Below are 54942 nucleotides of genomic sequence, written 5' to 3' on the forward strand. Positions count from 1 at the left end.
CGGCGCGATTGCCTGGATTGTTCCACGCTACCCTGGATCCCCGCCTGCGCGGGGATGACGGTGGAAGGCGCCATCGTCCATTCTCCGGATGCAGTGCCTCCCTGGCATCGAGATGCGGCGCAACGCCGCCTCGATACCCTATACAAGTAGCGCCTTTTCTTGCAAATTACGCATATCTTCTTTCCGTTACACAACAGATCGTTCAGCCTGCATAAGATCTATTGGTGAGAAGCTTTGCCTCCCACTAAAGGAGGGAAGCTGAAATGAAGGCATATATTGCAGGGACGGCATTGTTCGCGATGTCTGCTTGGGCGGCGCCGGCTGCGGCGGATCAGGTCCATACTTTCTCCAACGGGTGCACGCGCACCTGCTCCGGCACCTGGGTGAACGGATCGCTGCCCGGCGCGGTGGCGTGCTACAACAAGGACGGCACGCCGGGCACGGTGGGTCCGCTGAACTGCCCGAGCGGCCCGGAGAAGACGTTCAGCCCCAATATCTTCGATGCGGACGGGATCCCGCTGCCCGCGCGCGCGATCAAGGCAAATCCGCGCCGCGCGGACTGAGCGGATCCGGACCGCCGCCGCCGATCCGTCGGCGGCGGCGAACCCGCGCGCCGGTGGCCCGGCCCAAGCTCGAACAAGCCGTTGAAACTACTCCCGTCATCCCGGCGCAGGCGGGGATCCAGGGCCAGGGGCAGGTTGCACGCGGCCGAGTCCCGCGTCCTCCGGAAAGGCGCTCGCCTGGCAGCAGCCTTGTCCCGAACTACCCTGGATCCCCGCCTGCGCGGGGATGACGGAGTTTGATGATTGGGGCGCGCCCCCAGGTTGGGAACCCAAACGAGTATCCGTTTCCCGCCGTCATCCCGGCCTTGCGCCGGGATCCCGCTTCCTCCGCCCCAGGAAGACGGCGGAGCCGATCGCCCCCTACCCCGCTCGCAACAGGCTCACCGCCGCGTCGCGCTCGAACAGGTAGAGCGCGATCCGCGCCGCCTCGCCCCGCGCGGTGTGCAGCGCGCGGTCCTGGTCCTCCAGCAGCCGCGCATCGGCGTTCGCCGCCGCGATCAGCGTCGCCAGGCTCTCCGGCGTCGCCAGGCGAAAGCTCTGCTCGCCCGATTGGCGCGTGCCGAGGATCTCGCCTGCGCCGCGCAGCTCCAGGTCGCGCTCGGCGATCAGAAAGCCGTCGGTGGTGTCGCGCATCAGCGCCAGCCGTGCCCGCGACGTCTCGCTCAGCTTCTCCCCGCGCAGCAGGATGCAGTGGGACTGCCCCCCGCCCCGGCCCACGCGCCCGCGCAGCTGGTGGAGCTGGGCGAGGCCGAACCGGTCTGCCGCCTCGATCACGATCAGCGTGGCGTTGGGCACGTCCACCCCCACTTCGATCACCGTGGTCGCCACCAGCACGCCCAGCTCGCCCGCGGCGAAGCGCGCCATCACCGCGTCCTTCTCCGGCCCCTTCATCCGGCCATGGACCAGCCCGACCTTGTCGCCGAACCGCGCGGTGAGCGTGGCGGCGCGATGCTCGGCGGCGGCAAGGTCGATCTTCTCGCTCTCCTCCACCAGCGGGCACACCCAATAGGCCTGCTTGCCCGCATCGAGATGCCGGCCCAGCCCGGCGATCACCGCGTCGAGCTTGTCCTCGGCGATCACCGTCGTCTGGATCGGCTGGCGGCCGGGCGGCATCTCGTCCAGCCGGCTCACGTCCATCTCGCCATGGCTGGCCAGCTGGAGCGTGCGCGGAATCGGCGTGGCGGTCATCACCAGCAGGTGCGGCGGCACCTGTGCCTTGGCCTGGAGCATCAGCCGCTCGGCCACGCCGAAGCGATGCTGCTCGTCCACCACCACCAGCCCCAGGTCGCGATAGGTCACGCCCTGCTGGAAGATCGCATGGGTGCCGACCAACAGGTCGATCTCACCGGCGGCAAGCCCCATCAGAACGGCCTCGCGCACCTTGCCCTTGTCGCGCCCGGTGAGGATCGCGATGCGGATGTCGAGCCCGGCGAGCAGGCGCGAGAGATTGTCGTAATGCTGGCGGGCGAGGATCTCGGTGGGAGCCAGCATCGCGCCCTGCGCTCCCGCCTCGGCGGCGATCAGCAGCGCCATCGTCGCTACCAGCGTCTTGCCCGCGCCGACATCGCCCTGGAGCAGGCGGAGCATCGGCTGGCTCTGCGCCATGTCGCCCTCGATCTCGCGGATCGTGCGCGACTGGGCGCCGGTGGGCGTATAGGGTAGCCGGAGCCGGTCGCGCAGCCGCCCGTCCCCGGTCAGCGGCCGGCCGCGCTTGGCACGGGCCTCGCCGCGCACCAGCATCAGCGCGAGCTGGTTGGCGAAGACTTCGTCATAGGCGAGCCGCTCGCGCGCCTTGGCGTCGGCGGGGTCGGCATGGATGCGGGCCAGCGCCTCCTTCCAGCCGGGCCATTGGTGGCGGTCCTTCAGGCTCGGCTCGATCCATTCGGGCAGATCGGGCGCGCGCGCGATCGCCTGGGCGGCCAGCGCCGCGATCCGCTTGGACGTGATGCCCTCGGAACACGGATAGATCGCCTCGCGGCCGCCGCCTTCCGCCTCTTCGGGCAGCGCGACCTCGGGGTGCACGATCTGCAGCTCCTGGCCATATTGGTCGAGCCGGCCCGAGACCCAGCGCTTCTCGCCCAGCGGGAGCAGCTTCTTCGCCCACCCCGAATTGCCGCCGAAGAAGACGAGGCTGGCATGGTTGCCGTGCGCGTCCACCGCCTGCACCCGCGCGGGGGAGCGGGCGCTGCCGCCGAAGCGATATTGCACCGGAGTCAGCTCGATCGCGATGATCCGCCCCGCGTCCGACGCCATCAGCGCGTCGCGCGGAATGCGGTCGATGAAGCCGGTGGGGAGATGGAAGGCGACGTCGACGACGCGCGCCAGCCCCAGCCGCTCGAGCGGCCTGGCCAGGGCCGCGCCGATCCCCTTGAGCGCCGTGACTTCGGCGAAGAGCGGATTGAGGATCTCGGGGCGCATGGCGCCCGACCTAATCCTTGCGATGGCGCGCCGCTAGGGGGTGCGGGATCAGGCGATGCTGCGCGCGGGCGCGATCGCCTGGCCGGCCGCCTCGATCGCGGCATGCACTTCGATCACGGTCGAGCCGACCACCACTTCGTGCGCGCCGTCGAACGAAAGCACGCCGACATCGGCACCGGCCATGTTGATCGTCGCGACCGTCCGCACCGCGGCAATGTTGACCAGCATGGGGTCGCCGTTGATCGACTTGAGCATCACGAAACGCATTTTGGAACGGCCTTTACGCAGAGTATCTGCCCATCATAGGAAGATCCCCGGCCCTATGGACGGAAACGGCCGATTAAGTTGCGGCTGGCGTTCGCCGGCGCGGCAACCTATCTGGGAAATCGTACCCACCATTTTCGCCGACACGCATTTTTCGCGCTGCCGGCCATTTCCCGTTGAGGACCGAATGGATCGCGAAACCCGTCTCAAGCGCCTGCGCTTCCGCGCCTGGCATCGCGGCGTGAAGGAAGCAGATCTGCTGATCGGCGGCTTCTTCGATCGGCATGGCGCCGGCTGGAACGATGCCGAGATGGACCTGTTCGAGGAACTGCTCGAGGAGCAGGACGTCGATATCATGGCCTGGGCGATGGGCGTCGAGCCCGCTCCCCCACGCTATGCCGGTACGGTAATGACCGCCCTCAAGACCTTGAACTACGTGCCTATTTCTCGCTGAGCCCGAATGCCCGACCTCAAGACCATCCTCTCCGCGCAAAGGCCTCTCACCCTGTCGGGCGCCCCGGCCGGTTTCCTTCCCTGGATGCTGGCCGATCTGGCGCGCACGGGGCGGATGGCCGTCTTCGTCGCGCCCGACGAAGCCGCGATGCGCGCCGTGGCCGGCACCGCGCCCTATTTCGCGCCCGAGCTCGAAATCCTCGGCTTTCCCGCCTGGGACTGCCTTCCCTATGACCGCGCCAGCCCGACCCTGCGCGTCATGGCCGAACGGCTGGCTACGCTCCATGCCCTTCAGAACAAAAGCGAAAAGCCGCGCCTGCTGGTCACCACGGTAAACGCCGTCACCCAGCGCACGCTCACGCCCTTCCGCATCCGCCAGCTCGTTGCGCGCCTTGCGCCCGGCGAGCGTATCAGCCTGGAAAAGCTCGGAAATCTGCTTCAGGCGAATGGCTATATCCGCGTCGACACCGTGAACGACGCCGGCGAGTTCGCAGTGCGCGGCGGCCTGGTCGACCTCTTCCCCTCGGGCGCCGAACAGGCATTGCGGCTCGACTTTTTCGGCGACGAGATCGAGAGCGTCCGCACCTTCGATCCCTCGGACCAGCGCACCACCGGGCGGATCGACGGCTTCACGCTCCTCCCCGCTTCCGAGGCCCTGCTCGATGAGGAGTCGGTCAAGCGCTTCCGCACGCGATACCGGGAAAAGTTCGGCGCCACCGCCACCGGCGATCCGCTCTACCAGGCGATCAGCGACGGCCGCCGCCTCGCCGGCATGGAGCATTGGCTGCCGCTGTTCGAGGAACGTCTGGAGACGCTGTTCGAGCATCTTCCCGGCGATGCGATCCTGATCCGCGACGCCGGCGATGCCGGTGCCGCCGAGGCGCGGTTCGAAGCGATCGCCGACTATCAGTCGAACCGCGTCCGCGCCCAGTCCGCCGATCCGGGCAGCTATCGCCCGCTCGCTGCCGATGCGCTCTATCTTGTTGCGAACGAATGGGAAAAGCGCCTCACCGACTGGCCGGCCCACACCAGCACGCCCTTTCACGAGCCGACCAGCGCCACCGTCCTCGATTTCGACGTCGACGGCCCGCGCGACTTCGCGCCCGAGCGCGCCGCCGGCGCCAATGTCTATGAAGCCGTAGTCGATCATATCGCCAAGCTACGGAAATCGCGCCAGAAACCGATACTCGCCAGCTATTCGAACGGCGCCCGCGAGCGCCTGACCGGGCTGCTCGCCGATCACGGCCTCAAGACCGCGCGCAAGGCGGACAGCTGGCACGAGGCGATGGGCATCGCCGACAGCGCGGTCGCGATGATCGTGCTGCCGCTCGATCATGGCTTCTCCGCCCCCGGCGTCGCGGTGCTCACCGAGCAGGACATGCTGGGCGACCGCCTCGTCCGCCGCTCGAAGCGCCGCAAGTCGACCGACGCCTTTCTCAACGAGCTGGCGACGCTCTCGCCGGGCGATCTGGTGGTGCACGTCGATCACGGCATCGGCCGCTATGAGGGCCTCACCCAGATCCCGGTGCAGAAGGCCCCGCACGACTGCGTCGCCCTCACCTATGCCGGCGGCGACAAGCTCTATGTCCCGGTCGAGAATCTCGAGGTCCTGAGCCGCTACGGCGCGGGCGAGGAAGGCGCGGCGCTCGACCGGCTGGGCGGCGAGGCCTGGCAGCGGCGCAAGAGCCGCATGAAGGAGCGGATCCGCGAGATCGCGGGCGAGCTCATCGCCACCGCCGCCAAGCGCGCCACCCGCCCCGCCGAAGTCGCCGAGCCTGATGCCGGCGGCTATCCCGCCTTTGTCGACCGCTTCCCTTATGAGGAGACCGACGACCAGGACCGCGCGATCGGCGACGTGCTCGAGGATCTCGCCGCCGGCCGCCCGATGGACCGGCTGATCGTCGGCGATGTCGGCTTCGGCAAGACCGAGGTGGCGCTGCGTGCTGCCTTCGTCGCGGCGATGGCCGGCATGCAGGTGGCGGTGGTCTGCCCGACCACCCTGCTCGCGCGCCAGCATTTCAACAATTTCACCCAGCGCTTCGAAGGCTTCCCGATCAAGGTGGGCCGCCTCTCGCGCCTGGTGGGCAGCACCGAGATGAAGGCGACCAAGGACGGCGCCGCCGACGGCACGATCGACATCGTCGTCGGCACCCATGCCGTCCTCGCCAAGGGCGTCGAGTTCAAGCGGCTCGGCCTGGTCATCGTCGACGAGGAGCAGCGCTTCGGCGTCACCCACAAGGAGCGGCTGAAGGCAATGAAGGCGGACGTCCATGTCCTCACCCTCACCGCCACGCCGATCCCACGCACGCTCCAGATGGCGATGTCGGGCCTGCGCGAGCTGAGCGTGATCCAGACCCCGCCGGTCGATCGCCTGGCGGTGCGCACCTATGTGATGCCCTGGGACCCGGTGGTGCTGCGCGAAGCCCTCCTTCGCGAGCATTATCGCGGCGGCCAGGCCTATTTCGTCACTCCGCGCATCTCGGACCTGCCCGAGATCGAGGAGTTCCTGCGGAGCGACGTGCCCGAGATCCGCTATGTCGTCGCGCACGGCCAGATGGCGGCGGGCGAGGTCGAGGAGCGCATGTCCGCCTTCTACGATCGCAAATACGACCTGCTCGTCTCGACCACGATCATCGAGAGCGGCATCGACATTCCCAGCGCCAACACGCTGATCATCAACCGGGCGGACAAGTTCGGCCTCGCCCAGCTCTACCAGCTGCGCGGCCGGGTCGGGCGCTCCAAGACCCGCGCCTATGCCTATCTGACCACCCCGGCCCAGCGCCTGATGACCGAGGCGGCGGAAAAGCGGCTCAAGGTGCTGTCCGACCTGGAATCGCTGGGCGCCGGCTTCCAGCTCGCCAGCCACGATCTGGACATCCGCGGCGCCGGCAACCTGCTCGGCGACGAGCAGTCCGGCCATATCAAGGAGGTCGGCTACGAACTCTACCAGTCGATGCTGGAGGAGGCGATCCTCGACGCCAAGGCCGGCGGCCTGCGCGACGAGCGCCCGCGCGACCTGAGCCCGCAGATCACCGTCGACGCGCCGATCATGATCCCCGAGGCCTATGTTCCCGATCTCGACCTGCGCATGGGCCTGTATCGCCGCCTCAACGACGTGGAGGACCGCGCCGGCATCGAGGCCTTCGCCGCCGAGCTGATCGACCGGTTCGGCAAGCTGCCCGAGGCGACCGAGAACCTGATCACGCTGATCGAGGCCAAGCTGAACGCCAAGCGCGCCTGCATCGCCAAGCTCGACGTCGGCCCCAAGGGCGCGCTGGTCAGCTTCCACGACGACAAATTCCCCAATGTCGACGGCCTGCTCGCCTATGTCGACAAGCTGGAGGGCACGGCGAAGCTGCGCCCCGACATGAAGCTGGTGATCACCCGCGCCTGGGCGACGCCCCAGGCCCGGCTCAACGGCGCGCTCCAGCTGTCCCGGGGCCTCGCGAAAGCGGCGGGATAAACCCGTAGCGCCCCGCACCTCCGCCCTCGCGGCCTCCTAGAATGGGGGGACTGGCCCGCCGCCTGACCGGTGGGTCTCCCCCCAAGGAGTGCCGAGTGACCGACCCCATTTCTTCCCGTCTCGCGTTCATGGAGATGGATGCCGCCCAGCGCGCCACGCTTTCCGGAAACGGCGCGCTGATCCGTTCGGCGATCGGCAAGGCACTCGACCGCTTCTACGCCCGCGTCCGCGCCACGCCGGAGACCGCGCGCTTCTTCGCCAGCCCCGGGCACATGCGCAGCGCCCAGACGGCGCAGGAAGGCCATTGGAACCACCTCGCCACGGGGCAGTTCGACGCGCAATATCACCAGAGCGTGCGCCGCATCGGCGCCACCCATGCGCGCATCGGGCTCGAGCCGCGCTGGTATGTCGGCGGCTATGCGCTGGTGCTCGAGCAGCTGCTCCACGAGGCGATGGCGCGCACGCCCTGGTGGCGGCGCCTGCTCGGCACGCTGCGCCCGCGCGCGCTCGCGGTCCTGCCCGCCGCGCTGGTCAAGGCCGCGTTGCTCGACATGGAATTGTCGCTCTCGATCTATTTCGAGGAGGAGCAGGCGAGCCGCGAAGCCGCGATGGGCACGCTGGGCGAGGCCCTTGCCGCGCTCGCCGGCGGCGACCTCACCCGCCAGCTTGCGGACATGCCGGGTGCCTATGCCTCGCTCGAGCATAACTACAATCACACGCTCGCGCGGATGCGCGAGATGCTCCAGGCCGTTGCCGCGGGCACCCGGCGGATCAACGGCACCACCGGCGAGATCGCCCAAGCCGCGGACGATCTCGCCCAGCGCACCCAGGCGAATGCCGCCAGCCTCGAGCAGACCAGCGCCGCCGTCGCGCAGATGGACGATCGCTCGCGCAGCACCGCCCAGGCCGCGAAGTCGACCGTCACGCGCGCCGATCAGGCGATCGCCACCGTCGATGGGGGGCGCGCCGTCGCCACCCAGGCGGTCGAGGCGATGCACCGCGTCTCGGAAAGCGCCAAGGGCATCGATGCGGTGATCGAGGGGCTCGACAAGATCGCCTTCCAGACGCGCGTGCTCGCGATGAACGCCGCGGTCGAGGCCGGGCGCGCCGGCGAGGCGGGGCGCGGCTTCGCCGTCGTCGCCGATCTGGTCAGCGCGCTGGCGATGCGCGCCGAGGAGGAAGCCGGCCGCGCCCGCGAGCAGCTCACCACCACCCAGGCGGAGGTCGTCACCGCGGTCGATGCGGTGATGCAGGTCGACGATGCACTGGCCAACATCGCGAGCGACGTCGGCGAAGTGCACGCGCTGCTCGCCAGCATGGCGCGGGACAATGGCGCCCAGGCGATCGCGATCGGCGAAGTCTCCACCGCGATCGGCGCCATGGACCAGGGCACGCAGCAGAATGCGGCCATGGTCGAGCAGACTTCGGCCGCCACCCGCACGCTCGCCCAGGAGGCACGGACGCTCGCCGAGCTCACCTGCGCTTTCCGCACCGATGCGGCGGCCATCCCGCCGCGTCCCAATGGCACGCACCCGATCTTCAGCGGCACGACACGCGACTTGCCGCCCGCCGCCGTTTCGGCCCTGCGCGTGCGCTCTTAGCTTGGGGCCCCCTCATGCCTTTCCGACTTTCATGGCACCGGTATTTTTGCGTAGTTGCGCATACTGGAACTCCGTTCAGGATGCAGGCGAAATGGTGCTGCTCGGCGCAATGCCCAGGCCTCCTGCCCTCTGGTGCGCAGGCGACCATGGGTCATCGCGTGGCTTCGTCGTGTTGAAGCCGATCCGATTTGGCGGGTTTCGCGTTGAAACGACTAGAACAAGGCTGCGTATCTGGCCGTGACCGATGGGATTGAGGCAGGCGAGACCCTGAACGGGTCCGCTCGTGAGGAGCGAGGCTTGAGGGAGCCGGACAGTTTCGAGCAACGCCGATTGTTGACCGAAGCGATGGCCCGGTTGTCGCATGCGACCTCGATCGACGAGTTGGTCAACGTGCTGCGGGAATGCGCGCGGACGATCGCACGCTGCGACGGCGTCACCGTCATCCGCCGCGAGGGCGACCAGGTCGCCTATGTCGCCGAGGATGCGATGACTCCGCTCTGGGCGGGCGAGCGCTTTCCGATCGAGAATTGCATATCGGGCCTCGCCATCCTCGAGGCGCGGCCGATCCACATTCCCGACATCTATGACGATCCGCGGGTTCCGGTGGACGCCTATCGGCCCACCTTCGTGCGCAGCATGTCGATGTATCCCATCGGGCTGATGGGGCCGAGCATGGCGATGGGCGCCTATTGGGCGGAAGCCGGGCCGATCGATCCGAGCACCAGCGCGCTGCTCGCCAGCCTGGCCCGCTATGCCGGGGTCACGCTGGGCCGCGTCACCGAAGGCCGGGGCGCCGACCCGGCCTGAACTCACCGAAGCGCGAGGCTGTCCTCGCGCTCGTCTTCCAGTTCGTCTGCGGAGAATTTCTCGCGCTGCATGCTGAAGCCGCCATGCGCCTGGTCCAGCTTCCAGCTGCCGCTCGCCTCGGTGCCCTGGTCGTCTATGCTGCCCTCGTAGAAGACGGCATGGTCCCAGCGGCCGTGATATTGCTTCACGAACTGGATCCGCGCGCCGCTGCGCCGCCCCGCCACCGTGGCGCCGCGCACGCCGCCCTGCCCGTCCCGCTCGCTGATGCTGCCCGAGACGGCGCCGCCGGTCTCCTCCAGCAGGGCGATGAAGCCATTGTCCTGCCCGTCGACGCTGCTGACATAGCGGCCGTACCAGACGCCGCTCAGATCGCGCGGATCGCTCATCCCCGGCTCACCAGCTGGGCCAGCGCCGGCACGTCGACCGGCGCCGAGCAGAGGAAGCCCTGGAAATATTGGCAGCCTTCCTTGGCGAGCAGGTCGAGCTGCTCGGCGGTCTCGACGCCTTCCGCCACCACCGCCAGCCCCAGCGAGCGCGCCATGTCGATCACGCCCCGCACCACCACCCGGTCGCGCGGCGAGCCGGTGATGTCCTGGCTGAGCTTCTTGTCGATCTTGAGATAGTCGAGCGGCAGTGCCTTGAGATAGGCGAGGCTCGAATAGCCCGTGCCGAAATCGTCGATGGCGACCCGGCACCCCGCCGCCCGCAACAGGGTGAGCAGCCGCGCGGCTTCGCCCAGGTCCGACATGATGCCGCCCTCGGTGATCTCCACCGTCAGCCGATTGCGCGGGAAATTGCTCGCGTCGATCCGGCCGAGCAGCGCATCGACGAAGCTTGCCCGCGCCACATCGGCCGCGGTCACGTTGATCGAGAGCCGCAGCTTGCTCAACGACATGGGCCAGTTCGCCGCCGCCGCCAGCGCGCGGCGCTGGACATGATCGGAGAGCGTCGCGTCGAGCCCCGCCCGCTCGGCCGCGGCAAACAGCGTGTCGGCGCCCAGCTCGCCGAACTCTGGGTGGTTCCAGCGCGCCAGCGCCTCCACGCCCACGACCTGCCCGGTGGCGATCGAGACCTGGGGCTGGAACAGCACGCCGATCTCGCCGCGCTCCAGCGCGCGGTGCAGGCTGTCGACGAGCAGATCGACCGGGGGAGCGCCCTTCTCCAGCGGCACGTCGCCGAGCAGCGCTTCGCTGGTGCGCCGCAGCAGGGCCGCGGCATTGTCGCCGGCCAGGCTCTCTCCGGTCACCAGCCGTGCCCCGAGCGGGGCGATGCCACCTCCCACCACGAAGGGCCGGGCCAGCGCATCCTCGAGCCGGGCCACCGCCGCACCGATCCTCGCGGCATCGGCATCGTCGCTGGCAACCAGGAATTCCGATCCGCCGATCCGCGCGACGATGGCGCCCTTGCCGAGCGTCTCGCGCGCCACTTCACCCACCCGGCGCGAGACGCTGCGCAGCAGCTCGTCCCCCACGGCCCGGCCATAGGCGGTGTTCACTGTCTCGAAACGCGTCAGCCCGATCAGCACGACGCCGACACGGCCGCCCTCCACCAGGCGCCGGTCGATCCAGCGCCGGGCGCTGGGCCCATCGCGCGCGCCGGTGAGCGCGTCGCGCACCGCCGCATTGGCATCGGGCGCCACGCCCAGCGCCTCGACGAGCGCATGCAGCCGGTTGGTCTGCGCATCATATTGAAGATGCTGCACCACCCGCCCCACGCCGGCCAGGTCGTGCGCGAAGGCAGTGGAAGGCGTGTCCGCGTTCAGGCGGCGCAGCGCGCTGCGCGCCAGCACCCGGTCCGCCGGATCGAGTCTGGCGAAGAAGGTCCGCGTGCCGGGTGCTTCGGGCAGGCCCAGCAGGCTCGCCAGCGCCGGCGTGAGCTGCAGCGAGCGCATTGCCGGATCGAATCGCCAGCCGAGCGGCTCGGGCGGCCCCTTTTCCTGCCCGTTCCACCCGGAGAGCCGCTCGACATGCCGCTGGGCGAAGCGGATCGCATGCGCCATCGCCGCCGAGGACATCGGGCTGGACAGGAAGTGGGTGGCCCCGGCATCGAAGAAATGGCGCATATGCACCGTGTCGCTCTGCGAGACGAGAATCAGCATCGCGGCGCCGTGCGCGTCGATCGTCGGCCCCAGCACCTTGGCCGCGTCCATCCCCTCGGACAGCGCGCCGCGTGCGTCGATCACCGCGACGGCTGCTCCGCTCGACAGGAAACGCCGCTCGAGCGCATCCGAGCGCCGCGCCGCCACCACCCGCCAGCCGCCCCCCGCTGCGGCCGCCGCGACTTCGTCGCGCTGGCGAAAGCTGAGGACGAACACCGGTGCAGCATCTGCGTTGGCGCTTTCGATGACTGTGAAATCTTCGGACATTCCCCTCTCGATAACGCGAACGCTTGCCCGCCGCCATCATCATGCGTAACTCGTCTTGCATGGCAGCCGCGCCCGCCTTGATCGACGCCCATGGCCGCGCGATCCAGTATTTGCGCATTTCGGTCACGGATCGCTGCGACCTGCGCTGCCGCTATTGCATGCCCGAGAAGATGCGCTTCCTGCCGCGCGGCGCGCTGCTGAGCCTCGACGAGCTGGCGCTGGTCGCCGATCGCTTCGTCGCGCGCGGCGTGCGCAAGATCCGCCTGACCGGGGGGGAGCCGCTGGTCCGCGGCGACACGATGGCGCTGGTCCGCCGGATCGCCCGCCATCTCGGCGCGGGCCTCGACGAAATCACCCTCACCACCAACGGCACGCACCTCGCCGACCATGCCGAGGCGCTGCACGACGCCGGGGTGCGCCGCGTCAACGTCAGCCTCGATAGCCGCGATCCGGAGACCTTCCGGCACATCACCCGGCATGGCGAGCTGGCGAAGGTGCTGGCCGGCATCGCCGCCGCGCGGGCCGCCGGCATCGCGGTCAAGCTCAACATGGTCGCATTGAAGGGCCTCAACGAAAGCGAGATCCCCGCAATGCTCGCCTGGGCGGCGACGGAAGGCATGGACCTCACCCTGATCGAGACGATGCCGCTGGGCGAGGTGGAGGAAGATCGCACCGATCGCTTCCTGCCGCTCACCGGCGTGCTGGCCGCGCTACGCGCGCGCTTCGCATTGATCCCCGACACGCATCGCACCGGCGGCCCCGCGCGCTACTGGCGCGTCGCGGACACCGGCACGCGGCTGGGCCTGATCACACCGCTCAGCGCCAATTTCTGCGACGGATGCAACCGCGTCCGCCTCGCCAGCGACGGAAAGCTCTATATGTGCCTCGGCCATGACGCGGGAGTCGACATCAAGGCCGCGCTGCGCGGTGCCGGCCCTGCCGGCCTCGACGAAGCGATCGATGCCGCGCTGCGGCGCAAGCCGGCCCGCCACGATTTTCGCATCGCCGCCGGAGCCGCCCCGGCCACGCGCCGCCACATGAGCGTCACCGGCGGATGAGCCAGCTCCGCGCGCTCGTCGTCTCGCCCACCGAACCCGCCCAGCTCGCCGCCGAAGAGCTGGCCGAGGCATATGAATGGGTTCCCGTCGAACAGGCCGAGGCGATCGTCGCCCTGGGCGGCGACGGCTTCATGCTCCAGACGCTCCACAATCTGCTGGAGAGCCGCCGCAGCGTTCCGGTGTTCGGCATGAATCTGGGCACGGTCGGCTTCCTGATGAACGACTGGCGGCGCGACGGGCTCGACGAACGGCTCGCCCGCGCCAAGCCGTTCAAGGTGAGTCCGCTCAAGATGAACGCGATCAATGCCGCCGGCGAGCGCTTCGAACTGCCGGCAATCAACGAAGTCTCGTTCCTGCGCGAGACGCGCCAGACGGCGAAGCTCGAAGTCACCGTCAATGATCGCGTCGTGCTGCCGGAGCTGGTGTGCGACGGCCTGCTCGTCGCCACGCCCGCCGGCTCCACCGCATATAACCTGTCCGTCCAAGGCCCGATCCTGCCGCTGGGTTCGGCGATGCTGGCGATGACGCCGATCAGCCCGTTCCGCCCGCGGCGCTGGCGCGGCGCGATCCTGCCCGACAAGGCCCGCATCGCGATTCGCGTGCTGGAGGCAGACAAGCGGCCGGTGAGCGCCGTGGCGGATCAGCGCGAAGTGCGCGACGTCGCCAGGGTGGAGATAGCGATCGACCATCACCGCGACCTCACCTTGCTCTTCGATCCGGAGCATGCGCTGGATGATCGGATAACGATGGAACAATTCGTCGCCTGACCTCTTGCAATCCGCAGAAACCCGCTGCATAGGGCCGCCTCCGCCGCGGTTCGCCGGGTGGAGAGATGGTGATCCCTGATAGCTCAGCGGTAGAGCTCTCGACTGTTAATCGAGCGGCCGTAGGTTCGAATCCTACTCAGGGAGCCATTTCGGATTGAAACTGCGAAAGCCGATTCCCGCAGTTTCCACTCTACGGTTTCCTCCAGACGCCACGAGCGTCTGGAGGAGCGTGGGTTTCGAGCCTTTGATCCTTATTTCGTCAGCTCCGACCTCGACACGCTGGACAAGCGTCTGAACGTGGTGCCGTCGGAAGCTCCCATCTTTCGCCCTGATCTGACGCCGGGCCTCGCTTGCGAAGGCTTCCAGTAGCTCAGGTGTGATCTGGTTCGTCTTTCCTTCGCCGCGATCCTCAGCCCTGTCGGCGTCGGCGCGCGCCGAGTCTCGCATCCGCTTCAATTCCGCGATTCGTCCCTTGAGGTTGGAATCGTCCAGTTCCGCGAGTCCGTTCTCGATGGCCTCGTATAGACGGGTCAGCTTGGCCTCAGCGTCCGCAGCCTGCTTCCGAAGGGCGACGATTCGATCCTTGAGATTGTCGGCGTGCGCCTCCCGACGCTCCAGCACGCCAGCGAGCAGCTTTTCGAGGTGCCCCTTTTCAAGAAGCAACTCCTCTAGGCAGCCCACAACTTTGTCATCTAGGACGTCCATCGGGATGGTTCGGCCCTTGCAGCCCGTCTTCCCCTGTCGGGCGGTCGTGCAGCACGTGTAGTAGCGGTATTGATTCCCCTTGCCTGACGTCCGCAGTGTCATCGCTCCACCGCAGTCGGCGCAATAGCAAACGCCGCCCAGGAGCGTGCCGGCCGCTACAAAGCGCGGAGCCTTCAGTTGGGGGCTGCGAGACCGCATGATCGCCTGAACTTCGGCAAATTCGTCGGCATCGATGATCGGATCGACCTCGACATCGACGATCTCGTCCTCCGACTTGCGCTCTCCCCGACGCTTTCCGGATACATTGAAGCGGTGCCGACCGATGTAGGTCTCGCGCGTCAGGATCTGGTGAACTGCGCCAACACCCCAGCGGCCTCCCGTCTGGGTGCGTATCCCTCGAATGTTGAGATAGTCCGCAATCTGCCGGGACCCCATGGGCCCGTCTTCTCCCCCGAGGCGCGCCAGCCGGAACATGAGCCGCACCGTCTCCAACTGCATGGGATCGGGCTCGATGCGCTTCTTGACCCTGATGCCTCTCTGTTCCGCGGAGACAATACGATATCCGAACGGAGGACGTGAGCCGTTCCAAAAGCCTTGCCGCGCATTCTCACGCATCGCCCGCAGCGTATGCTTCGCGTTCTCTTTCGACTGATATTCGTCAAAGAGCGCCATGATCTGGCGCATCATCACGCTCATCGGATCGTCGCCGAGATCCTGCGTGATCGAAACGAGGCGGACACCGTTCTTCGCCAAACGGCGGAAATGAAATTCCAGTTGGAACTGATCGCGAAAAAAGCGGGAGAAGGAGTGGACGATGATCGTATCGAACAGCGCCGGCTTTTGCGTGGCTGCGTCCATCATCTTTTGGAACTCGGGACGGCGGTCGTCGGTGGCGGAGGCCCCCGGCTCCACGAACTCCGCCGCGACAGCCAGACCCTTCGCCTGACAATACGACTGAAGCTGCCGGCGCTGGTCCGGGATCGAAAGGTCATTCTCGGCCTGCCGCCCCGTCGAAACCCTCAAATACAAGGCGGCGCGTCCTGTCGACGCCAAGGCAGGTGTCGCGTTGGCGTTCATGACAATCCTCCGTTCAAGATTTCAGTCTTGCGGCCCCAGCAGATCATCAAGGAACGGGCCGAAATGCGCTTCGAACACATCCAGCTCGGCCTCCGTGACCGGCATCCCTGCGGTCCAGTCGTGGGTGACTTTCGTATTCCGCTCCAGAGCGCGCGGGCGGCGAACAGCGGCGGCCGACGAACGGCGCCGCTTCCTGGGCTCGACGTCGTCAGAACCAACAGGATAGTAGTCGTGGAGACTGACGATGATGGCCGATGCCAGATGTTCTCTTTCGTTTGACATAAGCGCATAATCGCATACTCCTATCTAAACTTCACCGATATCAATGATTTACTGGCATTCTTAGCATCGGGAATTTGGATACTCCGGACGCCATGCGGTTACGCCTGCCGTCGTTTTCGGGCTCTGGAATAGTGCAAATTCCAAGAATCGGCGACGTTTGGCCTCGGTCTGCGTCGGTGATTGAAGTTTCCATTTTCATGAGATATATATAGCAGGACAATTGAACATTCTCAAGGGATCTCATCTCATGACGCCTCCCGCTTCAGCCGGTACTCAGCGTCGTCGCAGCCGCGCAACGAACTTCACCGGCGAACCAACCTCTGCCGCGTCGACGCGTGTCCGGCGCCCCGAACCCGGATCAAGTGAGGATCTCGTAGCGGCTTTCGTGCTGCGTAGCGGCAGGGCCCTCGCGCGCATCGCCGAGCGCATGCCGCGTGATCGGCTCCTGGCGGCGGTCGGCGCGTCAACGGACACGGACGTTCTCTTCAGCTCACTTCACGAGGCGGCAGCCATCGGCGCCGAGATTCTGCCCGATCGGCCCGACCCATTGACCGAAGCGCTATTGCGCGGCTCCGAAATGAAGCGGGAAATGCTCAAAGCCGAAGGCGGTGTTCTTTCCGCGCAGCAGCTCGCTGAGCACCTTGGCATCACGCCGCAGGGTCTCGGCCGTAAGCGCGAGCGCAGCCAAGTGTTCTGGCTCGATGTAGGCGACGGCTATGTCTACCCCGCGTTTCAGATCGGCAAGAATGGGCTATTGCGGGGCATCCGCGACGTGCTGGACGCCTTCACCGTCGAAGATGCCTGGATGCGAGTCAACTTCATGCTGACTGGCGACGCCAGGCTCGAAGGCCAGCGACCGATCGATCTGCTCCGCAAAGGTCAGACAGATGAGGTTGTCAGGGCGGCAGCGGCTTACGGCGAACATGGCGCCGCCTGATCCGAGACCGCTGCCGCCCGCCGATTTCGCCGCCCGCGATCTGCCCATAGAGATCATCGATAAAGGCGCTCGGCTGGTCCGCATCCATCGCACGGAACTTAGCCCGATCTTTTTCGGGTCCTCTGGCGGCAACCGCTTTGATGATCCGACACGCCAGTATGGCGTCTCCTACCTCTCACAAACGATTGAAGGCGCGTTCGCCGAAACGTGCCTTCGCTCTATCGGCGCCCGTTTCGTTGCACTGAGCTTTCTTGAGGCCCGATCATTCTGCGAGATCGAGGTCACATCGCCTTTGCGGGTCGTCTCGGTTCACGGCCCTGGCCTGGCTCGCATCGGTGCTACAGGCATTGTAACCAGCGGTCCGCACTCGGTTGCGCAGGAGTGGTCGCGCGCCATCCATGATCATTCGGCTGGCGCCGATGGCGTCGTTTACCGCTCCAACCACGACAACGGGGAACTCTGCGTCGCGCTGTTCGAGCGGGCGCACGACCGTCTGGCTGTGATCGCTTCCACGCCCATACTATCAAACCGCGACCGTCTCGGCGAACTGTTTGCCCGATATAAGGTCGGTCTGGGATAGCTCCCTCACCCGTGATCGGAAACGTGATCGAATCCGCGACCACCTTGACTCTTCCAATCGAAAAGTAGAACAAATAGCGAACATGCTTGTCAACCCGCCCTTGGAGGTCAGGAACGAACTTGCGGCCCGAGCCCGCCATAGAATCCTTGCGCGCGCAGATCGAGAAGATCGAAGGCAAAAGCCGGCGCGTCAAATCGGTGCTTCCCTTTGGAATTGCCGAGGTGGATTCACGACTCCCCGGCGAAGGCCTGGCGCTCGGCGCGCTGCACGAGATCGCGGGCGGCGGTAACGGCGCGATCGACGGTGCCGCCGCCGCGCTCTTTGCCGCCGGAATTGCTGCGCGCACCAAGGGCAAGGTGCTGTGGTGCGTCACCCGTCCCGACCTCTTCGCACCGGCGTTGGCCCAAGCCGGCCTCCCGCCAGATCGCGTGATCTATGTTGAGGCCGGGGACGACAAGACCGTCCTGGCCTGTGTCGAGGAAGGCCTGCGTCATGGCGGACTCGGCGCCGTCGTCGCAGAAATCGGCCGCCTGTCGATGACCGCCTCGCGTCGCCTTCAACTCGCCGCCGAGGGCACCGGTGCAATCGGCCTGGCGCTACGCCGCTGGCGGCGACAAACGGAGGCCACGGACTTCGGCCAGCCAACCGCCGCCATGACCCGCTGGCGGGTCTCGGCCCTGCCTTCACCCACTTTGCCCGTTCCGGGAGTCGGCCGACACCGCTGGCTTGTCGAGCTGATCCGCGCTCGCGCGGGCGAGAGTGCTGATTTCGAATTGGAGGCGTGCGATGACACGGGTCGTCTCGCTCTTCCTGCCCACATGGTCGACAGATCGCGTGCGCAGGACGGCCGGCGACGCGGCGCCTCCGGCTGAGGCGCCGCTCGTCCTGATCGGCCATGACGGGAGAAGGCGGGTGGTGGTCGCGGCCGATGCCGCGGCCCAGTCCGCCGGCCTGCGCGTGGGGATGCCGGCGACCAGGGCCCAGGTCCTCGTCCCGGGCCTCCTCGTTCAGGACGCCGCTCCCACGGCCGACGCCGAGGCGCTCGACCGCCTCGCGCTCTGGGTCCTGCAACGCTACGCCCCGATCGTCGCCGCCTGCCTGCCTGACGGCATCGTCATCGACACGACCGGCGCCGATCATCTGCACGGCGGCGAACACGCCATGCTGTCGGGCATGGTCGACCGCCTAGCGGGCTCGGGGATCGTCGCCCGCGCCGCCGTCGCCGACACCTGGGGCGCGGCGCACGCCCTCGCGCGATACGCCGGCCGGTCGCCCCTGATCTCCCCGCCGAGAGCCGTCGAAGCCGCGATCGCGCCGCTGCCGATCGCGGCGCTCCGGCTGCCGCCGGCCCTGGTCCACAATCTGCGGACGCTGGGCTTCGACCGCATTGGCGATCTAGTCGCGCAGCCGCGCGCCCCGCTCACGCTTCGCTTCGGACCCGAGCTAGGCCGCCGGATCGACCAGGCGCTCGGCCTCGCGCCCGAACTCATCGACCCGATCCGGCCGGACGACCTGATCGAGGTCCGCCGCAGCTTTCCTGAACCGATCGGCGCGGCCGAGACCATCGCCCGCTATATCGGCAAGCTGGTGGTCCAGCTCTGCGCGGCGCTCGAAGAACGCGGCCTCGGCGCGCGGCGCCTCGACCTGCTCTGCCATCGCGTCGACAACATCATGCAGGCGGTCCGCGTCGGCACGGCCTTGCCGGTGCGCGACGTCAAGCGCCTGACCCGGCTTCTGTGCGACAAGATCGAGACCATCGAACCCGGCTTCGGTATCGAAATCCTGACGCTCACAGCGACAATCGCCGAACCGATCGACGGCAAGCAGACCATCACCTCCCTTATCGACGACACCGTGCCGGACGTCTCCGATCTCGTCGATACGCTCGCCAACCGGGTTGGCGGCAGTCGCATCTATCGCGCCGCGCCGGTCGCCAGCGACGTCCCCGAGCGCTCCGTCTGTCGCGTGCCCGCCATGTCGCCCGAGACCGGGGCGACATGGTCCGGCGACTGGCCGCGACCGCCGCGTCTGCTCGATCGTCCCGAATTGATCGAGATCGTCGCGCTGCTGCCCGATCATCCTCCGGTGTCCTTCACCTGGCGCGGTGTCCGGCGACGCGTGAAGCGCGCCGACGGCCCCGAGCGCTTGTTCGGAGAATGGTGGAAGCGCGACGCCGAACTGGTCGCCGTGCGGGACTATTTCCGGATCGAGGATGACGCCGGCGAACGCTACTGGATCTACCGCGCCGGCGATGGTGAGGATGCGGCCACTGGATCGCACCGCTGGTTCCTGCATGGGGTGTTCGGATGAACGGCCCCCGCTATGCCGAACTCCAGGTCACCTCCCATTTCAGCTTCCTGCGGGGCGCGAGCGGCTGCGACGAGCTGTTCGCCACCGCAGCCCTGCTCGGCATCGAGGCGCTGGCCATCGTCGACCGCAACTCGCTGGCCGGCATCGTCCGCGCCCATGAGGCGGCAAAGACGACGGGCGTACGCCTCGTCGTCGGCTGCCGTCTCGACCTCGCCGACGGCATGTCGGTGCTGGTCTATCCGACCGACCGACCAGCCTATTCGCGGCTCTGCCGTCTGCTGTCGCTCGGCAAGAAGCGCGGCGGCAAGGCGAAATGTCATCTCGAATGGGCTGATCTCGTCGCCTATCGCGAGGGCCTACTTGCCGTTCTCTTGCCGGACCACGCCGACGACGGATGCGGCCTGCGCCTGCGGCGGTTGCGCGAGGCCTTTGGCGACCGGGCCTATATGGCACTGTCGCTGCGCCGCCGGCCGAACGACCAGCTCCGTCTGCACGAACTGTCCAACCTCGCGACCCGGATGCGGGTGCCGACCATCGTCACCAACGACGTGCTGTTCCACGCGCCCGACCGCCGCATCCTTCAGGACGTCGTCACCTGTATCCGTCACAACGTCACCATCGATGCGCTGGGCGAACGGCGTGAGCGGCACGCCGATCGCTACCTCAAACCGCCGGAGGAGATGCACCGGCTGTTCGGCCGCTATCCCGAGGCCCTGGCCCGCACGTTGCAGATCGCGGAGCGTTGCCGCTTCTCGCTCGACGAGCTGGCCTACCAATACCCCGAGGAACGCGACGACCCGGCGCTGACGCCACAAGAGACGCTGGCCAAGCTGACCTGGGAAGGTGCCGCAGAACGCTACCCCGAGGGCCTGCCGGACAGCGTCCGCGCCGCGCTCGAGCACGAGCTGAGGCTTATCGAGAAGCTGCAATACGCCCCTTATTTCCTGACGGTGAACAGCATCGTGCGGTTCGCGCGCTCCAAGGACATCCTGTGCCAGGGCCGCGGCTCGGCCGCGAATTCGGCCGTCTGCTATGTGCTCGGCATCACCTCGATCGATCCCGGCCGTAACGACCTCCTGTTCGAGCGCTTTGTCAGCGAGGAGCGGCGCGAACCGCCCGACATCGACGTCGACTTCGAACATGAGCGGCGCGAGATCGTTATGCAGTGGGTCTTCGAGACCTATGGCCGCGACCATGCCGCGCTCTGCTCGACCGTCATCCGCTACCGCTCAAAGGGTGCGCTGCGTGACGTCGGCAAGGCGCTCGGCCTCACCGAGGACCTGATCAAGACCCTGTCCTCGCAGGTCTGGGGCTGGTCGGAGGAAGGCGTCGAGCCCAAGCACGTCGAAGAGCTGAACCTCAACCTCGGCGATCGCCGGCTTCGCCTCGCTCTCGATCTCGCCCGCCAGCTCATGGGCGCGCCACGCCATCTCTCCCAGCATCCCGGCGGCTTCGTGCTGACCCATGACCGACTCGATGAGCTGGTGCCGATCGAACCCGCCGCCATGGTCGATCGCCAGGTTATCGAGTGGGACAAGGACGACATCGATGCGCTGAAATTCATGAAGGTCGACGTCTTGGCCTTGGGCATGCTGACCTGCATGAAGCGCGGCCTCGACCTCCTGGCCGACCACAAGGGGGTCCAACTCGATCTTGCGACCATCCCGGCTGAGGACCCGCGCACCTATGCGATGATCAGGAAGGCGGACACCCTCGGCACCTTCCAGATCGAGTCCCGCGCGCAGATGTCGATGTTGCCGCGCCTCAGGCCGCGGACCTTTTACGATCTCGTCGTGCAGGTCGCCATCGTCCGGCCCGGCCCAATCCAGGGCGACATGGTGCATCCCTATCTGCGCCGCCGCGAGGGGCTGGAGCCGGTCCACTATCCCAAGCCCGAACTGGAGAAGGTGCTCGGCAAGACGCTCGGCGTCCCGCTGTTTCAGGAACAGGCGATGCGCGTCGCGATCGAATGCGCCGGCTTCACGCCCGGCGAGGCCGACATGCTGCGCAAGTCGATGGCGACCTTCAAGTTCACCGGCGGCGTCTCCCACTTCCGGGACAAGCTCATCAACGGCATGGTCGACAACGGCTATGAACCGGAGTTCGCCGAACACACCTTCAAGCAGCTCGAAGGCTTCGGCAGTTACGGGTTTCCGGAAAGCCACGCAGCCTCTTTTGCGCTAATCGCCTACGCCTCGGCGTGGCTCAAATGCTGGCACCCCGACATCTTCTGCGCGGCGCTGCTCAATTCCCAGCCGATGGGCTTCTATGCCCCCGCTCAAATCGTGCGCGACGCCCAGGACCATCACGTCGAGGTCCGGCCGGTCTGCATCAACGCCTCGCGCTGGGACTGCACCTTGGAGCCGACCGGCGACGATGGCCGCTTCGCGGTCCGTCTCGGCCTGCGCATGGTCAAGGGGCTGGCGAACGCCAACGCCGCCGCCATCGTCAGCGCGCGGGCTGATACGCCCTTTGCCTCGATCGACGATCTATGGCGCCGCGCCGGCGTGCCGGTCGCCGCCCTGGTGCAAATCGCCGAGGGCGACGGCTTCCGCCCGTCACTCAGCATGGCGCGGCGTGAGGCGCTCTGGGCAATAAAAGCGCTACGCGATGAACCCTTGCCCCTCTTCGCGGCCGCCACCGCCCATGAACAGCAGCTCGTGCCCGAGATCAGCGAGGCCGCCGTCAGCCTTCGGCCCATGACGGCAGGCTCGGAGGTGGTGGAGGACTACGGCCATATCGGGCTGTCGCTGCGCAGCCACCCGGTCGCCTTCCTGCGCGACGATCTGCGCCGACGGCGAATCTTCACCTGTCAGCAGGCGATGGATGCCCGCGACGGCCGTTGGCTGGAGGCCGCCGGCATCGTGCTGGTCCGGCAGCGGCCCGGCAGCGCGAAGGGCGTGATGTTCATAACCCTCGAAGACGAAACCGGCATCGCCAACCTCGTCGTCTGGCCGCAGGTCTTCGAGAAGAACCGCCGTATCATCCTGTCGGCCGGAATGTTCGCCGTGCGCGGACGCATCCAGCGCGAGGGCGAAGTCGTGCATCTGGTCGCGCAGCGCCTCACCGATCTCTCGGCCGACCTGGCCAGCGTCGGTGATCGGGATGCGGCCTTTCCGCTGCCGCACGGACGCGGCGATGAATTCCATCACGGCTCGCCGACGCCCGATCCGCGTGGACTGGCGCCAAAGGGCCTGCGCACGCGCGACATCTACATTCCCGACCTCCACATCGACTCGATCAAAGTGAAGACACGGGATTTCCGGTAGAACGCGTCATCCAACCTGCTCCACTTGCAGCGTGCCGGCCGCCAACGGACGGATCAGTGATTGAGCCGGAACCGAGGGGTCAAGCCAATCGGCCCAGGCGTCGCGTTCGAGGATGACGATCTGCCGATCATGGTAGGGCGCGATGTCGGGTCCGGGCTCCATCGTGAGCATGGTGAAGGCCTCGCCGACATCCTTCGTGGCGCGCCAGATGCCGGCGATGCAGATGATCGGCTGGCCGCGCTTGGTGAACAGCCACTTGTCCTTCCGCTTCTTTCCCTTCTCGGCGGGGTCCGTGAACTCGTAGAAGCCATCAGCCACGATCAGGCAGCGGTTCGAGGTGAATTCGCGGTCGTCAGAGCGGAAATTGTAGACCGGGCGCTTGTTCTGGCCTGGCCAGCTCCATCGCCGCTGCAGCATGTCGCCGTCACCCCGAACGCCCTCGACCGTTCGGACGATCGGACCCATGTCGGTGATCTTGATGTCCTCACGCGCTTCAATGTTCGGCGTGCCTTCGCCGAAGCGGATCTTGATCTTGAGGTCGGCGAAGTCCTCAACGATCGACGCCACGTCCACCATAAGTCGGTAGTCATTGCACATGTGTCCTCCGCTTCGACCGCTCTTGTCCGGCCGCTGTGTTCTGGCTATGTTCACAGATCATGAGCGCGACGGTATTCGATTCCGAAGCATCCCTCAGCGAACGCCGGGTAATCATAAGGCGCGACGGCGGCGATGTTGAGATGGTGGAGCTGCCGTGGGGACTTCAGCCCCGCGAGAATGGCGGGCGGCCGTTCACCGTCACCCGGGCGGAGAGTCGGACTTTCCGAGCCATCGCTGCCTCATCCCTGCGTCCGAATTCCGCCATCGCAGCCGGGGTAAGCACTACAGTTTCTCGCTGACGAGTGGCGACTGGTTCTATTTCGCGGGCATCTGGCGGCCGGTGACGCAGGATTGGCCGGAGGCCTATGCGATCCTGACGACCACGGCGAACGACGATGTCGCGCTCTATCATGATCGGCAGATGGCCGTCCTACGACGCGATCAGCGCTTGGCCTGGCTCGATCTCACCACGCGGGAAGAGGACTTGCTGAAGCCGCTGCCGGCAGGGGCTTTCGCCGTTTCGCGGCTGCGGGAAAAATCGGCGCAAGCCACCTTTGCAATCTGAACGATCAGCTTTTCGAAGCGGCCGAAGGGGGAAAGCCTTCCCCTGCGTCCGAGCCCTCGGTCTCGGCCGACCCCTTCTGCGGGGCGGCTGCCCCGCAACGCCCCGCTGAGAGTGAGAGAGTGGACCGGTTTTCCGTGACGGGTGGAAGGTTGGAGAAGAGGTCTCCGACGCCCGTCATGGAGATTGATCCCATGAACATGCAAGTCCTCGACGCTCGCCGCGACTCGAACGGCGGTTACAAGGTCGATGTCAGCCGGGGGGAGCGGATCGGCCGCGTCTCTTCGGAGTGGTTCTCGCGTCCGGCCGACGAGCGCTACCTCTCCCTGTCGGAGCTGGCCCATACGGTTCGTGACCGTACCGAACGCAGCCGGACGCGGGTGGTGGAGAGCGCGCTCATCCACGTCGAGGCGAACCGCAACGATTCAGAGCGGCTGGCGCTGATCCTGCCGGGCACCGATGCGGCAATCGCGCCTACACACTGGTCCTTCGGCCAGCTCGCCAGCCTGGTCGGTGCGCCCGCCGCCTATTTGCGACAGCTCCCTGCCGCACTTGCCGCCATCAACCTGCAGTATGGCCTCACCTCCAATCGGGCCGAGCAGATCAAGACACTCGAAACCGACAACGGCCGGGTCGAGCTGCGCGCCGTCACCGGGCCGGATTATGGGCGCATCTTCGACCACGAGCTGGTCGAGGCCGTGCAGCGCATCGCCGGCAACGGCACGGGCGACACCCGCTGGAAAGTGCCGGGCGTGCTCGACTGGTCGACCGGCATCTACAATCCGCGCGTGGACATCACCAAGGATACGACGACCCTCTATGCCTCCGACCGCGACGTCTTCCTGTTCCTGGTCGACGACTTGAATCCGATCGAGGCCGGGCGCCTGCCAGACGGCTCGCCGGATTTCTACTTCCGGGGTTTCTACTGCTGGAACTCCGAGGTCGGCGCCAAGACGCTCGGCATGGCGAGCTTCTATCTCCGCGCGGTCTGCCAGAATCGGAATTTGTGGGGCGTGGAGGACTTCGAGGAGATCACCATCCGCCACAGCAAATATGCAGCCAACCGTTTCGCCCATGAGGCGGCGCCAGCGCTGGCGAACTTCGCCAATTCCTCACCCCTGCCTTTCGTCAATGGCATCAAGGCCGCCCGCGAGCGGATCGTCGCCAGGACGGACGAAGACCGCACCGACTTCCTGCGCCGACGCGGTTTCTCCAAGGCCGAGACCGGCAAGATCATCGACACAGTCCTGGCAGAGGAAGGCCGTCCGCCCGAGAGCATCTTCGATTTCGTGCAGGGCATCACTGCCGTCGCGCGCGACAAGCCGCATCAGGACGCCCGCCTCGACATGGAAGGCAAGGCCAAGAAGCTGCTCGATCGAGCGGCCTGATTTCCGCGAAGTCGGGGATGCGGTTTTCCGTGTCTCCGGCTTTGCGCTTCCGTCTCTTTCCGGTTTGCCGGTCCGTGGCGCTGCCCCCTTTAGAGGAAGAGGGCGGCGCTTCGCTTTGTGACGGGTTGGAGGCTGAGAGAGAGTCTTTCGGCCGCCCGTCGTGGAGTATCCCGACATGGCAACCGCTGTTCAGAAGATCGCGTCCCTTGGCGAGCGTCGCGACATCCCCTTCAACAAGCTCATCCTGAGCCAGGCCAACGTCCGCAAGACCAAGGCCGGCGTCTCGATCCCGGAACTGGCCGAGGATATCGGCCACCGCGGCCTTCTTCAGAACCTCAACGTCCGCCCTGTGCTCGATGGCGAGGGCGTGGAAACCGGCATCTTCGAGGTCCCGGCCGGCGGTCGCCGGTTCCGGGCGCTCGAACTACTGGTCAAGGCCAAGCGACTGGCCAAGACCGCGCCGGTCCCCTGCAACGTCCGCGACGCTGGCTCCGCGATCCCCGCCGAGGAAGACAGCCTCGCCGAGAACGTCCACCGCGAGGCGCTGCATCCGCTCGATCAGTTCAAAGCCTTCCAGGCCCTGATGGAACGCGGCATGGGCGAGGAGGATATCGCCGCCCGCTTCTACGTCACCCCGGCCGTGGTCCGTCAGCGGCTGCGCCTCGCTTCGGTCGCCCCGGCGCTGCTCGACGTCTATGCTGAGGACGGCATAGCGCTCGACCAGCTCATGGCCTTCACCGTGTCGCACGACCATGCGCGGCAGATGGAGGTGTGGGAGACGATCCAGCGATCCTACAGCCGCCAGCCCTACGAAATCCGCCGCATGTTGACCGAAGGTGCGGTGCGCGCTTCCGATCGCCGTGCGCAGTTCGTCGGGATCGAAGCCTATGAGGCAGCCGGCGGCGCAACGCTGCGCGACCTGTTTCTGGCCGACGACGGAGGATGGCTGCAGGACCCGGCTCTTCTCGACACCCTCGCCACCTCGAAACTCGGCGCAGCGGCCGAGGAAATCGCGGCCGAGGGCTGGCGCTGGATCGATGCCGCGCTGGACTTCCCCTACGGCCACACCACCGGTTTGCGCAGGATCGCGGGCGAACGCCCCGAACTCTCCGCCGACGAACAGGCCGCCTATGAGGCCCTGACCGAGGAACTGGACCGGCTCTACGCCGAGCATGACGATGGCGAGGACCTGCCGGAGGCGGTCGATCTGCGGCTCGAGGAGATCGAGACGGGGATCGCCGCCTTCCAGAACCGGCCGACCCTCTACGATCCGGCCGAGATCGTGCGCGCTGGCGCCTTCGTCAGCATCGACAGCTCGGGCCGGCTGACCGTCGAGCGCGGCTATGTCCGTCCCGAAGACGAGGCGCCGATCGAGCCCCGGACCGATGGCGACGGCGAAGCCGAAGGAACGACGACGACCTCGGAACCTATGCGAGCGGTCATCACCATCGGTGGCAAGCCCGAACCGGAGGATGACGAGGACGATGTCGTTAAGCCGTTGCCCGAACGCCTGGTCAGTGAGCTGACGGCCCACCGCACCCTCGCGCTGCGGGATGCGCTGGCACGCAACCCGCACGTCGCCATCACGGCGCTGCTGCACAAGCTGGTGCTCGACACCTTCCACCGCACCTCGTCTTCCGGCGGGTGCCTGGAGGTCTCGGTCCGTCACGTCTTCTTCTCTGTCCAGGCCGCCGACCTGAAGGACAGCACGTCCGCCAAGTCGGTGGCGGAACGGCAGGAAGGCTGGGAGGCCGACATCCCGCAGGATGAGGATGCCTTGTGGAACTGGCTGGTCGATCTTGACGACGCCAGCCGGACGGCCCTGCTGGCGCATTGCGTCTCTTACGGCGTCAATGCCCTCTCCGAGAAGGTCGACCGCTACGGCGGCTCCGGCATCTCTCAGCACGGGTTGGAGCGCCGGCTGAAGCAGGCCGATCGGATCGCACGCGCTGTCGGTCTCGACATGGCGGAAGCGGGATGGCGCCCGACCGTCGACAATTATCTCAGCCGGGTGACCAAGCCGCGCATCCTCGAAGCGGTGCGTGAAGCCAAGGGCGACGCGTCAGCGCAGCTTATCGATCATCTGAAGAAGGGCGACATGGCCAAGGAGGCCGAGCGGCTGTTGGTCGACACCGGCTGGCTGCCCGAACCGCTTCGACTCGCTGATCTCGCAGCCGATCCTGCATCGGATGCTCAGAGCGGCGGGGAAGCCGAGGTGGCCGAGCTGCCCGACTTCCTGAGCACTGACGAAGATCCGGAAACGCCGGCCAACGGCGAGGACGACGAACGTCACCTTGTCGCCGCCGAATGATGGGCTCGCGGGGCGGTTTCGGCCGCTCCGCACCTTCCTCCAATTGAAGGACCTTCCGCATGGCGCAATCCAGCCCTACGCCAACCCGGCACGTCGTCTTCCAGTACCTCGTGCCGGTCCATGTCGAGGTCGAGGATGACCTCGTTGTCCGAGTGACCGTCATCGACGAGACGCCTGTCCGCGACCCCACCGTGGTCGAGGGCAATCCCGAGTACCTGGCTCAAGCCGTGGCGGCCGCCGATGACGGCCAATCCTGGCCGTCCTGGCAGTTCGGCTACTGACCCTTCCAACCACCATCCCGACCCATCCGAGCCCGGCCCAGCGCCGGGCTCTTTTCGTTTCAGGAGCCCGACATGCCCGATTTTCTCACCCGCTTCTCCTGCCTGCTCGACGTCGGCTCGGTCGCCAATGTCGCGCGGGCCTTCGACCTCTACATCGCGCTGATGGCCGAGAACGGTCACGAGGACCCGCCCGCCGAGCCGTTCCTGCTCTCCCTGACACCCAAGCACGGCGCGACGCGCCTCTGGCTTCGCGACCCCGGAACCGCCGATCCGCAATTGCTGATCACCTTCGTCACCCGCTGCGCGGAGACGTTCGGGCTCACCGGCACCTGGGGCTTTCAGTGGGCCGGCGTCGCCTCGGAACCTGTCGTCGACGGTTTCTCCGGCGGCGCCCATCTGCTCGATCTCTCCACCGGCCGCACGATCGAGTGGATCAGCACCGGCCGCTGGCTCGCCGAAGGAGATGCGCGATGATCCCCGACCATGCGCGCGCCAATTTCCAAACCCTGCTGCGCGCCGCGGAAAGTGGCGATCTGGCGTTGATGGAATGCACGGACGCCGCGACCGGCGAGCCGCGCTATGTCATCTGTGCGGTCGGCCGTGACGGTGGCGACTATATATTCACGCCGTTCGGCCATCTGGCAGATGGCAATCCCTACGACTCCTACCTTCCGCCCAATACGGGCGGCGAAATAGCTGCCTGAATTCTACCAGACAGCCACTTCCCATTGCCCGTTGACGCGCGCGAAGCCGACTGGCCGGTTCTGCGGCGTAGCGTTCGCCCGCGTGGCATCCATCGTGAGCTGCGTCATGCACGTCACGCCAGGTCCAACACCGCCCGGCGAACATTCCCCGAGCTTGAGCGTCGCATTGGCCAGCGACGTCCCCGTGAAAAGGCGATGGCGGCGGACGGCCGCGATGGCCTCGTCCTCGGTCGGCTGTGCGACACCAGCGACAGCGGCGGCCGATGCGCCGCCGGGCGTGATCACCGGGCGGAGCAAGAAGCCTACGCCAAAGCCCACTACGAGGCATCCTCCGGCCACCATGCCGATCACACTTCCCTTCATCACCGTCTCCCTTCGGGGCCTCGCTCGGTCGGGCGGACATGCGTCCCCGATCGCCGGGGCCGAGTTTCGCCATGTGCTGGATGGAGGAGTGTAGCGCCGCGCCGCCCACCTCGGAAGGCCGCGCGGTCAGGCGGTCATACCGCGCGCCAGAGCGAGAGGTTGGCCGGGACGGGTTCGAGCCGGTCCGGTCGAGAGAGAGCGCCGCCGGTTCGTCCCGATCCGCTCTCCGAGGTTCTTCCCATGACGATGATCCCTGCATCAGCGGCAGCTCCGCTGGCCGCGCCGCTTCCCCTCAGCGGTCTCCCTGATCCTTCTGCTGCTATTTTCCGAGCCGCACAGCTCTTGCTTCCCCATCTCGAACGCGGTCAGCGCGTCGATGCGCAGATCCTGCGCGCCGCCATGGAAGCGGAGTTCGGTGCCTCCGATACCACGGGCGCCTGGGACTGGAAGTCAGCCTACGAGGCCTGCGAGGTCGCGACGGTCCTCTTCCTCCGCAAGTACGGCAATGCGCTTTTCCGCAAAGCCGGCTCTCCGGCCGCCGCGCTGCCGATGCTGGCGAAGATCGCCACCATTCTTCCCACCCACACACGGCGATCGGAGGAGAGCCAGTCATTCCAGCAGTTCTCGACGCCGCTTCCTCTCGGCGTCGCCGCGCTAACCGCTGCGGCGATCACGCCTGCTGATCGCGTGCTGGAGCCGTCCGCTGGCACCGGCCTTCTCGCTGTCCTGGCCGAGATCGCCGGCGGCGCGCTCATGCTGAACGAGTTGGCCGACACCCGCGCCGACCTCCTGGCCTCCCTCTTTCCGGATATCGCCGTCACCCGCTTCGACGCGGCCCAGATCGACGATCATCTCGCGCCGGACAGCGTGCCCAGCATCATCCTAATGAACCCGCCGTTCTCGGTGATGGCGAACGTGACGGGCCGGATGGCCGACGCCGCCTATCGCCATATCGCCTCCGCGCTGGCGCGACTGGCCAATGGCGGGCGGCTGGTGACGATCACCGGATCGAGCTTCTCACCGGATGCGCCCGCCTGGCGCGACGCCTTCGTCCGACTTCAGGAACATGGCCGCGTGGTATTCACCGCCGCGATCGACGGTGCGGTCTATGCCAAGCATGGCACGACCATCGACACTCGCCTGACCGTGATCGACAAGGCCCCGGCGGAAAACGCCGTCGCATTCCCAGCATCACCAGGCGCTGCCCCCGACGTCGCCACCGTGATCAGCTGGATCGGCGAGCATGTTCCGGGACGTTTGCCGGTCGATACCGGCATCTCGGTTCCCGCCGCCGTCCCGGCAGCCGCGCCGAGTACCGTTCGCGGCTATCTCGCGCGCGCCGCCGTATCTTCTCCCCTCCGCACTGTTAGCGAACCCGAAGGCGTCGAACTCGCTTATGAGATCGTGGACTGGACGCCTGCCGAAGATGGCCGGATCACCGACGCGATCTATGAAGACTACGGGTTGCAGGCGATCCGTATCCCCGGTGCTCAGCCCCATCCGACCAAGCTGGTACAATCCGTGGCGATGGCCTCGGTCGCGCCGCCCAAGCCGAGCTATCGGCCCCGGCTGCCGGCGAACATCGTCAATGATGGGCTCCTCTCCGACGCCCAGCTCGAAACCCTCATCTACGCCGGCGAGGCGCATGCGGACTTCCTCGCCGGTTCGTGGACGCTCGATGAGACCTTCGACGTCGTCTCGGCCGCGCCCGACGATGCGCCGAACGCCGTGCGCTTCCGCCGAGGCTTCATGCTCGGTGACGGCACCGGTGCCGGCAAAGGCCGCCAGTCTGCCGGCATCATCCTCGACAACTGGATGCAGGGGCGCCGCAAAGCGGTGTGGATCTCCAAATCCGACAAGCTGCTGGAGGACGCGCAACGTGACTGGTCGGCGCTCGGCATGGAACGGCTGCTGGTCACGCCGCTATCGCGTTTCCCGCAGGGCAAGGACATCACGCTATCGGAAGCCGTCCTATTCACCACCTATGCCACGCTACGGTCCGACGATCGCGGCGAGAAGCTTTCCCGCGTCAAGCAGATCGTCGAATGGTTGGGCTCCGACTTCGATGGAGTGATCATCTTCGACGAAAGCCACGCCATGCAGAACGCCGCTGGTGGAAAAGGCGAACGCGGCGACGTCGCCGCCTCGCAGCAGGGCCGTGCGGGCCTCCGGCTCCAGCACGCCCTGCCGAACGCACGCGTGGTCTATGTCTCGGCGACCGGCGCGACCACAGTCCACAATCTCGCCTATGCCCAGCGGCTCGGCCTGTGGGGTGGCGAGGACTTCCCGTTCTCGACCCGCGCCGAATTCGTCGAGGCGATCGAGGACGGCGGCGTCGCGGCGATGGAAGTCCTGGCCCGCGACCTGCGCTCGCTCGGTCTCTACACCGCGCGGTCGCTCTCCTATGACGGCGTCGAATACGAACTGGTCGAACACCAGCTCACCCCCGAGCAGACTGGCATCTACGACTCCTATGCCGGCGCCTTCGCCGTCATTCATAATAATCTCGACGCCGCCATGCAGGCCGCCAACATCACCGGCGACAGCGGCACACTGAATCGGCAGGCCAAGTCCGCCGCCCGCTCGGCCTTCGAATCCGCCAAGCAGCGGTTCTTCGGCCATCTGCTGACCTCGATGAAGACGCCGACACTGATCCGCTCGGTCGAGCAGGACCTGGTCGACGGCCACTCCGCCGTGATCCAGATCGTTTCCACCGGCGAGGCGCTGATGGAGCGCCGTCTCGCGGAAATTCCGACGGAGGAATGGAACGACGTCCGGGTGGACATCACCCCGCGCGAGTACGTTCTGGATTATCTCGCCCATTCCTTCCCGGTGCAGCTCTATGAGCCGTTCACCGACAGCGACGGCAATCTGTCGTCGCGACCAGTGTTTCGCGATGGCCAGCCGGTCGAGAGCCGTGACGCCGTCGCCCGTCGCGACCGCCTGATCGAGAGGCTAGCTTCCCTACCTCCGGTCCCCGGCGCGCTCGACCAGATCGTCCAGCGCTTCGGCACCGATGTCGTGGCGGAGGTGACGGGACGTTCGCGCCGCATCGTCCGCAGGACTAGCCCCGGCGGCATCGACCGCCTCGCCGTGGAGAACCGCGCCGCCTCGGCCAATCTGGCCGAAACGCAGACCTTCATGGACGATCAGAAGCGCATCCTGATCTTCTCCGACGCCGGCGGCACCGGGCGCAGCTACCACGCCGACCTGTCGGCGCGGAACCAGCGGCTACGCGTCCACTATCTGCTGGAGCCGGGCTGGAAGGCCGACGCCGCCATTCAGGGCCTGGGCCGCACCAACCGGACCAACCAGGCGCAGCCACCGCTGTTCCGGCCGATCTCGACGGACGTGAAGGCCGAGAAGCGGTTCCTATCGACCATCGCCCGCCGCCTCGACACGCTGGGCGCGATCACGCGCGGCCAGCGCCAGACCGGCGGTCAGGGTCTGTTCCGGCCCGAGGACAATCTGGAATCGCACTATGCCCGCGATGCACTGCGCCAGCTCTATCTCCTGCTGGTGCGGGGCAAGGTCGATGGGTGCTCGCTCCAGATGTTCGAGGACGCCACCGGCCTGTCGCTGATGGATTCCACCGGCATCAAGGATGAACTGCCGCCGATCACCACCTTTCTTAACCGGCTGCTGGCGCTGACCATCGAACTCCAGGGCGTCCTGTTCACGGCGTTCGAGCGGCTTCTGAACGCCAAGATCGAAGGCGCCATCGCGTCGGGCAGCTACGACGTCGGGTTGGAGACGCTGCAGGCCGAGAGTTTCATCGTCACCGACCGCCGAACGATCCACGTTCATCCCGGCACCGGCGCCGAGGCTCGGCTGCTGACCATCACCCGGCGCCAGCGCAACCGCCCCGTGACGCTGGCCGAGGCGCTCGATCATCTCAACGACCCGGGCACCAGGCTGCTGATCAACGAGCGCTCGGGCCGCGCCGCCGTGCAGATACCGACCACCAGCATCATGCTGGACGATGGCGAGATCGAACGGCGCGCGCGGCTGATCCGGCCGATGGAGGCGCACAACATCCCCATCAAGATGATGGACGAGACCCATTGGGTGCAGGCCGAGCGGATCGCCTTCAAAGCAGCCTGGGATGCCGAGGCCGCCGAGGTGCCTGAATATGCCGACAGCACCATCCATGTCGTCAGCGGGCTCTTGCTGCCGATCTGGAAGCGGCTGCCCAAAGAATCGACGCGGGTCTATCGGCTCCAGACAGATGACGGCGAGCGCATCGTCGGCCGCCGCGTCTCGCCCGCCTGGGTTGCCGGCGCGCTCGCGACCGGCACGTCAACCCTGACGCCCGACGATGCCTTCATGGCGCTGATGGACGGAAAGACCATCCTCGATCTGACCGAGGGTCTTCAGCTTCGCCGCGTCAGGGTCATGGGCGCCAACCGCATCGAGCTGTCCGGTTTCACCGACGCCATGCGCGACCGCCTGCGGGCCTATGGCTTGTTTCACGAGATCATCTCGTGGAAGCTGCGGATGTTCGTGCCGACCGATACGACCGGCGCTGCGATCATCGCCAAGGTGCTGGAGCGCTACCCTGTCGAACGCATCGGCGAGCGGGAGGCGGCGTGATGGCACGGCTGGACGCTTCCGATCTGGCGATCCGTCTCGGCCGGCAGGCCTATGCGGTCTGCCGTCATTATCTCTCCGCCGGTCACCGGGAGGGACATTATTGGCTGGTCGGCGATGTGCGCAACACGCCCGGCCGGTCGATGTTCGTGCGCCTGAAGGGTGGCGAAACCGGCAAAGGCGCGGCCGGCAAATGGACGGACGCCGCCACCGGCGAGCATGGCGACCTGCTCGACGTCATCCGCGAAAGCTGCGGTCTGGTCGACTTCAAGGACGTTGCCGATGAGGCGCGCACCTTCCTGTCGATGCCACATCCCGAACCGGACCGTCCGCATGGTGGCGAGCGCAAATCACCAGCCCCGACCGGATCACCGGAAGCGGCACGGCGGCTCTTTGCCATGGCGCAGCCGATCTCGGGCACGCTCGTAAAGACGTATCTGCGTACACGCGGCATTACGGATTTGCACGGAACCGGAAGCCTGCGCTTCCATCCCCGCTGCTATTACCGGCCTGACGAATATTCCCCGACCGAGACCTGGCCGGCGATGATCGCATCGGTCACCGATCTCGACGAGCGTCAGACCGGCGCACATCGCACCTGGCTCGCCCCTGACGGCTCGGACAAAGCCCCGATCGACACGCCGAGACGGGCGATGGGCGACCTCCTGGGACACGCCGTTCGCTTCGGTGTGGCGGGAGAAGTGATGGCGGCCGGCGAAGGCATCGAGACGATGCTGTCGCTCAGAATGGCGCTGCCCACCATGCCGATGGCGGCGGCGCTCTCGGCGGCGCATCTCTCGGCCATCCTGTTCCCCGACACCTTGCGCCGGCTCTACATCGCCCGCGACAACGATCCGGCCGGCGACGGTGCGATGGCGACGTTGATCGAACGGGCGAACGCGGCCGGGATCGAGGCGGTCGTAGTGTCTCCGAGACTGGGCGACTTCAACGAGGATCTCCGCTTGTCTGGTCTGGACAGCCTCCGTGCAGCGGCACGAGTGCAGATCGCGCCACAGGACGTCGCACGCTTCATGGCGCTGGCGGCATAGGCCGACAGGAGAATGCAGTCGGCGGGAGCGCCGTCGTCGGCGTCGCTCGGATGATCCCCAGGTCGGAGAGAACCGCGCCCCGGCCTTCGAGAGGGCGATCGGCCAGCAAACGGCCCGGACCCGCAATGCCTGCGGCGGACTATTTTCCGGCGCGGCCAGAGGCCGCTTTCCATCGCGAGGCAAAATAGCCCGCCTTCGTCCTCCTCCGCTATGCTCCGGCCCTCCGCTTCGCTGCGGATGCAGGTCCGGCCCGCCCGCAGGCTTTCGTCGCCATGAAGGCCGCGAGGGTCGCGGTCGAACCGACGGAGCATCCCGATGAGCGAGCACGACGACTACGAACCGCACCACGCCTCTTCCCCCACCGACCATGTCCTCAGCGAACTCCAGCTTTACGGCTACCGTCCCTTCACGGACGAACCCGATCCCCGACCACTTCCGGAGGGCGACCATGTCGCCGGCGCCATCGCCGACATCTTCGACGCCCTGATCGTCACTTTGGAGGACACCCGCCTCGAGCCCGACCTCGACGATCTCCTCTGGTCGACGGTCAACGTCTTCCACCGGGCCAACGAACGGATCGAGCGCGAGCTGGACGACAACGAGCAGGCGCAGCGCCGCGGCCAACGCGAACAGGACGGCAGCGAAGTGAAGGCCGTCGAGCTGGAACGCCTGACGGCCGAGGGCCAGACCATGATCGAACGCCGCAACGCCTTCGAGCTGATGCGCGACCAGGCGGCCGAGCACTACGAGCGCCACACCGGATCGAACTGGCGACCGCGCAGCGGATCGATGGTCAACCATCGCAACCTGACCTCGGCGATGATCGACAGCCGGGACTTCCTCGCTGCCAAGAAGCGGGCCGACAATCAGTTGCTACTACCTGCCGGTCCAAAGATCGCCTTTACCGGCGGGCTCGACTTCAACGATCACCACCTGATCTGGGCCAAGCTCGATCAGGTCCACGCCAAGCACCCCGACATGGTGCTGCTGCACGGCAAGTCGCCGAAGGGCGCCGAGAAGATCGCGGCCAAATGGGCCGACGCCCGCAAGGTGCCGCAGGTCGGCTTCGCCCCCGACTGGACGAAACACGCCAAGGCCGCACCGTTCAAGCGCAACGATCAGATGCTGGACGTCCTGCCGATCGGGGTCATCGTCTTCCCCGGCACCGGCATTCAGGACAATCTCGCCGACAAGGCGAGGAAGCTCGGCATCCCGCTGTTCGACTTCCGCCCGAAGGGAGGTGGCGCGTAAGCGCCGCCTCTCACAGCATCTCGGGTCGAAACAGCGATCTGCGGCTGATGACCTTGCCGGACACCACGAACACGCCATCGCCGGTGTAATGCAGCGTCTCGGGATGCTTAGGCGACGTGGCGACATGCGCCTTCACCACCTCGAAGATAAAGAAATTGTACTTGTCGACCAGCGCGTCGTCGTGAAGGCGGCATTCGAAGCTGGCATGGCATTCGCCGATCAACGGCGCATCGACCTTGCTCGCCTCTTGCTGCGTGAGATTGAACTTGGCGAACTTGTCGATCTCGGCCCCCGACGTGTTGCCGATCCCCACCACGGTATCGGTCAGCGCCGTCGTCGGCAGGTTGACCACGCATTCCCGGCTTTCGCGGATCATGCGGTGGCTGTGATTGCCGCCGGAGATCATCAGGCCGACGAGAGACGGCGAGAATTCCAGGATCGTGTGCCAGCCGAGCGTCATGATGTTGATCGCGCCCTGCCACTTTGATGACACCAGCACGATCGGACCGGGCTCCAGATAGCGCCGCACCTGGCTGACGGGGAAGTCGGTCTTCTCAGGCACCTTCGGCATGGGCGTTCTCTTCGACAACTGCGCTTTGCATGATCATACCCGGCCATGTCGGCAGCATCACGACCGGCAGCATGGCGGCGATGCTTTGGCGCGAAAGCATTGAACGGGCGTTACCATGGTGGCCCCGGTCATGGCGGAAAACCATCCCCCGCTTCCAATGCGCTGATCCTTGGTCCAGCCGCTGGCCTGACGCCATCAACCCGTAAAGGGTCGGACTACGCAAAGCGTGCCGCCGCTCCGGCTTCGCCTGCGCGGTGATCGCGGCCATCGGCCGGACACATCGGGCGCCTGTCGCGCGGGAGATGGTCTCCCGCCTCCAAGACAGGAGCCGGTCAGATGACCCTCAATCAAGCTCACGCCTTCGCCTTCAGCCTCGCTACGACCCTCATGGTCACCATCGTCATCTTCCAGGCCGGCGACGGCTCCATGGGCGTCATGCCGGCCGGCGAATATGACGGCGAACTCGCCGCCATCGTTCACGAGATCGATCCCTTCGCCCGCTGACCGCGGGCAAGGCGTCGCGACCGCAAGCGGGAATCCTACTGGATTTCCGCTCCCGTCCCGCCTTCTCTTTGGCTATACTGGCGACGCGCCGTGGTGGTGGTGGTGGAGGCGCGACCGTCAGACCTCTATCTCACGGAGAACACCACCATGGTTTTCATCGGCATCCTCTCCAGCATCGCGGCGATCGGCGCCCTGTGCTGGCTTCTATTCACACTGGCTGTCTTCGCGCTGCCGTTCTTCGCGGGCGTCAGCGCCGGGACTTGGGCCTTCCAGACCGGCGCCGGTTGGCTCGGGGCGATCCTCGTCGGCCTCGCCGCCGCCGCGCTGACGCTCGGCCTCGGGCAGTTCCTGCTCGCCTTCATCCGTCCGCTCTGGATACGGCTCGCGATCGCACTCGCCTTCGTCGCGCCTGCGGCGCTCGCCGGCTACCATGCGACACATGGCATCGTGAAACACACCATGCCCTCCGACACCTGGCAGATCATCTTCTCCGTCATCGGCGCAGTCGCCGTTGGCGTCACGGCGCTGATTCGGGTGACAGCAATGGCCGTGCCCGGGCCAACCGTGCAGAATGTTGCGCGCGCCTGACATCGTTGCCGGCGGCGGGACGGTGGGTTGATGTCTTACGTGTCGCGCTCCTCGTCGGCAGGGTCGTTCTCAATCGCGTTGATCGGATCAACGGCTAACCCAATTGACGCGCCATGCCCTCGGTGACGGTGCTGGGGGCAATGCCCTGACGGCGCGCCCAACGACGGTGCGAGTGCCGAGAGGGGGCGATCGCGTGGGCGACGGGCAGGAGTCGGCGGAACGGAGCGTCTGCCGGAGCTGGTTTGAACCGCGGTGCCAGGCGTCGTCACGGTCCATCGGTTCGGGGTGGTCGCCACGTTCTCCTGTGATGCGTCTCTGTCAGGTCGACCGCTCCAAAACGGCCTCTTCAATGGGCTGATCTGGCCGAAGGTCGGCTGCGCCTCGATCGCCTATGCCGCAACAGCGGCGTCGAAACTTTCTTCCCCTGCCGGCTGCGCCGTCATTCCTCGCGAGCCAAGAAAGCCCCTCCTTTGCTGTCAGGCCCCTGCGGGGTGCGCCGTCAATCGCCTCCGGCCTGTCGATCGCCATCGAGGCCGCAATGGTGCGGGCTCGGAACAGAGTTCAAGGAGAACTACCATGGCGACCATCGGCACCTTCAAGAAGACCGGCAACAACGAGTACACCGGCGAAATCGTCACCCTCAGCCTGCAGACCAAGAACGTCCGCATCGTCTCCGAGGCCCGCGCTACCGGAGAGAACGCCCCCAGCCACCGCGTCTTCGTCGGCCGCGCCGAGATCGGCGCCGCCTGGTCCAAGACCTCCAACGAGGGGCGCGCCTATCTGGGCCTGAAGCTCGACGATCCCAGCTTCAATGCCCCGATCTACGCCAACCTCTTCGACGACGAGGAAGGCGAAGGCTTCAGCCTCATCTGGTCCCGCCCTAGCGGCCGCCGCAACGGCGAGTAAGGCCAGCGCGACGCCCCGCCCGGACAATCCGGGCGGGGCCAAACGCCTGACGGTGGAGCGAATCACCTCTGGTTCTGGACACCGGAATCGCGCCCGCTAAAGCCAGAACCGCTGGTCTTTTCTAGCAAGAACGACTATTATAGCCGTAGTTCTGGCGTACGCGTAGGTCCGAGTGGGAGGTGATCATGCATGATCACCGCCCGACAATCACGGGCCGCACGCGCGTTGCTCGGCTGGACACAGGAGACGCTCGCTGACAAGGCCCGGGTATCACTGACCGCGTTGAAGCGCCTTGAATCCGACAGCGGGCTCGAGGTGTATGAATCAACACGCGATCAGGTCCGTCGAGCCTTTGAAGGCGGTGGCATCGTCCTGCTCAACTCCGGCCAAAGCGTGGGAGTGATGCTGGTTGGTGACAAGGACAACCCTTGACGACTTTTTCGGGCGAACCCGCCCGACCATCCTGATTTTGCGTCAAACCGCGGCGGTGTGGCGCGGGATATCATTACGGTTAACAAACCGCTCCAAATTGGATACGAATGACTCGTGGGGCTCATCGTGACCAACGCAGAATATCTGGACGAACCGCCGCTCGGCGCGGCGCTCACCGCCTATGACCAGGCGCATCTGAAGCTGTACCTGAGGCTGCTCGACGCCGAGGCGGACGGCGCGACCTGGGAGGAAGTCGTGGAGCTTCTCTTCGGCCTCGATCCCGCAGCGGACCCCAACCGCGCAGCGAAAATTCATGCCGCTCACCTCGCTCGCGCGAAATGGATGACCGAAAACGGCTTTTGCGAGCTTCTCGGCCCCCGCCTCCATTGAGGTGATGCAGAACCTGCATCACGTTGATCCGACTTCGTTCTTCCCACGCCACGCTCAACTTGGGATCGTGACCGCTGCTTGACTCGCGTTGCGTCATAATTTCGCGGAGGCGGTGGAGGATGTCCGAAGATGAAAGTTGGCGGTCTGAGACCGCCTACAACTATATCGACAATCTAACTCCGGGTGACCTTGCCTGGGAATTCCTGCGCCGAAACCCCAACTACCGGAAAGCCTATCAGGAGCTTGTGTCCAGCGGCCGACTCTCACCCGAAACGGCCGAAGAATTTGCGAACCTATGGGGGTTGCGATTTCGGCGCCGACCCTCTCATCGCGGCTCATGCCCAGCAGATTTTTTGGACCCCTCAAGTCGATCCGTCAGCAATAATGTTCGCCGCAGGTCCGCGCCCTGAAGGGTTTTCCATCACTGCCGACGAGTTACGCCTCCGTACCATATTCCAGCACGACCCTGCTCATCTCAGGCTCGATATCCGCGGCGAGCAGTATGACGTCACGCTCGCAGACCCGCAGGACGAGAACCCGCTCGCGGCGATGGTCATGTTCGATGACCTCACACCGGATCGACAGACCGCGCTGACCCGGTTCTGGAGCGCGATCAAAGGCAAGCGCGTCCCGAACGACCCTCGAATGACGCCGCAGCGCCGCGAGCGCGCGCGCCAAATGCTGCGTGCGGTCGATGGACGTCGTGCCGGCGCGACATATCGATCGATCGGGGAGGTTCTGTTCCCTAGTCATAAAATCGACGCCGCCTCCTGGGCCGGGGACGCGCTGCGCGAAATCACGATCCGGCTGGCGCGCGACGGCGTGAAACTCGTTGAAGGCGGCTACCGCTCCCTCCTGCGCCGACCCCGCCGATCATAGCCCGCCATCGTCCGCCTGCGGCGTGTCGAAACTAGATTCCTATCTCCGACATCGTCCGACCCACCGTCTTCACGCCACCGTGCTCTCGAACCGCCGCCTGACGGCAGCGGCCCCCGATGAGAGCACGGAGGCTCGACAATGGCCGATACGACCGCCGGCATCCCGCCACGCTACCTGCGCACGCAGGAGGCCGCTCGCTTCCTCGGACTGTCCGAGCGCACACTGGAGAAGCACCGCACCTACGGCACCGGCCCGGCTTACAGGAAGCTCGGCGGCCGAGTCGTCTACGCCATAGAGGATCTCCAGACGTGGGCCGATCGCGGCCTCGTCAGTTCGACCTCTGATCCGCGCGGCACTGTGCTCCCCGCCAAGCGGCAGGAGCCGTCGGATCGCCGCTTCGCCGGCCGCCAGCCGCGCTGAGACGACACGCCATGTCGTCCCGTCACACACAGCACGACGAGCGTGCGCAGCTCGATCTGTTCCGGGCGCTGCCCGGCGATCTCGCGCCGCGCGACGCGCAGGACCTCATGGCCTATCCGTTCTTCTCGCTTGCCAAGTCGAAGCGCCTGACGCCGATCGACTTCAAGGCGGGTTCGGTGAAAATCCGTGTCGAAGCCGTGCCCGAGCACGGCATGGCGACGATCTGGGACGCGGACGTTCTGATCTGGGCGGCCTCGCAAATCGTCGAGGCCCGTGACGTCGGCCTGCGCCCGTCACGCCTGATGGCGACCACGCCTTACGAGATTCTGAACTTCATTGGACGCGGTGTCTCGCTGCGCGATTACGACCGGCTTAAGGCCGCGCTCGACCGCCTCCAGTCCACCACCATAGCGACCTCAATCCGCCAGCCGACCGAGCGGCGGATGCACCGCTTCTCCTGGATCAACGAATGGAAGGAGCGAGCCGATCACCGCGGCCGCCCGCTCGGGCTCGAACTGATCGTGCCGGACTGGTTCTACGCCGCTGTCCTCGATGACGCGCTAGTCCTGACGATCGACCGCAACTATTTCAGGCTGACCGGCGGTCTGGAGCGCTGGCTCTACCGCCTCGTGCGCAAGCACGGCGGCAAGCAGGAACACGGCTGGAGCTTCGGCTTCCCGCATCTCCACGCGAAGTCCGGCAGTCTCTCGCCGCTCAAGCATTTCGCCTACGACCTGCGCGACATCGTGCGCCGCCAGCCGCTGCCGGGCTATCGCCTGACCATCGAGCAGTGCCTCGGCGGCCCCGAAATCCTGTCCTTCGTACCCACCAATCCCGACGCGCTCGGCATCCCGCGCCGCCGTCGCCGCTCGACAACTCGACCTGGGGATAAGCTGTGAATCATCTCGTGCTATCAGGGACCGGCGCTATCGTGCCATCGGGGACCGGACTCTCGTGCTATCGGGGACCGGAATCGTCGATTCATCGCGCTGAATCAGCAGCTTGCGAGCCCCGTAACTTATCTAACCTAGATTCCTACGGAATCTTTCTAACGGACCCCGCTTTTTCGACCGCTGTGGACGAGTCCCCGATCGCCGGGAGACCGTCATGATCGTCGCGTTCCTCAACCAGAAGGGCGGCGTCGGAAAGACGACGCTCGCCCTCCATCTCGCCGGTGAATGGGCTCGGCATGGGCAGCGCATCACGCTGATCGACGCCGACCCACAGGGATCGGCGCTCGACTGGTCACAGCAGCGCGGCCGGGAGGGATTGGAGCGGCTTTTCGGTGTTGTCGGCCTGGCTCGCGACACGCTCCACCGCGAAGCGCCGGAGCTGGCGCGCGACGTCGATCATGTCGTCATCGACGGACCGCCGCGTGTTGCCGGTCTTATGCGTTCGGCGCTGCTGGCTGCCGATCTTGTACTGATCCCGGTGCAGCCGTCACCGCTCGACGGCTGGGCGTCGGCCGAGATGCTGACGCTGCTCAGCGAAGCGCGGATCTATCGACCGGACCTCAAGGCGCGGTTCGTACTCAACCGCTGTGCAGCCCGCACGATCCTCGCCCGCGAAACCGCTGAGACGCTCGCGGAACACGATCCCCCGCCGCTCCTCACTACCATCGGTCAGCGCATCGCCTTCGCCGATGTCGTGCAGACCGGACGGCTCGCGGCCGAGCAGGACGATACATCGCCCGCCGCGCGGGAGATTGCCGCGCTCGCCGCCGAAGTCACGAGGATCGGGGCATGAGCGAGCGGTCCTCGAAACGCAGTTTCGCGTCCCGGCCGGCCGATCCGGAAAGCTGGATCAAGGCGCCAGACTGTCCATCGCCGCGCGCGGACCCCGCCGCCGAATTTACCGCCAGGCTGACGATCGACGTCACCGCCGACATGCGCGGCCGGATCAAGATTGCCGCCTTCCAGCGCGGACAGACGGTCGCCGAGATGCTGCGCGCGCTGTTCGAGCGCGAGTTCCCCACCAGCGAAGGAGAGCCGCGATGATCGGTGTCGCCGACCCGTCGCTGCGCAGCGGCTTGCCGCCAGCGCCAGCGGCCGATGCACTGACCCATGTCGAGTTGACGTGGGTCGAGAAGAAGATCGAATTCTGGATCAGGTTCGGCCGCGAGATCGCCGAACAGATCCTCGACCGCCGCCGACGCGTCGTGTCGTTCGCACCGGACAGTGTTTTCACCTTCGTTCGCTGGACCTCCAACGACTACGGCACCGCACTTTCTCGGCTCGACATCGTGCGCGCCGTCGGTGCGGGCGAGCGCTGCCAGACTCTGCCATCCGTGCGCCCCGGCGGCGACATCCTGTTGCGCGCCGATGGCTGGCCGAAGGTCGAGCGCGTGCTCCAGCTCATCGATGCGATCGAGGCGCGGGGCATCGAAGCGATCGACGTTTCGCCCGATCACTGGCGACACGTTCACAACCGTCTGACGGCCGGTGAAACACCGCGCGCCTACGACGCGCAGCAGCATCGCGCCTTCCTCTTGCGCCGGAGGATCATGCCATGAGCCGCTTTGGATACGTCATGACGACGTACTTCGCGGTGATGCTGATGGGCGTCCTGTCGATCGTCTCCTTCGCGCCAAAGCTGATCTGGAATGCCTCCGCGAGCACGCCGATCGGCCTCTATGCGATCAGCGCCAGCGACGGATTGGAAGCGACCGACCTCGTCGCCGTAGCGGCGCCGGAGCCGATCGCCACGTTCCTTGCCGATGGCGGATATCTGCCACGCGGCGCGCCGCTGCTGAAGCGGGTAGCAGGCCTTCCCGGTCAACGTGTGTGCCGATCCGGCCGCACGATCACCGTCGACGGCCACGCCATCGGCGACGCGCTCGACCGTGATCGTCGGGGCCGCGAACTGCCGATCTGGCAGGGGTGTCGCGTCATCGCCGACGACGAGCTGTTCCTGATGAACTGGCAGGTCCGCGACAGCCTCGACGGCCGTTACTTCGGCCCGCTCCCCGCCAGCTCGCTCATCGGCCGGGCCACCCCCCTCTACACCGACGAGGACGGCGATGACCGCTTCGTCTGGCGCGCGCCGACGCGGTGACGGCACGCCCATGACCCCGTCCACCGCACAGCCAAGGAGAAACCCATGTCCCTCATCGGTCAATTCACGAGCGAAAATGACGGCTTCATCGGCCACCTGATGACGCTGACATTGCACCAGGACATCATCATCGTTCCGGCCGAACCGTCCGATGCCGAGAACGCGCCAGACTTCCGCGTCCATGTTCTCGACAGCATGAACAACGAAACCGGCGCGGAGATCGGTGCGGGCTGGAAGCGCACTGGCGAGAAGGCCGGCGACTACGTCTCGCTGCAGATCGACGATCCGACCTTCGGTCATCCGATCCGCGCTAACCTCTTCCAGTCCGCCGACGACAAGTCCGCCTGGGGCTTGCACTGGAATCGTCCGCCCAAGCGCGCAGAGCGGGACTGAACGATGTCGGTCCCGCTCCCCAAAGCTGTCGCCGGGCGGTCAAACACCGCCCGGCGCACAGTCCTCCTTCTCCTTTCCGGCCTTCTGCTTTCCGCACCGCTTTGCGCCAATGCGAATGCGCAGACGGTGTCCGCCGAGCGCCCCTCTCGCGTCGCTCCCTACGCCACATTCATCACCGAGGCCGCGCAACGCTTCGGCATTCCCGAGCACTGGATACGCGCCGTCATGCGCGTCGAAAGCGCTGGCAACGTGCGGGCGATCTCGTCGGCCGGCGCGATGGGCCTGATGCAAGTCATGCCCGCCACATGGGCTGATCTGCGCGCCCGTCACCGGCTCGGCGCGAATCCTTACGATCCACGCGACAACATTCTGGCAGGCGCCGCCTACCTGCGCGAGATGCACGACCGCTACGGTTCGCCGGGCTTTCTCGCGGCCTATAATGCTGGTCCCGGCCGCTATGAAGAGTATCTTGCTGGCCGTCCGTTGCCCGCTGAAACCCGCGCCTATGTCGCCGCGCTCGCGCCCATTATCGGCGGCGCAGACGCGCTTGCTCCCGTCACGGTCGCGGCCGCCGATCCCAACGCCTGGACGCGCTCGCCGCTGTTCATCGTGCAATCCGAGCGCGCCGCCACCGCTGTTTCGACGACCGGCGATCGCGCGTCGAATGAGACCCCGGCTGCAACTCCGGTGCGCGATGCCACAGCCATCGCTCCGCAATCCGCAGGCCTGTTTGTCGCCCGAAACGGCGATGGGGGGCCGCGATGACGGTGCTCGCAGCATTTCGCGGAATAGCGTGCTCTGGCGGAAGGATGGCGGTCCGAGGAGGGAGAGCAGGCAACACAACCGCACGATGGCGAGATAAAAGCGCGCGAGGTGCGGCTTGGTGCGGTCGTGTGTTTTCAGGGACTTATGGCGCATTGGCGCGAGGTGCGCCTGATCGGCGCAGCCTGCGCATCCGCCATTTCGCCAAGGATTACCGCGCGATTGCGCGATGTGCGGGGCCTCGGCCATGAGCAGCGAGGACGATTTCCGCATCCGGCCAGGCCGCATCCGCTCGACCCGCGCGCAGCAGGCGCGACCCTTCATCGCCCAAGCGCTGGCGGCCGCGCAGCGCGCCGGCGGCAGCGTCTCGCGGTCCGGCACGATCAGTTCGGGCAACCGCTCGCGTTTCGGGCGCGGCCAGCGCGCGACGGTGCAGGCCAACCGGCTGCTCACCAGCCGATCGCGCAACACCGTAATCAAGACGCGCGTCGTCCGTCGTAGCGCGCGGGCCACGCCGCTTTCCGCCCACCTTAGCTACCTGCGGCGCGAGGGTGTCACCCGGGACGGGGAGAAGGCGCGGCTGTTCGGTCCCGAGACCGAGGACGCCGATCCCAAGGCCTTCGCCGAGCGGACCCAGGATGATCGGCATCATTTCCGGTTCATCGTCTCGCCCGAGGACGCGACGGAGATGTCCGACCTCAAGACCTATGCCCGCGACCTGATGGGGCAGATGGAAAAGGATCTCGGCACCAAGCTCGACTGGGTCGGTGTCGATCACTGGAACACGGATAATCCGCACGTCCACATCATCCTGCGCGGGCGCACCGATGACGGCCAGGACCTCGTCATCTCGCGCGACTACATCAAGGAAGGCATGCGCGCCCGCGCGCAGGATCTCGTCACCCAAGAGTTGGGGCCGCGCACCGATCACGAGATGCGCCGCAATCTCGAACGCCAGATCGAGTCGGAACGCTGGACCAATCTCGACCGCCAGCTTTCGCGCGACGCCTATCGCACCGGCATCGTCGATCTCGCCCCGCATCCCGATCGCCAGCCCGACGAGTTCCACGCGATGAAGGTCGGCCGGCTGCGGAAGCTGGAGACGCTCGGCCTTGCGGATCAGGTCGGCCCCGGCCAATGGGTCGTATCGGAGAATGCCGAGGCGACGCTGCGCGAACTGGGCGAGCGTGGCGACATCATCAAACGCATTCATCGCGGCCTGACGGAACGCGGTATCGAGCGCGGCGCCGCCAGCTATGTGCTCGCCGGCGAGAGCCTCAACGATCCTGTCGTTGGCCGGCTGGTCGATCGTGGTCTCGACGATGAGCTGAAGGGCACCGCCTACGCCGTGGTCGATGGCACGGACGGACGGACCCATCATATCAAGCTGCCCGACCTCGACGCGGCCGGCGATAGCGCGCCGGGCTCGATCGTCGAGCTGCGCAAATTCGACGACGCGCAGGGACGCAGACGGGTCGCGCTCGCCGTCCGCTCCGATCTCGACATCGAGAGGCAAGTCCATGCAACCGGCGCGACCTGGCTCGACCGGCAGGCGATCGCCCGTGAGCCCGTTCCGCTCGGCGGCGGCGGCTTCGGCGCCGAGGTACGCCAGGCTATGGACCGCCGTGCCGACCATCTCGTTGGTCAAGGTCTCGCCGAGCGACAAACACGGGGCGTCAGCTTCTCACCCGGGCTGATCGACATGCTGCGGCAGCGCGAGGTCGACGCCCTTGGCGACAAGCTCGCGGCCGAGACCGGCCGACAATTCTCCAAGGTCGCAACGGGCGAGTATGTGGCGGGCACCTATCGCCAGCGCTTCGCGCTCGCTTCCGGCCGCTTCGCCATGATCGACGACGGCCTCGGCTTCCAGCTCGTGCCCTGGTCGCCGTCCCTCGAACGCCAGATCGGTCAGCACGTCTCCGGCGTGTCGCGCGGTGCCGGTGGCGTCGACTGGAGCTTCGGCCGCAACCGCGGCCTCGGCATGTAGCCCAACCAAGAAAGGAGTGCCCGCCATGTCGGCGACCAAAATCCTCTGGGGCCAGATCCTCACCGTCTTTCTGATCGTGCTCATGACGACCTGGGCGGCGACGCAGTGGACAGCCTATCGGCTCGGCTTCCAGCCCCAGCTCGGACTTCCGTGGTTCGAACTGGCCGGCTGGCCGATCTACTATCCACCGGCCTTCTTCTGGTGGTGGTATTTCTACGATGCCTATTCGCCGCCGATCTTCATCGAGGGCGCCTATATCGCGGCGTCCGGCGGCTTCATTTCCATCGCCGTCGCGATCGGCATGTCCGTCTGGCGGGCGCGTGAGGCCAAGAACGCCGAGACGTTCGGTTCCGCCCGCTGGGCGGTCGCCCCCGAAGTGAGCGCCGCCGGCCTACTGGGCCCGGATGGCGTCATCCTGGGGAAATTCGAGCGTGACTATCTCCGCCACGACGGGCCTGAGCATGTGCTGTGCTTTGCGCCTACCCGATCCGGCAAGGGCGTCGGCCTGGTCGTGCCGTCACTGCTGACCTGGCCGGGCTCTGCGATCGTCCACGACATCAAGGGGGAGAACTGGCAGCTCACCGCCGGCTTTCGCGCGCGTCACGGTCGCGTGCTTCTGTTCGATCCGACCAACGCGAAGTCCGCCGCCTACAATCCGCTGCTCGAGGTGCGTCGCGGCGAGTGGGAGGTCCGCGACGTTCAGAACATCGCCGACATCCTGGTCGATCCGGAGGGTTCGCTGGAAAAGCGGAACCACTGGGAAAAAACGAGCCACGCGTTGCTGGTCGGCGCCATCCTGCACGTCCTCTACGCCGAGGCCGACAAGACCCTGGCTGGCGTCGCCGCCTTCCTCTCCGATCCGAAGCGGCCGATCGATTCGACGCTCGCCGCCATGATGAAGACCGCCCATCTCGGCGAAGCCGGTCCGCATCCGGTGATCGCCAGCGCCGCGCGCGAGTTGCTCAACAAATCGGACAATGAGCGGTCGGGCGTGCTGTCCACCGCCATGTCGTTCCTCGGTCTCTATCGCGATCCTGTCGTCGCCGAGGTCACACGCCGATGCGACTGGCGCATCGTCGATATCGTCGGCGGCAAGCATCCCACGACGCTCTACCTCGTCGTGCCGCCGTCGGACATCAATCGGACCAAGCCGCTGATCCGCCTGATCCTCAATCAGATCGGCCGGCGGCTCACCGAGGATCTGAACGCGAAGGGCAACCGCCATCGCCTTCTCCTGATGCTCGACGAATTCCCGGCCCTTGGCCGCCTCGACTTCTTCGAGAGCGCGCTCGCCTTCATGGCGGGCTACGGCCTCAAAGCCTTCCTCATCGCCCAGTCGCTGAACCAGATCGAGAAGGCCTACGGGCCGAACAACTCGATCCTCGATAACTGCCATGTGCGCGTCAGCTTCGCGACCAATGACGAACGGACCGCCAAGCGTGTCTCGGACGCGCTCGGCACAGCGACCGAGATGCGCGCGATGAAGAACTATGCCGGTCATCGCCTGTCGCCCTGGCTCGGCCACATGATGGTCTCGCGCTCGGAAACAGCCCGGCAACTGATGACCCCCGGCGAGATCATGCAGCTTCCGCCATCCGACGAAATCGTCATGGTCGCCGGTACACCGCCGATCCGCGCGAAGAAGGCGCGATATTATGAGGATCGCCGGTTTCAGGAGCGCATCTTACCGCCTCCGAACCTGGTGAAGCCGACAACGGCCCGACCGGACGACTGGAGCACGCTGCCCCTTCCAGCGACACCGGCCGTGTTGACGGCGACAGGCGGCGGGAGCGGATCGGAGGATGAGGATACGACCGACTCCGAGCGCCGACATCAGCCAGAACTAAGCCGCGCAAAGCCCGTCGAGCCTAAGCAACCCATCGAAAACGAGTTCGAGATCGATCCCCGCGACGATGCCGATGAGGATGCCGCACGTCTCTCCCGCATGAACCACACCATGCGCCAGGTGGCACGCCAAGCATCGCTCGATCCCGGCGACGGCATCGAGCTTTAGGAGGCACCATGGCGAAGCCCCCCAAAAAGCAGCGGCTATCCGTGTATCTCGAACCGGACGTCATGAAGGCGCTCGCCGCGCACGCCGCCCGGCGCGATCAATCCCTCTCGCTGATCGCGGAAGCCGGCATCGCCTCGTTCCTGTCGCCTGATGCTGCCGAGCGGCAGGAGGCGGCGACGACGAAGCGGCTCGATCAGCTCGACCGGCGAATGGCGCGTATGGAACGCGACCTTGGCATCGCCGTCGAAACGCTGGCCGTGTTCATCCGCTTCTGGCTGACGACGAACCCGCCACTACCGGAGCCCGCCCAGGCAGCCGCGCGGGCCAAAGCCGGCGAGCGCTACGAGGCGTTCGTCACTGCGCTCGGCCGGCGACTCGCTCACGGACCGAAACTTAGGCAAGAGATCTCCGAGGATATCGAGCCCACGAACGAAAGTTAGAAAACTCGGCAGGCAAGCCGCAGCCTCGCCGAATAGCTCGATTTGGAGGAAAGTGCTCGGGCAGCTTTCGGTCAAGGTTCGTGAGAACCTCCTGTTCCCTTGCCGGCCAACGTCAGACAACCATCAACCGGTCCGCTATGCGCGCTCGAAGGCGCCACTCGGCGGGTTCGGGTCCGGTCGCCGAAAACTGCCCCTCGTTCAGGAATTTCGCGCCCGGATGATACGGCGTGCACGGGCCAGGTTGGCAATGAGTTCCGTCCGAGTCTGGCGTTCCTGCTTCCATGCGGGTTGACCCGGGTGGGTGCGCCAGGACTCGCTGAGCGGGCTGTTGTCGACAGTGTCGAACCCGAATTGGTCGTACAGTCGCCTTACGATCTCCACCGCGTCGGGAAAATCGCTCGACGCCGAAAGCGCCAGACGGTCGGAGGAGTTGGCTGGCTTCCCCCAAGCGATGATCCGGGGAGCCTGGATGTGCGTGAAGGCCTTGACCACCTTCGATGCGGGAAGCTGCTCCTGACGCAGTTCGTGCTCCGTCTTTTCGCCCCGTTCGACGATCGGGCAATGGCCGTCGCGCCAGGCCATGTAGTTGTTCGTATCGATTACGACCTTCCCCGCAAGCTCAGTCGCAGGCATGTCGTTGACCAGCTTGAGCGGGACGGCCACCACGACGAACTCGCCCGCCGCGGCAGCGCCGGTGGCCGATGCCGCGCGTGCTGAAGGGCCTAGCTCTTCGATGAGCCTCTCCAACGTTTCGGGTCCTCGAGAATTGGCGATGACGACTTCGTAGCCGCTTGCGATGGCGGCGCGGGCGACGTGGCTGCCAACCTCGCCGGCGCCAATGATGCCGATGGTCGTCATAGCTGGCTAGGCGCCGAACGCGCCGTCGATCGTGTGCATTGCCCCGGTCGCGAAGCCCGCCTCCGGCCCCGCCAGCCAAGCCACCATCCCCGCCACTTCCTCAGGCCGCCCGTGCCGCTTGATGGCCATGAAGCTGTGCATCAGGTCTTTCATCGGGCCGTCTGCCGGGTTCGCATCCGTATCGATCGGCCCAGGCTGCACGATGTTGATGGTGATGCCGCGTGGCCCGAAATCCCGCGCCAGCCCTCGCGCCATTCCCTGCAGGGCGGACTTGCTCAGCGCATAGGAAGCCATGCCCGGGTTGGGCATACGATCGCCGTTCACGGAACCTATTACAATGATCCGCCCGCCCTCCGGCATCCGCCGCGCCGCTTCTACCGAAGCGTGATAAGGGGCGTGGACGTTGATCCGAAATAGCCGATCGATTGCGTCTGGGTCCTGTTCCAGCGCATCGCCGAAGACGAGGATGCCAGAATTCACCACCAGCACGTCGAGCGGTCCGCTGTCCCGCACCCGCGCGATCACCGCATCCCGATCCGCGCTGTCTGTCAGGATCGCCGTGCTGTCCGTCTCGGCCGCCAGTCGCTCCGCCGCCTCACGCGATCCGGCATAGGTGAAGGTCACCACCGCACCCTCCGTCGCGAAGCGCCGGACGATCGCCGCCCCAATTCCTCGGCTACCGCCGAGCACCAGAACGGACTTTCCTTGAAACGCGGCCATCGGGCTCTCCTTGAGCTTTAATGTAAGATGCACTACATAAAGCGTCTGATGGTCACGTCAAGGAGTTTTGTAATAGTGACTACAAATACCTCTCGCCCGCGCGGCCGGCCCCGGCGCTTCGATCCCGAGGAGGCGGTTGCCACCGCCCAGCACCTCTTCCACGCTCGCGGCTATGACGCCGTCAGCATCACGGACGTTACCCAGGTTCTGGGCATAAACCCGCCCAGCTTCTACGCTGCCTTTGGCAACAAGGCCGGCCTCTACACCCGCATTCTCAACCGCTATGCCGACACTGACGCCATCCCTCTCGCCGACCTGCTGCGGCCTGACCGTCCCGTGGCCGCATGTCTCGCAGCCGTGCTGGAGGATGCAGCCCGCCGCTACGCCGCCGATCCCGCGGCTGCCGGCTGCCTTGTGCTGGAAGGCACCCGCTGCAACGATCGAGAGGCGCGCGAGGCGGCGCGCGCCTTCAACCTCGCCGCGGAAGGCATGATCCGCCACTACATCGCTGCCCGCTACCCAGAGGACGCCGAGCGAGTGACTGACTTCGTCAGCACGACCATGTCCGGACTTTCCGCCAAGGCCCGCAACGGGCACGGCTTGGACCAACTCCTTGCCACTGCCCGCCTCGCCGGTCTGGCCCTCGCGCAGGCCTTTCCGGGCTGAGAGCTGCGCTGATCGGCGAAGCGATAGCCGCTTTTGGTTCAGGCCTGCTGAGCCGCAGCCGGCTGATCGTGGTCCATAGCGGCCAATTCGATAGCGCGACGCGATATGGTTTTCCCCAAACATTTCGCAAGTAATCGGTAGCTCCGCCGTTTCCCTGTCTTTGTACGCCACAGTACGACGACCACATGATGGTTGTTGTCATGCCCTGATTTCTGCCTCTTCTACTCATCCCCGATCCAGGGCCGCACTTCGCGGACCCGCAAGAGAACGGGGACGACGTGGCGGCCACCCACCAGAAATCGGAGGCGATCCTTCGCGGCGCACGCATGCTGCGCACGGCTCTCGGGCCGGCGATCGCCCGGTTTCTGGAAGACCCCACGATCGTCGAGGTGATGCTCAACCCCGATGGGCGGCTCTGGGTCGACCGGCTCTCCGAAGGGCTTTCAGACACGGGTGAAGTGCTGTCGCCTTCGGACGGCGAGCGGATCATCCGTCTGGTCGCCCATCATGTCGGCGCCGAGGTTCATCCTGGCGCCCCGCGTGTCTCGGCCGAGCTGCCCGAGACGGGGGAGCGGTTCGAGGGGCTGTTGCCCCCGGTGGTGTCCGCGCCGGCCTTCGCGATCCGCAAGCCCGCCGTCGCTGTGTTCACGCTCGACGATTATGTCGCCGCCGGGATCATGGCCCCAGGTCAAGCCGAGACGCTGCGCCAGGCCGTCGCCGACCGGCGCAACATCCTCGTCGCCGGCGGCACCTCGACCGGCAAGACGACCCTCACCAACGCTCTGCTGGCCGAAGTCTCGAAGACCTCGGACCGCGTCGTCCTGATCGAGGACACGCGCGAGCTGCAATGCGCCGCGCCCAATCTGGTCGCGATGCGGACGAAAGACGGCGTCGCCTCGCTCTCCGACCTTGTCCGCTCCTCGCTTCGCCTGCGCCCCGATCGCATCCCGATCGGCGAGGTGCGCGGGGCCGAGGCGCTCGATCTATTGAAGGCCTGGGGCACCGGACACCCCGGCGGGGTCGGAACGATTCACGCTGGCACCGCCATCGGCGCGCTGCGTCGCATGGAGCAGCTCATCCAGGAGGCCGTCGTCACCGTCCCACGCGCCCTGATCGCCGAGACGATCGACCTCGTCGCCGTGCTCTCCGGCCGTGGCGCGTCGCGCCGCCTCACCGAACTCGCCCGCATCGAGGGCCTTGGCCCCGACGGCGACTACCGCGTCACCCCCGCAAGCCAGGCCCTCACAGGAGACCCGTCATGATCAAGCACGCTCTGCGCATTCGCCGCCACATCGCCACGGCGGTGTCCGTCACCTTCGTCTCGCTGGTGCTTGCGCCGGCCGCCCACGCCTCCGGCTCGTCAATGCCCTGGGAGGCGCCGCTGCAATCGATTCTCGAATCCATCGAGGGGCCGGTCGCCAAGATCATCGCGGTGATGATCATCATCATCACCGGCCTGACGCTGGCCTTCGGTGACACCTCGGGCGGCGCGCGCAAACTCATCCAGATCGTGTTCGGCCTGTCGATCGCCTTCGCCGCATCCAGCTTCTTCCTATCCTTCTTCTCGTTCGGCGGCGGGGCGCTCGTTTGATGGCCAACGGCGCGGATCATCATGGCGAGCTGGTGGGCTTCTCGGTCCCGGTCCATCGGGCGCTGACCGAGCACATCCTGCTCGGCGGCGCTCCGCGCTCTATCGCCATTCTCAACGGCACGCTCGCCGCCGCGCTCGGCCTCGGTCTGCGCCTCTGGCTGGTCGGCCTGGGCCTTTGGGCCGTGGGGCATTTCGCGGCCGTCTGGGCGGCCAAGCGCGATCCGCAGTTCGTCGATGTCGTGCGCAAGCATTTGCGCATCCCCGGCCACCTGTCGGTTTGAGGAGCGACGCCGATGATGAACCTCGCCGAATATCGCAACCGCAATACCCGTCTCGCCGACTTCCTGCCCTGGGTCGCTCTGGTCGGCGAAGGCATCGTCCTGAACAAGGACGGCAGCTTGCAGCGCACCGCAAGATTTCGCGGACCCGACCTCGACAGTGCCGTTCCGGCCGAACTGGTCGCGGTCGCCGGACGCCTCAACAACGCCTTCCGTCGCCTGGGCTCTGGCTGGGCGATCTTTGTCGAGGCGCAGCGCCATGGCGCTGCGACCTATCCCGCCAGCATGTTCGCCGACAGCGCGTCGGCCTTGGTCGACGCCGAGCGGAAAGCCGACTTCGAGGAAGCCGGCGCGCATTTCGAGTCGAGCTACTTTCTCACCTTCCTCTATTTGCCGCCCGCCGAAGACGCGGCGCGCGCAGAGACCTGGCTCTACGAGGGTCGCGATCACGCCGGCGTCGATGCGCACGAGATCCTGCGCGGCTTCGCAGACCGCACCGATCGCATTCTTCAGCTCATCGACGCCTTCATGCCGGAATGCGCTTGGCTCGATGACGGCGAGACCCTGACCTATCTGCATTCGACCGTCTCGACCAAGCGCCATCGCGTCCGCGTGCCCGAGACGCCGATGTATCTCGACGCGCTGCTCGCCGATCAGCCGCTGACCGGCGGGCTGGAGCCACGCCTGGGCGACGCGCATGTCCGCATCCTCACCATCGTCGGCTTCCCGACCGCGACCACGCCGGGCATTCTCGACGAGCTGAACCGCTTGGCATTTCCCTATCGCTGGTCGACGCGGGCCGTGCTGCTCGACAAGACCGACGCCACCAAACTGCTGACCAAGATCCGGCGGCAATGGTTCGCCAAGCGCAAGTCGATCGCCGCCATCCTCAAGGAGGTGATGACCAACGAGGCCTCCGCGCTGGTCGACACCGATGCGGCTAACAAGGCGGCCGATGCCGACATGGCGTTGCAGGAGCTGGGCGCGGACTACGCCGGCCAGGCCTATGTCACGGCGACGATCACCGTCTGGGACGATGATCCGCGCGTCGCCGCCGAGAAGCTGCGCATGGTCGAGAAGGTCATCCAGGGCCGCGATTTCACGGCCATTCCCGAGACGATCAACGCGGTGGACGCCTGGCTCGGCTCACTACCCGGCCATGTCTACGCCAACGTCCGGCAACCGCCGATCTCCACATTGAATCTCGCCCACATGATCCCGCTGTCGGCGGTGTGGGCGGGACCGGAACGGGACGAGCACTTCGATGCACCCCCACTGCTTTACGGCAGAACCGAAGGCTCGACCCCGTTCCGGCTTTCCATCCATGTCGGCGATGTCGGCCACACCCTGATCGTCGGGCCAACGGGCGCCGGCAAGTCGGTGCTGCTGGCGCTGATGGCGCTGCAGTTCCGGCGCTATTCGCAGTCGCAGGTTTTCGCCTTCGACTTTGGCGGATCGATCCGCGCCGCCGCGC

General features: G+C 66.4%; 56 protein-coding genes, 1 tRNA gene and 1 riboswitch (1 of these 58 cut by a window edge). Of the genes, 45 read left to right on the top strand and 12 right to left on the bottom strand.

Annotation, left to right across the window (positions count from 1 at the left end):
- Nucleotides 1–263: 263 nt before the first annotated feature.
- Complete coding sequence (locus ACIQCS_RS14280) at nucleotides 264–563, top strand: hypothetical protein (protein ID WP_345851502.1); 300 nt, start codon at nucleotides 264–266, stop codon at nucleotides 561–563.
- Between the two features lie 360 nt (nucleotides 564–923).
- On the opposite strand, the gene recG is transcribed toward ACIQCS_RS14280, so the two are convergent.
- The gene (gene recG / locus ACIQCS_RS14285; protein WP_345851501.1) at nucleotides 924–2981 is read right to left on the bottom strand and encodes an ATP-dependent DNA helicase RecG; all 2058 of its coding nucleotides are present in this window, start codon (nucleotides 2979–2981) and stop codon (nucleotides 924–926) included.
- 48 nt (nucleotides 2982–3029) lie between these two features.
- Nucleotides 3030–3248: a hypothetical protein gene (locus ACIQCS_RS14290; protein WP_125617325.1), complete on the bottom strand. Its 219-nt coding sequence runs from the start codon at nucleotides 3246–3248 to the stop codon at nucleotides 3030–3032.
- A 184-nt stretch (nucleotides 3249–3432) separates the two neighbouring features.
- Here ACIQCS_RS14290 and ACIQCS_RS14295 point away from each other — a divergent pair, with 184 nt between their 5' ends.
- The 4 genes from ACIQCS_RS14295 (at nucleotide 3433) to ACIQCS_RS14310 (ending at nucleotide 9569) form a co-directional block, all read left to right on the top strand.
- Nucleotides 3433–3699, top strand: coding sequence for a succinate dehydrogenase assembly factor 2 (locus ACIQCS_RS14295; RefSeq protein WP_280279227.1), 267 nt, complete (start codon nucleotides 3433–3435; stop codon nucleotides 3697–3699).
- 6 nt (nucleotides 3700–3705) lie between these two features.
- On the top strand, nucleotides 3706–7161 hold the full coding sequence (mfd, locus tag ACIQCS_RS14300; RefSeq protein WP_345851499.1) for a transcription-repair coupling factor: 3456 nt from the start codon (nucleotides 3706–3708) through the stop codon (nucleotides 7159–7161).
- A 95-nt stretch (nucleotides 7162–7256) separates the two neighbouring features.
- A complete protein-coding gene (locus tag ACIQCS_RS14305) occupies nucleotides 7257–8762 on the top strand; it encodes a globin-coupled sensor protein (protein ID WP_345851498.1) in 1506 nt (501 codons plus the stop codon).
- 297 nt (nucleotides 8763–9059) lie between these two features.
- On the top strand, nucleotides 9060–9569 hold the full coding sequence (locus ACIQCS_RS14310) for a GAF domain-containing protein (protein ID WP_401531184.1): 510 nt from the start codon (nucleotides 9060–9062) through the stop codon (nucleotides 9567–9569).
- Nucleotides 9570–9571: 2 nt separating this feature from the next.
- Here the strand turns inward: ACIQCS_RS14310 and ACIQCS_RS14315 are convergent, their stop codons facing one another.
- Entirely contained in the window at nucleotides 9572–9955 is a 384-nt protein-coding gene (locus ACIQCS_RS14315) for a hypothetical protein (RefSeq protein WP_345851496.1), read from the bottom strand.
- On the bottom strand, nucleotides 9952–11934 hold the full coding sequence (locus ACIQCS_RS14320) for a bifunctional diguanylate cyclase/phosphodiesterase (protein WP_345851494.1): 1983 nt from the start codon (nucleotides 11932–11934) through the stop codon (nucleotides 9952–9954). Before ACIQCS_RS14320 ends, ACIQCS_RS14315 begins: the two co-directional genes overlap by 4 nt.
- A 59-nt stretch (nucleotides 11935–11993) precedes the next feature.
- Between ACIQCS_RS14320 and moaA the strand changes: the two genes are divergently transcribed.
- The 3 genes from moaA to ACIQCS_RS14335 all read left to right on the top strand — a co-directional run bounded on the left by moaA (nucleotide 11994) and on the right by ACIQCS_RS14335 (nucleotide 13906).
- Nucleotides 11994–12992 carry a GTP 3',8-cyclase MoaA gene (gene moaA, locus ACIQCS_RS14325; RefSeq protein ID WP_345851493.1) on the top strand — a complete coding sequence of 333 codons (999 nt, stop codon included), beginning with the start codon at nucleotides 11994–11996 and terminating at the stop codon, nucleotides 12990–12992.
- On the top strand, nucleotides 12989–13759 hold the full coding sequence (locus tag ACIQCS_RS14330) for an NAD kinase (protein ID WP_345851490.1): 771 nt from the start codon (nucleotides 12989–12991) through the stop codon (nucleotides 13757–13759). The genes moaA and ACIQCS_RS14330 overlap by 4 nt, the downstream gene beginning before the upstream one ends.
- A gap of 72 nt (nucleotides 13760–13831) precedes the next feature.
- A tRNA-Asn gene (locus ACIQCS_RS14335) sits at nucleotides 13832–13906 on the top strand.
- Here ACIQCS_RS14335 and ACIQCS_RS14340 read toward each other — a convergent pair.
- Nucleotides 13892–15541, bottom strand: coding sequence for a recombinase family protein (locus tag ACIQCS_RS14340; RefSeq protein WP_194917204.1), 1650 nt, complete (start codon nucleotides 15539–15541; stop codon nucleotides 13892–13894). The genes ACIQCS_RS14335 and ACIQCS_RS14340 overlap by 15 nt on opposite strands.
- Nucleotides 15542–15562: 21 nt before the next feature.
- The gene (locus tag ACIQCS_RS14345) at nucleotides 15563–15823 is read right to left on the bottom strand and encodes a hypothetical protein (protein WP_066117412.1); all 261 of its coding nucleotides are present in this window, start codon (nucleotides 15821–15823) and stop codon (nucleotides 15563–15565) included.
- A gap of 220 nt (nucleotides 15824–16043) precedes the next feature.
- On the opposite strand from ACIQCS_RS14345, the gene ACIQCS_RS14350 reads away from it, so the two are divergent.
- From ACIQCS_RS14350 to ACIQCS_RS14370, 5 genes are all read left to right on the top strand, one after another.
- Nucleotides 16044–16760 carry an Rv2175c family DNA-binding protein gene (locus tag ACIQCS_RS14350; RefSeq protein ID WP_142172103.1) on the top strand — a complete coding sequence of 239 codons (717 nt, stop codon included), beginning with the start codon at nucleotides 16044–16046 and terminating at the stop codon, nucleotides 16758–16760.
- On the top strand, nucleotides 16747–17340 hold the full coding sequence (locus ACIQCS_RS14355; protein ID WP_066117407.1) for an RES family NAD+ phosphorylase: 594 nt from the start codon (nucleotides 16747–16749) through the stop codon (nucleotides 17338–17340). The genes ACIQCS_RS14350 and ACIQCS_RS14355 overlap by 14 nt, the downstream gene beginning before the upstream one ends.
- 146 nt (nucleotides 17341–17486) lie before the next feature.
- Complete coding sequence (locus ACIQCS_RS14360; protein WP_198149233.1) at nucleotides 17487–18212, top strand: ImuA family protein; 726 nt, start codon at nucleotides 17487–17489, stop codon at nucleotides 18210–18212.
- Nucleotides 18127–19650, top strand: a complete 1524-nt coding sequence (locus ACIQCS_RS14365; RefSeq protein ID WP_066117403.1) for a DUF6504 family protein — start codon at nucleotides 18127–18129, stop codon at nucleotides 19648–19650. Before ACIQCS_RS14360 ends, ACIQCS_RS14365 begins: the two co-directional genes overlap by 86 nt.
- On the top strand, nucleotides 19647–22919 hold the full coding sequence (locus ACIQCS_RS14370) for an error-prone DNA polymerase (protein WP_066117401.1): 3273 nt from the start codon (nucleotides 19647–19649) through the stop codon (nucleotides 22917–22919). Before ACIQCS_RS14365 ends, ACIQCS_RS14370 begins: the two co-directional genes overlap by 4 nt.
- A 6-nt stretch (nucleotides 22920–22925) precedes the next feature.
- Here the strand turns inward: ACIQCS_RS14370 and ACIQCS_RS14375 are convergent, their stop codons facing one another.
- The gene (locus ACIQCS_RS14375) at nucleotides 22926–23237 is read right to left on the bottom strand and encodes an SOS response-associated peptidase family protein (protein WP_237681160.1); all 312 of its coding nucleotides are present in this window, start codon (nucleotides 23235–23237) and stop codon (nucleotides 22926–22928) included.
- Nucleotides 23214–23335: riboswitch (Fluoride riboswitch) on the bottom strand. (Overlaps the previous gene by 24 nt.)
- A gap of 335 nt (nucleotides 23336–23670) precedes the next feature.
- On the opposite strand from ACIQCS_RS14375, the gene ACIQCS_RS14380 reads away from it, so the two are divergent.
- From ACIQCS_RS14380 to ACIQCS_RS14405, 6 genes are all read left to right on the top strand, one after another.
- A complete protein-coding gene (locus ACIQCS_RS14380; protein ID WP_206694594.1) occupies nucleotides 23671–24081 on the top strand; it encodes an SOS response-associated peptidase family protein in 411 nt (136 codons plus the stop codon).
- Between the two features lie 191 nt (nucleotides 24082–24272).
- Nucleotides 24273–25466, top strand: a complete 1194-nt coding sequence (locus tag ACIQCS_RS14385) for a hypothetical protein (RefSeq protein WP_066118900.1) — start codon at nucleotides 24273–24275, stop codon at nucleotides 25464–25466.
- 175 nt (nucleotides 25467–25641) lie between these two features.
- The gene (locus tag ACIQCS_RS14390) at nucleotides 25642–27777 is read left to right on the top strand and encodes a ParB/RepB/Spo0J family partition protein (RefSeq protein WP_142172109.1); all 2136 of its coding nucleotides are present in this window, start codon (nucleotides 25642–25644) and stop codon (nucleotides 27775–27777) included.
- Between the two features lie 59 nt (nucleotides 27778–27836).
- The gene (locus tag ACIQCS_RS14395) at nucleotides 27837–28058 is read left to right on the top strand and encodes a hypothetical protein (RefSeq protein WP_066115893.1); all 222 of its coding nucleotides are present in this window, start codon (nucleotides 27837–27839) and stop codon (nucleotides 28056–28058) included.
- Nucleotides 28059–28130: 72 nt separating this feature from the next.
- Nucleotides 28131–28532, top strand: coding sequence for a hypothetical protein (locus ACIQCS_RS14400; protein ID WP_066115895.1), 402 nt, complete (start codon nucleotides 28131–28133; stop codon nucleotides 28530–28532).
- Nucleotides 28529–28762, top strand: coding sequence for a DUF6117 family protein (locus ACIQCS_RS14405; RefSeq protein ID WP_066115897.1), 234 nt, complete (start codon nucleotides 28529–28531; stop codon nucleotides 28760–28762). Before ACIQCS_RS14400 ends, ACIQCS_RS14405 begins: the two co-directional genes overlap by 4 nt.
- Before the next feature lie 3 nt (nucleotides 28763–28765).
- Here the strand turns inward: ACIQCS_RS14405 and ACIQCS_RS14410 are convergent, their stop codons facing one another.
- Nucleotides 28766–29125, bottom strand: coding sequence for a hypothetical protein (locus tag ACIQCS_RS14410; protein ID WP_198149154.1), 360 nt, complete (start codon nucleotides 29123–29125; stop codon nucleotides 28766–28768).
- Between the two features lie 240 nt (nucleotides 29126–29365).
- Between ACIQCS_RS14410 and ACIQCS_RS14415 the strand changes: the two genes are divergently transcribed.
- From ACIQCS_RS14415 to ACIQCS_RS14425, 3 genes are all read left to right on the top strand, one after another.
- Complete coding sequence (locus ACIQCS_RS14415) at nucleotides 29366–33718, top strand: strawberry notch-like NTP hydrolase domain-containing protein (protein ID WP_066115900.1); 4353 nt, start codon at nucleotides 29366–29368, stop codon at nucleotides 33716–33718.
- Nucleotides 33718–34764 (top strand): toprim domain-containing protein, encoded by a 1047-nt coding sequence (locus ACIQCS_RS14420; protein WP_066115902.1) that lies wholly within the window; start codon nucleotides 33718–33720, stop codon nucleotides 34762–34764. Before ACIQCS_RS14415 ends, ACIQCS_RS14420 begins: the two co-directional genes overlap by 1 nt.
- 315 nt (nucleotides 34765–35079) lie before the next feature.
- Nucleotides 35080–36015 carry a DUF2493 domain-containing protein gene (locus ACIQCS_RS14425; RefSeq protein ID WP_066115904.1) on the top strand — a complete coding sequence of 312 codons (936 nt, stop codon included), beginning with the start codon at nucleotides 35080–35082 and terminating at the stop codon, nucleotides 36013–36015.
- 10 nt (nucleotides 36016–36025) lie between these two features.
- Here ACIQCS_RS14425 and ACIQCS_RS14430 read toward each other — a convergent pair whose 3' ends face one another.
- Together ACIQCS_RS14430 and ACIQCS_RS14435 are read right to left on the bottom strand one after the other, a co-directional pair.
- Nucleotides 36026–36586: a flavin reductase family protein gene (locus ACIQCS_RS14430; protein WP_066115906.1), complete on the bottom strand. Its 561-nt coding sequence runs from the start codon at nucleotides 36584–36586 to the stop codon at nucleotides 36026–36028.
- Nucleotides 36570–36854, bottom strand: a complete 285-nt coding sequence (locus ACIQCS_RS14435) for a hypothetical protein (RefSeq protein WP_066115908.1) — start codon at nucleotides 36852–36854, stop codon at nucleotides 36570–36572. The genes ACIQCS_RS14430 and ACIQCS_RS14435 overlap by 17 nt, the downstream gene beginning before the upstream one ends.
- A 68-nt stretch (nucleotides 36855–36922) precedes the next feature.
- On the opposite strand from ACIQCS_RS14435, the gene ACIQCS_RS14440 reads away from it, so the two are divergent.
- From ACIQCS_RS14440 to ACIQCS_RS14525, 18 genes are all read left to right on the top strand, one after another.
- Nucleotides 36923–37090 (top strand): hypothetical protein, encoded by a 168-nt coding sequence (locus ACIQCS_RS14440; RefSeq protein ID WP_174076593.1) that lies wholly within the window; start codon nucleotides 36923–36925, stop codon nucleotides 37088–37090.
- A 147-nt stretch (nucleotides 37091–37237) separates the two neighbouring features.
- The gene (locus tag ACIQCS_RS14445) at nucleotides 37238–37678 is read left to right on the top strand and encodes a hypothetical protein (protein WP_066115952.1); all 441 of its coding nucleotides are present in this window, start codon (nucleotides 37238–37240) and stop codon (nucleotides 37676–37678) included.
- 576 nt (nucleotides 37679–38254) lie between these two features.
- Nucleotides 38255–38584 (top strand): DUF736 domain-containing protein, encoded by a 330-nt coding sequence (locus ACIQCS_RS14450; protein WP_018429585.1) that lies wholly within the window; start codon nucleotides 38255–38257, stop codon nucleotides 38582–38584.
- A gap of 189 nt (nucleotides 38585–38773) precedes the next feature.
- The gene (locus tag ACIQCS_RS14455) at nucleotides 38774–39016 is read left to right on the top strand and encodes a helix-turn-helix transcriptional regulator (RefSeq protein ID WP_026227536.1); all 243 of its coding nucleotides are present in this window, start codon (nucleotides 38774–38776) and stop codon (nucleotides 39014–39016) included.
- 126 nt (nucleotides 39017–39142) lie between these two features.
- Nucleotides 39143–39406: a DNA -binding domain-containing protein gene (locus ACIQCS_RS14460; protein ID WP_108609713.1), complete on the top strand. Its 264-nt coding sequence runs from the start codon at nucleotides 39143–39145 to the stop codon at nucleotides 39404–39406.
- Nucleotides 39407–39525: 119 nt separating this feature from the next.
- Nucleotides 39526–39816: a transcriptional regulator domain-containing protein gene (locus ACIQCS_RS14465; protein ID WP_219730918.1), complete on the top strand. Its 291-nt coding sequence runs from the start codon at nucleotides 39526–39528 to the stop codon at nucleotides 39814–39816.
- Nucleotides 39791–40285: a DUF2285 domain-containing protein gene (locus ACIQCS_RS14470; protein WP_066115911.1), complete on the top strand. Its 495-nt coding sequence runs from the start codon at nucleotides 39791–39793 to the stop codon at nucleotides 40283–40285. Before ACIQCS_RS14465 ends, ACIQCS_RS14470 begins: the two co-directional genes overlap by 26 nt.
- A gap of 138 nt (nucleotides 40286–40423) precedes the next feature.
- Nucleotides 40424–40705 (top strand): AlpA family transcriptional regulator, encoded by a 282-nt coding sequence (locus ACIQCS_RS14475; RefSeq protein WP_066115913.1) that lies wholly within the window; start codon nucleotides 40424–40426, stop codon nucleotides 40703–40705.
- 11 nt (nucleotides 40706–40716) lie between these two features.
- Nucleotides 40717–41604 carry a replication initiator protein A gene (locus tag ACIQCS_RS14480; protein WP_066115915.1) on the top strand — a complete coding sequence of 296 codons (888 nt, stop codon included), beginning with the start codon at nucleotides 40717–40719 and terminating at the stop codon, nucleotides 41602–41604.
- 208 nt (nucleotides 41605–41812) lie between these two features.
- Nucleotides 41813–42451, top strand: a complete 639-nt coding sequence (gene parA / locus ACIQCS_RS14485) for a ParA family partition ATPase (RefSeq protein ID WP_066115917.1) — start codon at nucleotides 41813–41815, stop codon at nucleotides 42449–42451.
- Nucleotides 42448–42702, top strand: a complete 255-nt coding sequence (locus ACIQCS_RS14490) for a hypothetical protein (RefSeq protein ID WP_066115919.1) — start codon at nucleotides 42448–42450, stop codon at nucleotides 42700–42702. Before parA ends, ACIQCS_RS14490 begins: the two co-directional genes overlap by 4 nt.
- Nucleotides 42699–43217 carry a DUF2840 domain-containing protein gene (locus tag ACIQCS_RS14495; RefSeq protein WP_066115921.1) on the top strand — a complete coding sequence of 173 codons (519 nt, stop codon included), beginning with the start codon at nucleotides 42699–42701 and terminating at the stop codon, nucleotides 43215–43217. Before ACIQCS_RS14490 ends, ACIQCS_RS14495 begins: the two co-directional genes overlap by 4 nt.
- Complete coding sequence (locus ACIQCS_RS14500) at nucleotides 43214–43759, top strand: S26 family signal peptidase (RefSeq protein WP_066115923.1); 546 nt, start codon at nucleotides 43214–43216, stop codon at nucleotides 43757–43759. The genes ACIQCS_RS14495 and ACIQCS_RS14500 overlap by 4 nt, the downstream gene beginning before the upstream one ends.
- 45 nt (nucleotides 43760–43804) lie before the next feature.
- Nucleotides 43805–44152, top strand: coding sequence for a DUF736 domain-containing protein (locus tag ACIQCS_RS14505; protein WP_066115925.1), 348 nt, complete (start codon nucleotides 43805–43807; stop codon nucleotides 44150–44152).
- A gap of 3 nt (nucleotides 44153–44155) precedes the next feature.
- Nucleotides 44156–44917: a lytic transglycosylase domain-containing protein gene (locus tag ACIQCS_RS14510; RefSeq protein ID WP_066115927.1), complete on the top strand. Its 762-nt coding sequence runs from the start codon at nucleotides 44156–44158 to the stop codon at nucleotides 44915–44917.
- A 244-nt stretch (nucleotides 44918–45161) separates the two neighbouring features.
- On the top strand, nucleotides 45162–46901 hold the full coding sequence (locus ACIQCS_RS14515) for a VirD2 family relaxase/mobilization nuclease (RefSeq protein ID WP_066115954.1): 1740 nt from the start codon (nucleotides 45162–45164) through the stop codon (nucleotides 46899–46901).
- 25 nt (nucleotides 46902–46926) lie between these two features.
- Entirely contained in the window at nucleotides 46927–48915 is a 1989-nt protein-coding gene (locus ACIQCS_RS14520; RefSeq protein ID WP_066115928.1) for a conjugal transfer protein TraG, read from the top strand.
- Between the two features lie 8 nt (nucleotides 48916–48923).
- Complete coding sequence (locus ACIQCS_RS14525) at nucleotides 48924–49355, top strand: CopG family transcriptional regulator (RefSeq protein ID WP_066115930.1); 432 nt, start codon at nucleotides 48924–48926, stop codon at nucleotides 49353–49355.
- Between the two features lie 198 nt (nucleotides 49356–49553).
- Here the strand turns inward: ACIQCS_RS14525 and ACIQCS_RS14530 are convergent, their stop codons facing one another.
- Together ACIQCS_RS14530 and bdcA are read right to left on the bottom strand one after the other, a co-directional pair.
- Nucleotides 49554–50213, bottom strand: a complete 660-nt coding sequence (locus tag ACIQCS_RS14530; RefSeq protein WP_066115932.1) for an NADPH-dependent F420 reductase — start codon at nucleotides 50211–50213, stop codon at nucleotides 49554–49556.
- A gap of 6 nt (nucleotides 50214–50219) precedes the next feature.
- A complete protein-coding gene (gene bdcA / locus ACIQCS_RS14535) occupies nucleotides 50220–50933 on the bottom strand; it encodes an SDR family oxidoreductase (protein ID WP_066115956.1) in 714 nt (237 codons plus the stop codon).
- Between the two features lie 75 nt (nucleotides 50934–51008).
- On the opposite strand from bdcA, the gene ACIQCS_RS14540 reads away from it, so the two are divergent.
- The 5 genes from ACIQCS_RS14540 to trbE all read left to right on the top strand — a co-directional run.
- A complete protein-coding gene (locus ACIQCS_RS14540) occupies nucleotides 51009–51599 on the top strand; it encodes a TetR/AcrR family transcriptional regulator (RefSeq protein WP_066115958.1) in 591 nt (196 codons plus the stop codon).
- A 278-nt stretch (nucleotides 51600–51877) separates the two neighbouring features.
- Nucleotides 51878–52861: a P-type conjugative transfer ATPase TrbB gene (trbB, locus tag ACIQCS_RS14545; RefSeq protein ID WP_066115934.1), complete on the top strand. Its 984-nt coding sequence runs from the start codon at nucleotides 51878–51880 to the stop codon at nucleotides 52859–52861.
- Entirely contained in the window at nucleotides 52858–53190 is a 333-nt protein-coding gene (locus ACIQCS_RS14550) for a TrbC/VirB2 family protein (RefSeq protein ID WP_066115936.1), read from the top strand. The genes trbB and ACIQCS_RS14550 overlap by 4 nt, the downstream gene beginning before the upstream one ends.
- Complete coding sequence (locus ACIQCS_RS14555) at nucleotides 53190–53471, top strand: VirB3 family type IV secretion system protein (RefSeq protein WP_066115938.1); 282 nt, start codon at nucleotides 53190–53192, stop codon at nucleotides 53469–53471. Before ACIQCS_RS14550 ends, ACIQCS_RS14555 begins: the two co-directional genes overlap by 1 nt.
- A 12-nt stretch (nucleotides 53472–53483) precedes the next feature.
- Nucleotides 53484–54942: the 5' portion of a conjugal transfer protein TrbE gene (trbE, locus tag ACIQCS_RS14560; RefSeq protein WP_066115940.1), read on the top strand. The gene runs 998 nt beyond the window's last position; only the first 1459 of its 2457 coding nucleotides appear in the window; its start codon is at nucleotides 53484–53486; its stop codon lies off the right edge, out of view.

Source organism: Sphingomonas sp. NPDC092440, from assembly GCF_044754985.1.
Taxonomy (GTDB): domain Bacteria; phylum Pseudomonadota; class Alphaproteobacteria; order Sphingomonadales; family Sphingomonadaceae; genus Sphingomonas.

What these genes read in the sequence shown, in the direction of transcription:
- ACIQCS_RS14505 (WP_066115925.1), top strand. Translation starts at nt 43,805, where the DNA reads ATGTCCCTCATCGGTCAATTCACGAGCGAAAATGACGGCTTCATCGGC.
- ACIQCS_RS14450 (WP_018429585.1), top strand. Translation starts at nt 38,255, where the DNA reads ATGGCGACCATCGGCACCTTCAAGAAGACCGGCAACAACGAGTACACC.
- ACIQCS_RS14415 (WP_066115900.1), top strand. Translation starts at nt 29,366, where the DNA reads ATGACGATGATCCCTGCATCAGCGGCAGCTCCGCTGGCCGCGCCGCTT.
- ACIQCS_RS14440 (WP_174076593.1), top strand. Translation starts at nt 36,923, where the DNA reads ATGACCCTCAATCAAGCTCACGCCTTCGCCTTCAGCCTCGCTACGACC.
- ACIQCS_RS14315 (WP_345851496.1), bottom strand. Translation starts at nt 9,955, where the DNA reads ATGAGCGATCCGCGCGATCTGAGCGGCGTCTGGTACGGCCGCTATGTC.
- ACIQCS_RS14345 (WP_066117412.1), bottom strand. Translation starts at nt 15,823, where the DNA reads ATGTCAAACGAAAGAGAACATCTGGCATCGGCCATCATCGTCAGTCTC.
- ACIQCS_RS14470 (WP_066115911.1), top strand. Translation starts at nt 39,791, where the DNA reads ATGTTCGCCGCAGGTCCGCGCCCTGAAGGGTTTTCCATCACTGCCGAC.
- ACIQCS_RS14405 (WP_066115897.1), top strand. Translation starts at nt 28,529, where the DNA reads ATGATCCCCGACCATGCGCGCGCCAATTTCCAAACCCTGCTGCGCGCC.
- ACIQCS_RS14390 (WP_142172109.1), top strand. Translation starts at nt 25,642, where the DNA reads ATGGCAACCGCTGTTCAGAAGATCGCGTCCCTTGGCGAGCGTCGCGAC.
- ACIQCS_RS14385 (WP_066118900.1), top strand. Translation starts at nt 24,273, where the DNA reads ATGAACATGCAAGTCCTCGACGCTCGCCGCGACTCGAACGGCGGTTAC.
- ACIQCS_RS14520 (WP_066115928.1), top strand. Translation starts at nt 46,927, where the DNA reads ATGTCGGCGACCAAAATCCTCTGGGGCCAGATCCTCACCGTCTTTCTG.
- ACIQCS_RS14555 (WP_066115938.1), top strand. Translation starts at nt 53,190, where the DNA reads ATGGCCAACGGCGCGGATCATCATGGCGAGCTGGTGGGCTTCTCGGTC.
- ACIQCS_RS14515 (WP_066115954.1), top strand. Translation starts at nt 45,162, where the DNA reads ATGAGCAGCGAGGACGATTTCCGCATCCGGCCAGGCCGCATCCGCTCG.
- ACIQCS_RS14495 (WP_066115921.1), top strand. Translation starts at nt 42,699, where the DNA reads ATGATCGGTGTCGCCGACCCGTCGCTGCGCAGCGGCTTGCCGCCAGCG.
- ACIQCS_RS14320 (WP_345851494.1), bottom strand. Translation starts at nt 11,934, where the DNA reads ATGTCCGAAGATTTCACAGTCATCGAAAGCGCCAACGCAGATGCTGCA.
- ACIQCS_RS14430 (WP_066115906.1), bottom strand. Translation starts at nt 36,586, where the DNA reads ATGCCGAAGGTGCCTGAGAAGACCGACTTCCCCGTCAGCCAGGTGCGG.
- ACIQCS_RS14395 (WP_066115893.1), top strand. Translation starts at nt 27,837, where the DNA reads ATGGCGCAATCCAGCCCTACGCCAACCCGGCACGTCGTCTTCCAGTAC.
- ACIQCS_RS14340 (WP_194917204.1), bottom strand. Translation starts at nt 15,541, where the DNA reads ATGAACGCCAACGCGACACCTGCCTTGGCGTCGACAGGACGCGCCGCC.
- ACIQCS_RS14365 (WP_066117403.1), top strand. Translation starts at nt 18,127, where the DNA reads ATGACACGGGTCGTCTCGCTCTTCCTGCCCACATGGTCGACAGATCGC.
- ACIQCS_RS14435 (WP_066115908.1), bottom strand. Translation starts at nt 36,854, where the DNA reads ATGGCCGCGATCACCGCGCAGGCGAAGCCGGAGCGGCGGCACGCTTTG.
- ACIQCS_RS14370 (WP_066117401.1), top strand. Translation starts at nt 19,647, where the DNA reads ATGAACGGCCCCCGCTATGCCGAACTCCAGGTCACCTCCCATTTCAGC.
- recG (WP_345851501.1), bottom strand. Translation starts at nt 2,981, where the DNA reads ATGCGCCCCGAGATCCTCAATCCGCTCTTCGCCGAAGTCACGGCGCTC.
- ACIQCS_RS14400 (WP_066115895.1), top strand. Translation starts at nt 28,131, where the DNA reads ATGCCCGATTTTCTCACCCGCTTCTCCTGCCTGCTCGACGTCGGCTCG.
- ACIQCS_RS14475 (WP_066115913.1), top strand. Translation starts at nt 40,424, where the DNA reads ATGGCCGATACGACCGCCGGCATCCCGCCACGCTACCTGCGCACGCAG.
- parA (WP_066115917.1), top strand. Translation starts at nt 41,813, where the DNA reads ATGATCGTCGCGTTCCTCAACCAGAAGGGCGGCGTCGGAAAGACGACG.
- ACIQCS_RS14445 (WP_066115952.1), top strand. Translation starts at nt 37,238, where the DNA reads ATGGTTTTCATCGGCATCCTCTCCAGCATCGCGGCGATCGGCGCCCTG.
- ACIQCS_RS14465 (WP_219730918.1), top strand. Translation starts at nt 39,526, where the DNA reads ATGTCCGAAGATGAAAGTTGGCGGTCTGAGACCGCCTACAACTATATC.
- mfd (WP_345851499.1), top strand. Translation starts at nt 3,706, where the DNA reads ATGCCCGACCTCAAGACCATCCTCTCCGCGCAAAGGCCTCTCACCCTG.
- ACIQCS_RS14490 (WP_066115919.1), top strand. Translation starts at nt 42,448, where the DNA reads ATGAGCGAGCGGTCCTCGAAACGCAGTTTCGCGTCCCGGCCGGCCGAT.
- ACIQCS_RS14525 (WP_066115930.1), top strand. Translation starts at nt 48,924, where the DNA reads ATGGCGAAGCCCCCCAAAAAGCAGCGGCTATCCGTGTATCTCGAACCG.
- ACIQCS_RS14420 (WP_066115902.1), top strand. Translation starts at nt 33,718, where the DNA reads ATGGCACGGCTGGACGCTTCCGATCTGGCGATCCGTCTCGGCCGGCAG.
- ACIQCS_RS14455 (WP_026227536.1), top strand. Translation starts at nt 38,774, where the DNA reads ATGATCACCGCCCGACAATCACGGGCCGCACGCGCGTTGCTCGGCTGG.
- ACIQCS_RS14410 (WP_198149154.1), bottom strand. Translation starts at nt 29,125, where the DNA reads ATGAAGGGAAGTGTGATCGGCATGGTGGCCGGAGGATGCCTCGTAGTG.
- ACIQCS_RS14290 (WP_125617325.1), bottom strand. Translation starts at nt 3,248, where the DNA reads ATGCGTTTCGTGATGCTCAAGTCGATCAACGGCGACCCCATGCTGGTC.
- ACIQCS_RS14510 (WP_066115927.1), top strand. Translation starts at nt 44,156, where the DNA reads ATGTCGGTCCCGCTCCCCAAAGCTGTCGCCGGGCGGTCAAACACCGCC.
- moaA (WP_345851493.1), top strand. Translation starts at nt 11,994, where the DNA reads ATGGCAGCCGCGCCCGCCTTGATCGACGCCCATGGCCGCGCGATCCAG.
- ACIQCS_RS14480 (WP_066115915.1), top strand. Translation starts at nt 40,717, where the DNA reads ATGTCGTCCCGTCACACACAGCACGACGAGCGTGCGCAGCTCGATCTG.
- ACIQCS_RS14550 (WP_066115936.1), top strand. Translation starts at nt 52,858, where the DNA reads ATGATCAAGCACGCTCTGCGCATTCGCCGCCACATCGCCACGGCGGTG.
- bdcA (WP_066115956.1), bottom strand. Translation starts at nt 50,933, where the DNA reads ATGGCCGCGTTTCAAGGAAAGTCCGTTCTGGTGCTCGGCGGTAGCCGA.
- ACIQCS_RS14425 (WP_066115904.1), top strand. Translation starts at nt 35,080, where the DNA reads ATGAGCGAGCACGACGACTACGAACCGCACCACGCCTCTTCCCCCACC.
- ACIQCS_RS14530 (WP_066115932.1), bottom strand. Translation starts at nt 50,213, where the DNA reads ATGACGACCATCGGCATCATTGGCGCCGGCGAGGTTGGCAGCCACGTC.
- ACIQCS_RS14330 (WP_345851490.1), top strand. Translation starts at nt 12,989, where the DNA reads ATGAGCCAGCTCCGCGCGCTCGTCGTCTCGCCCACCGAACCCGCCCAG.
- ACIQCS_RS14280 (WP_345851502.1), top strand. Translation starts at nt 264, where the DNA reads ATGAAGGCATATATTGCAGGGACGGCATTGTTCGCGATGTCTGCTTGG.
- ACIQCS_RS14355 (WP_066117407.1), top strand. Translation starts at nt 16,747, where the DNA reads ATGGCGCCGCCTGATCCGAGACCGCTGCCGCCCGCCGATTTCGCCGCC.
- ACIQCS_RS14500 (WP_066115923.1), top strand. Translation starts at nt 43,214, where the DNA reads ATGAGCCGCTTTGGATACGTCATGACGACGTACTTCGCGGTGATGCTG.
- ACIQCS_RS14295 (WP_280279227.1), top strand. Translation starts at nt 3,433, where the DNA reads ATGGATCGCGAAACCCGTCTCAAGCGCCTGCGCTTCCGCGCCTGGCAT.